We start from the raw sequence: 55,830 nt of genomic DNA on the forward strand, positions 1-55,830 counted from the left end.
GGGTTTCGTACAGTCCGATACAAAGACGATGCGTGGATGCACATCGGGGCGTTGCGCGCCCGCGTGCGGGGAGCGATATTCACCCGAAAGCGCCCAGCCAGGACCGGCGCGCGAATGTATCCCACTGTAGAAACCCGCCTGCGCCCTACAGTCCGGTACAACTCCGCGCAGCGGAGAAACAGCGGTGATACACCGGCAGGCGGAAATGGCCACTCCCAACTCCGGAGTGCCCCCATGATCCGTACCTCCTTGCTGGCCGCCGCTCTCGCCCTTGCCGCCGCCGCCCCTGCCTTCGCTGCCCAGGTCGATACCGCTGCACCGCCCACCGTCATCCTGGTGCACGGCGCCTTCGCCGATGGCTCCAGCTGGAGCAAGGTCATCAGTACCCTGCATGACTGGAAGCTGCCGGCGGTGGCCGTACAGAATCCGCTCACCTCGTTGGCCGACGACGTCGCCGCCACCCGTCGTGCGATTGCCGCTGCGCCTGGCAAGGTGGTGCTGGTCGGCCACAGCTGGGGTGGCACGGTCATCACCGAAGCGGGCAATGACCCGAAGGTGCAGGCGCTGGTGTACGTGGCGGCGTTCGCACCGGATGCAGGGCAATCTTCGGCGCAACAGGGCGAAGGTTTCCCGGTCGGTCCGGGTCTGGCCCGACTGCAGGAAAGGGACGGCTACCTGACCTTGCCGGCTGATGCCATCGCCCAGGACTTCGCGCCGGACGTGATGAAAAAATCGGCCGCACTGCTGTACAGCACGCAGGTCCCGTTGAAGGCCAGCGCTCTGGGCGAGGTGGTGAACGTTGCGGCGTGGCGCAGCAAGCCGAGCTGGTACGTGCTCAGCCGAGATGACCGCATGCTGTCGCCGCAGCTGCAGGCCGCGACCGCACGTCGCATCGGTGCACAGCTGCAATCGATCGGCAGCAGCCATGTGTCGCTGCTTTCGCATCCTGCGCAGGTGGCCGACAGCATCCTGGAAGCGGCGGGGGTGAAGCCGGCGGAACTGCCGCTGGCCGAGCAGGGGGGCTGAGCGATGGCCGCACTGCGAGGGTACGCATTGCCGCTGTTGCTGGCCCTGCTGGGCGGAGCGGCGTTGTTGCTGGCATGGCCCGGCGCGGATGCCGGCGCGCAACCGCTCGATGCAGAACCGATGGCCGGGTTCGACGGTGGCGGGCCCTGGCACAACAGCCCACCGCTCACACTGAAGCAGTTGCGGGGGCAGGTGGTGCTGGTCGAGTTCTGGACCTACACCTGCCGCAACTGCCTCAACGTGGCGCCGCATGTCCACCAGTGGCATGCACGCTACGCGTCGCAGGGCCTGAGGGTGATCGGCGTGCATACGCCGGAGTTCGCCTATGAAGGGCTGCCCGGCAACGTGCGCAAGGCCATCGCACGGTTGGACATCACCTGGCCGGTGGTGCAGGACAACCAGTACCGGATCTGGAACGCCTGGCGCAACCGCTTCTGGCCCGCGCTGTACCTGCTCGACCGTCAGGGGCGGGTGGTCTACCGCCATTACGGCGAGGGCGACTACGCACGTACCGAAAGCGAGATCCAGCGCCTGCTGGCCAACCCCTGAGCCGCGCTACCATGGCCGCGCAGCGCGGCCCTGACCTCCGTCTTCATCGAGAACGCAATGAACCACGTACCGCATATCCTGGTCGTCGACGATGACAGCGAGATCCGCCAGATGCTGGCCGATTACCTGCAGCGCAACGGCCTGCGCGTGAGCCAGGCCGACGGTGGCCGGGCCATGCGCGCGCTGATGGATACCCATGCCGTGGATCTGGTGGTGCTGGACGTGATGATGCCGGGCGAGGACGGCCTGAGCCTGTGCCGCAACCTGCGCGCCGGCAAGCATCGTGCGGTGCCGGTGGTGCTGCTGACCGCCCGCGACGACGAGACCGACCGCATCATCGGCCTGGAAATGGGCGCTGATGACTATGTGACCAAGCCCTTCTCTTCGCGCGAACTGCTGGCACGCATCAATGCGGTGATCCGCCGCACGCAGATGCTGCCGCCAAATCTGCAGGTGAGCGAAGCAGGTCGCCAGCTGGCCTTCGGCGAGTGGCGCCTGGACACCACCGCACGCCATCTGCTGGATGCGCAGGACACCGCGCATCCGCTCAGTGGCGCCGAGTTCCGCCTGTTGCGCGTGTTCCTCGATCACGCCAATCGGGTGCTCAGCCGTGACCAGCTGCTCAGCCTCACCCAGGGCCGCGATGCCGAACTGTTCGACCGCTCGATCGATCTGCTGGTCAGCCGCGTGCGGCAGCGCCTGGGTGACGACGCACGCGAGCCGACCTACATCAAGACCGTGCGCAGCGAAGGCTATGTGTTCAGCCTGCCGGTGCAGTTGCTGGGGCCGGACGAATGAACACCACCGCACACCGCCCACGCTGGCCGCGCACGCTGTCGGCGCGGCTGCTGCTGGTGCTGCTGGGCGGACTGACCCTGGCCCACGCACTGTCCTTCGGCCTGCTGTTCTTCGAACGCTACCAGTCCACCCGCAGCATGATGCTGCGCAACCTGGACGAAGACGTGGCCGTGAGTGTCGCGCTGCTGGAACACCTGCCCGCAGGCCAGCGCGCGGCCTGGGTGCCGCGGCTGGAGCGGCGCACCTACCGTTACCTGCTGCGCCCGGCTGCGGCTGGGCCGGGACTGCAGACCGATCGTGCACGCCAGGTCACCGCGATCATCGACGACAGCCTGCAGCGCCGCTATCCGTTGCAGGCGCGCCAGGTGGCTCGCCTGCCGGAGCGGTTCGAGGTGGAACTGCGCCTGCACGACGGCACCCCCTTGACCATCGAAGTCACCCCGTCGGGCCTGCCGCTGGCGCGCTGGCTGCCCGCCGTGTTGCTGGTGCAGCTCGCGCTGCTGCTGGTGTGCGCGTGGCTGGCGGTGCGCCTGGCCATGCGCCCGCTGCAGCAGCTGTCGCATGCGGTGGAGCATCTGCAGCCGGGCAAGGACGGGCCCGAACTGCCTGAAGATGGCCCGGCGGAAGTGGGCGGCGCGGCGGCCGCGCTCAACGCACTGCAGGCACGCATTCGTGGCCATGTCAGTGAGCGCCTGCAGATCCTGGCCGCGATCTCGCATGACCTGCAGACCCCCATCACGCGCATGAAGCTTCGGGTGGAGACCCTGCCTGAAGACAGCACCCAGCAGCGGTTGCTGGACGACCTCGACCATCTGGGTCAACTGGTGCGTGAGGGCGTGGCCTATGCGCGCAGCAGCCACGTCGCCAGTGGCGCACCGGTGTCGATGGACCTGGGCGCGTTCCTGGCCAGTGTGGTGGGCGATTACGAGGACATGGGCAAGCCGGTCAGCGGTGTTGCGCCCGCTGGACTGGTCGTGCAGACCTGGCCGCAGCCGCTGCGCCGGGTGGTCGGCAATCTGGTCGACAACGCGTTGCGTTACGCGGGTGCCGCCGAGGTCGAGGCGGGCCGTGATGACGCCGGCAGAGTGTGGATCAGCATTTCCGACCGTGGCCCTGGCATTCCCGAGGACCAGCTGCAGGCAGTGCTGGCGCCGTTCCATCGGCTGGAAAGCTCGCGCAACCGCGATACCGGCGGCACTGGCCTGGGCCTGGCCATCGCGGTGCAGCTGGCACAGTCGCTGGGCGGCTCGCTGACGTTGCACAACCGCGAGGGCGGCGGCCTGCGGGCGGAACTGCAGCTGCCGGTGTAACGGGCGGGGTCGGATCCCTTTGCGGGAGCGAAGGGCGCTGACCCCGATGTGGGATCTGCGACGTTCCTGCACGGCTTCGGGATCGGCGATCATCTGCCGGGAGTGTCGAAACCAGGAAACACGCAATGCAGGGAACGCAGCATTCAATCCGGCGCCCGCGCCACGTCGCGCTGCTGGTCGGTCTACTCGCGCTGGCGGCCTGCCAGCGCGCACCAGACGTACCGGCCGACGCGCCCGCAGCGGCCGCACCACTTGCCGCCCCTGCCACCGCAACAGACCTCTCTCCGCTGCTCGATGCCCTGCCGACCTGCGCGCTGGAAGGCTGGTACATCGATCTGCAGACCGACCGCCCGGCCGACCCCTGGCTGGCCACGAATGCACCGAAGCCCTGCAAGGAAGATGAGGAGAACGAGATCGCCACGTTCTGCGTGCAGGGGCAGTGGAAGGGACTGCCGGTGGAGGAGGTGATCCTGCCGACGATGACCTTCGTCTCGTTCCGTGGCGCGAAGATCGGCCTGCCGCTGGAGAAGGCACGTCCCATCGTCCGCCAGCGTTTCGGCCAGGAATTCCCGGGTGGTGTGGCTTACGAGGAGGGCCGCGAGCCGAAGCTGCTGGCCGACCCGGAGGATGCGCAGCGTTCGTGGCTGCTGTGCAGCACGCCGGAACCGGGAGACAATCTGGGCAGCCAGGCAGGCGTCAGCTACTCGGGCATGAACCTGCCCTACGACCACGACGGTTGCAGCTACCGCTACAGCCCGGTCGACTTCTGCGATGCGCCGCACCGGGCCGCCATCGAAGATGCCCTCCAGCATCAGAAACCCAATTTCAACGAGCACTACCTGCTGGTGCAGGTCGATGATCGACCCGAGTACTTCCAGCGCACGCTGGTGTTGGTCGATACCCGCACGGGCAGGGCGACGCCACTGCCGTTCGATGCCTTCACCGGGCCGGCGGGGAAGGGCGGTGATGCTACCGGCTACGGGACACTGGAAACGGGCGTGGACCAGCCGCAGTTCTGCCTCGATGGCGCGTTGCTGGTCTACCGCGTGTTCGAGGAGGGGCGCTTCTGCTTCGGCTTTGACGGCGAGCGTTTCACCGGCCATGAAACCCAGTACATGCAGGCAGCGGACAGCCGATGACCGGTATTTCACCCCGTCCATGCCACGCTGCGCGGAACCTGCGCAACCGGGATCGAGGCTGTTGAAGGCGAATACGCAATGACCGCGGCGCGGCAGCGCTCGATGTGGGTGGCGGGCCTGTCCACGGTAGTGGAGTGGTACGACTTCACCCTGTACCTGTATTTCGCCACTGTGCTGTCGCGGGTGTTCTTCGGCGGCGGCGAACAGGCGCTGCTGGTCACGCTGGCCGGCTTCGCGGTGTCCTACCTGATGCGCCCGCTGGGCGCGCTGTGCTTCGGCCACCTTGGCGACCGCCTGGGCCGGCGCTGGATGCTGCTGGCTTCGATGGCGTTGATGGCGGCGGCAATGCTGGCCACTGCGCTGCTGCCAACCGCGGCCACCGCAGGCACCACGGCGGGCGTACTGCTGCTGGTACTGCGCTGCGTGATGGCGTTTTCGGTGGGCGGCGAGTACACCGGCGTGGTGGCGTACCTGCTGGAAAGCGCACCGGCGCGGCGACGCGGCCTGGTGACCTCGCTGGCTTCGGCCGCCAGCGAGGTGGGTGCGCTGCTGGCGGTGGCGATCTCTGCGGTTACCGTGGCGCTGCTCGCGCCCGCGCAGCTGGACAGCTGGGGCTGGCGTATTCCGTTCTTCGTTGGCGCGGCGCTGGCACTGGTGATCCTGGTCGCACGCTCGGGCATGCACGAGTCGCCGGAGTTCGAGCGGCAGCGCCGCGAGGGCAGCATTCCCGCGACGCCGCTGAAGCATGTGCTGCGCAACCATCCGCTGGCGGTGGCGCGCACGTTCGCGATCTCGGCGCTGGGCTCGATTACTTACTACGTCGGCATCAGCTATGTGCCCGCGTTCTTGCATGCGCGGGGCCACGATGAGGGCGATGCGCTGTGGCTGTCGACGATTGCGGCCGTGGCGGTGATCGCGATCACGCCCCTGTGCGGCGCATTGTCCGACCGAGTCGGACGACGGCCGGTGCTGTTGGGCCTGACCGTGCTGGCAGCGCTGCTGCCGCTGTCCTTGTTCGCGTGGATGGCGCAGGCGACGCCGCTGGGCATCGCGCTGGCCGCGGTATTGCTGGCCTGCGTGGCCGGTGGCGTGAGCGCGGTGGCGGCCCCGGCCACGGCCGAGCAGTTCCCCGGCGAAGGCCGGGTCAGCGGGCTGGCACTGGGGGTGACCATGGCCACCGCATTCTTCGGCGGTGCAACGCCCTGGCTGGCGCAATGGTGGGTGGAACGCAGCGGCTGGGCAGCAGCGCCAGGCGCGATGATCGCGCTGGTGGCGGTGCTGGTGCTGCCGGTGCTGTGGACCCTGCCCGAGACGGTCCCGGGCAGGGCCAAGCGCTAGCGGGTCAGACCTTCAGGGTCTGCTCGATGTCGGCCAGTACGGCGGCCGCATCGACGCCGATGGCAATCGACTGCACCACGTGGCCGTCCCACACGCTGGGGCCGAACGCCAGGCCTTCCGGCTTGGGAATGGTCATGCCGCGGGCGACGCCGTCGGTGGCCACGCGCACGCTGGCGCGCTCGAACTGGAACAGTTCCGGGCGGGTCAGCGCGATGCAGGCGCAGCAGTCATGCACGACCATGCCCTTGTGGCCGGCCTGCAGGTAGAAGTCCACGTAATCCTGCGACAGCGCACGCACCAGCTCGGCATCGGCACCGCCGATGGCGGCCAGCTTGTCCAGGCCGTCACGGTCCATTTCCACGCGGGTGGTCACGTCCAGGCCGATCGCGGTAACCGGCCAGTTGGCGGTGAACACCACGTCGGCCGCTTCGGCATCGCCCCAGATGTTGGCCTCGGCGGCCGGGGTGATGTTGCCGTTGACGTGGAAGGCGCCGCCCATGATCACCACGCCGCGCACCAGGCCGGCGATGTCCGGAGCCTGCTGCAGGGCAAGGGCCAGGTTGGTCATGCGGCCGACCGCGACCAGGGTCACCTCGCCCGGATGGGCGCGGACCAGGTCGATGATCAGCTGGTGGGCGGGGCGCGCGTCGGCGGCCACGTCCAGTTCGGCCGGCACCGGGTGATTGCCCAGGCCGTTGTGGCCATGGATGTGCACCGGCCAGGCTTCCGGGGTGGCTTCCGGCTGCAACGGGCCACCGGCACCGCGCGCGACCGGGGCGGCAAAGCCCCAGGCCTGCTTCAGGTACAGCGCATTGTGCGTGGTCGACTCCACCGAGGCATTGCCGAAGGTGGTGGTGACACCGATCAGGTCGATCTGGGCGTGCTTGTGCAGGTACAGCAGGGCCAGGGCGTCGTCGACGCCCGGGTCGGTATCGAAAATGACTTTCAGCATGTTGTTGTTCTTCTTCCGTGTGGTGCGGGGGGCGCCGGCGGCCCGGAAGCAGGCCGGCGCGCCCTACATTGTCCCATCTTCATGACAGGCAGGGCCATTGCCGGGGAGGCAGGCCATAATGCCCCCAGTCCAGGCACGGAACCGCCGAATGCTGATCGTTGCCCTTCTGCTGGTCCTGCTGGTGCTGGGCCTGAACGTGGTGGCTACCGTGGTGATCGTCAGGCGCGATGGCCTCTCGGCAGGCGGCCGGACGGTGCAGTTGCTGCTGGTCTGGCTGCTGCCGCTGGTCGGCGCGATCCTGTGCATGGCGGTGGCCACGGCCGATGGCTCGGGCAGCCGGGCGGATGGCGGCGGAAGCCATGACACCTCCGTTGGCTATTCCAGTGACAACCACAGCCATCACAGCTACAGCAGCTCCGACTGCGGAAGCGGCGACAGCGGTGGGGGTGGTGACGGCGGCAGCTGCGGTGGCGGCGATTGATGAGACGTTCCAGGGTGTCGGCCAAGGTCACGTCCTGGTAGTGCCGGCCGCTGGCCGGCAACCTCATCCGCTCAACCACCGCCTTCGGTCGGCAACGGCGCCGGCACGTTCAACAGCCCACCTGCCGCCACATAGGCGGCCAGTGCCTGGCCCTGGCTGAGCAGATGGCGCTCCATGGTGCGTTCGGCAGCCTGCGCGTCGCGGCGGCGGAAGCACTCCATCAATTCGCGGTGTTCGGCCAGCGACTGCGCGGTGCGGCCCGGGGTCAGCAACTGGCGGCCGCGATGCATCTTCAGGATGCGGTGCAGGTCGTGGGTGATGCGGATCAGCCACGGGTTGCCGGCGTAGTGCTGCACGGTTTCGTGGATCAGGTAGTTGTTGCGGTAGTACTCGGCGATGTTGCCCTCGGCGGCCGCCGTTTCCATTGCCGCATGCAGGTCTTCCAGCTGCTGCACGCCGGCATCGTCGATGTGCCTGACTGCTTCGTGCGCGCAGCGGCCTTCCAGCATGGCCATCACCGGGAACAACTGGTTGAGGTCTTCCAGCGTCAACCGGGTGACCCTGCTGCCACGACCCGCATCGATCTGCACCAGGCCTTCGGCTGCCAGCAGTTTCAACGCCTCGCGCAGGGGCGTGCGGCTGATGCCCAGTTCCTCGCACAGCGCGGGCTCGTCGATCCACTCACCCGGCGGCAGGCGGTAGTCGTAGATGCGCTCGCGCACGTGTTCGGCCACCTCTTCGTACAGAGGTGCGCGCTTCTTCGGTGACCGCGGGGCAGGGGCAATGGCCATGGAGGAAGTGTACCGCCAGGTAGTGCCGGCCGCTGGCCGGCAACCCATGATCGCTGGATGGCTTCATGGGATTGCCGGCCAGCGGCCGGCACTACCTGTGGGTGGTTACATCCAGCCCGGTACCACGAATACCAGCCAGGCCAGCAGCGGCCCCAGGGCCACCACCAGTCCGCTGTAGACCAGGAAGCGGCGGAACAGGGTCTCGCGTTCCTCCTTGGCTGCCGAAGCCACCACCAGTGCGCCATTGGTGGAGAACGGGCTGACATCGACGATGGTGGACGACACCGCCAGCGCGCAGATCACGCCGGCGGCGCTGAGGTGACCCTGCATCAGGAACGGCACCGCCAGCGGAATCGTGGCGCCCAGCACCGCAGCCGACGAGGCGAATGCGGAAACAATGCCGCCGACGTAGCAGACCAGCAGCGCGCCGAGCAGCGGAATGCCGATGTCGGACACGCCATTGCCGATGAAGTCCACCGCGCCGGCATGTTCCAGCACGCCGATGTAGGTCACCACACCGCAGATCAGCAGCACGGTGGACCAGCTGATGCCATCCACCGCGCCCTTCTGGCTTTGTGGCGACAGCAGTGCCAGCGCGACAGCCACGGTGATCGAGACCAGGCCGACGTTGAGGTTGTAGATCAGCGCGGCCACGCCCAGGCCGAGCAGGCCGATCAGGGTGAACAACCGCTCGCGGGTCAGGCTCACCGCATCCAGTGCCGCCGGATCATTGGACAGGGTGCCGCCACCGGCAGCAACCAGTGCACCATGGCCTTCGATGGCGAATTGCCGCGACGATGCCTGCGGGCCACCGGCCATCGCCAGCTCGGCATTGCCGATCGTTCCGGCCGCGGTGATCGAACCGCGACGCAGCAGGGCGATGCCGCCGAACGCGAAGAAGCAGATCGTCGCCATCATGAAGTTGAAGCCGAGACTGGTCAGGAACACCGCCATCTCGGTCACTTCCAGCCCGGCTTTCTGCACCACGCCGTTGGTGATGCTGCCGTACACGCTGATCGGCGAGAAGCCGCCGGCCTGCGCACCATGGATGACCAGCAGGCCCATCATCAGTGGATTGATGTTGTACTGCTTGGCAAAGCGCAGCGCGACCGGACCGATGATCGCGACCGCCGCCGGGCCCAGCGCACCGAACGCGGTGAGGACTGCGGTGATCACGAACATCACCCACGGAATGGCCACGATATGGCCGCGCACGGCTTTTACTGCCCAGTGCACCAGCAGGTCGATGGTGCCGTTCTTCTGCGCGATGGCGAACAGGTAGGTGATGCCGACCAGGGTCAGGAACAGATCGCCGGGAAAGCCGGCCAGGACCTCCTTGCCGCCCATGTCGACCCACAGCCCGCCGATGATGAAGGCCAGCGCGAAAGCGACGGCACCCATGTTGATTGGCATCGCGGTGGCGACGATGAACATGATCACCAGACCGATGATCGTTGCGATTTGTGGACTCATGCGCCCTCCCAGACACGTGACTCACGTACAGCGCGGATGGAGACCCGCCATCCCGGGGTAAGGCGACGTACGGCGTGTTGCGTGATACGTACTGCTCGAACCCGTTACTGCAGCCGTTCCAGCGCGCTGCGGACCCATGCCGCCGCGCCTTCAAGGCTCTGGAACTCTTCCACCGCGCGCACCTCGCAGCACGGATAGGCCGGCGCGACCATGCGCGCCAGCGCGTTGCCCGGGCCCAACTGCAGGAATACCCGCGCGCCGCGCTCGAAGGCCTGGCGCATCACCTGCGCCCATTCGATGGTCTGCGCCAGTTGCAACGACAGCGTGTTGACTGCCGTTGCGCGGTCCCGCACCGGTCGCGCATCGATGCCGGCCAGCAGCGGCAGGCGTGGGGCCTGCAGTGGCGATGCATCGAGTGCGGCAGCGAACGGTGCGACCGCCGCCGCCAGCAATGGTGTGTGTGCGGGCACGCGCACCGGCAGCAGACGGATGTCCGCGCCCTGCGCCCGCGCTGCATCGGCCAGCCGCTGCAACGAGGCGTGCGTGCCGCCCACGATGAAATGGTCCTGCCCGTTGGCGATGGCCACGTAGGTGCCCTGCGCATCGCACAGCGACTGCAGGCTGCGGCGATCCAGCCCGAGCACCGCCTGCAGGCCTGCATCGGCGGGGCTGGCGCTGTCCATCAACTGCGCGCGCTGCGCAGCCAGCGCCAGGCAGGTGGTGGCATCGAAGCTGCCGGCGATGGCGTGCGCGGCGAGCTCGCCGATGCTGTAGCCGGCCACCAGCACCGGTGCAGGCACCGCTTCGCGAAGTCCCTGCCAGTGCGCAAGGCTGGCTGCACACAGCAAGGGCTGCGCCAGAACATTGTCGAAGCGCGATTCGTCAGCAGCTGCCGCGAACACGTCGCGTCCAAGCACTGCGCTGGCGGTCTCCAGTACGTCGCGCACGACAGGCAGATCGCGCACGCGGTCGAACATCGCCGCATGCTGCGCACCTTGGCCGGGGCAGAGCAGGGCAAGACTCATGCGACCTCCTGCTGCAGCAGGAACCAGGCACAGGCCAGCAGGTCGGCACTGCCGCCGGGGCTCAACCGGCGTGCGACGAATCCATCACCGATGCTGTGCAGGCGTGCCTGCCAGCCGGGCACGAAGGCGCCGCCGGCATCGAGGAACCCTCGCGCCTGTTGCTGGGCCCAGCGCAGGCCGTCGACGCCGCCACGGTGCAGCAGGTTGAGGTCATCCACGCACGCGATCAGCTGCACCAGGGTCTGGCACATCGCGGCCTCGCGTGGCAGGTTGCTGGCCAGCGCGTGGCGCAGGGCAGGCAGTGCCACCTCGCGCAGCAGCGGGTAGCCGGCGGCCGCTTGTTCGCGCACACCCTGCACGCCGTGCCGTGCGCGCGCGCGCTGGCCAGGGCTGTTCGCATCCAGCGGTGCGTCGGCGAGCTCGGCAGACCAGCGGCACACGTCCTCGCAGACCTGCTCACCCGTGGCGGCATGGCCCAGGCGGGAGCGACAGGCCGCAGCGGCCGCCACCAGCAGGCCGAGACTGAAGACCGCGCCACGATGGGTATTGACGCCGGCGGTTGCGCGCAGCATCGCGATCTCGGCGGCGATGCCACACCGGCGTAAGGCGTCGAAGTCCGCCCCGGCTGCACCGTGGTAGGCCACGGCGGTGAAATAGTGGCGCAGCGCGAACAGGCTGCGCAGGAACGTGCCGGCGTCCATGTCGTGATGGCTGCCGCTGTCGAATGGCGTGACCAACCCTGGCTTGGGTGCAAGGGCCAGTTCGGCGTGCAGGCTGGCGATGGCGAGGCGCCCCAGACGCGCGCTGTCGACGGCAGCTGGCCTGGCCGCCGGTTGCACGAGGGCGTTCACGCGCTCACCCCGGTGGAGGCGAACAACGCATCACGTAGTTCCAGTGCGGCACCATCGAGGCGCTTGACCAGTACCTCGCGGCTGCGCCCGGCGTATTCGCGCCAGTTCATCGCGCCACCATCCACCAGGCACAGTTCGCCATCGACCCGATGCCCGAAGGCGCTTTCCCAGTGCTGCAGGCGCTCGACCAGCAGGTCGGCCTGGCGTGCGTCACCCACCTGCCACAGCAGGTCGATGTCCGAGCGTGCGTGCACATAGGGCTGGCCGCTGAGGTGCTGCCAGGCGAAGGCGCCGAACACGCGGGCCGGTGCAAGCCGCAGCATTGCCTGCAGTGCCGCCTGCCAATCAGCCGGAACGCCGCCGGCGAGAATCTCATCCAGGGCAGGGGGAGGCTGCAGGTGCTGGATGTCCTGCAGGGCCACGCGCAGCGCCAGCCGTTGCTTGCCTTCGCCTGGCGGCAGCGGCACCCCCAGGCGCAGCCGCGGGTCGGGATCATCCGCCGCACTGCGTGCCACCATGGCTGGCAGGCCCTGTGCGAACCATGCTGCCAGGCGCGGTTCGTGTGCAGTCACGTCAGCCCGCCAGTCGGCATCGGCCGACAGCCAGGCCAGCGTGTGGCGGGCGGGCCGCTCAGGCATCGCCGTGGGCCACCGCAGTTGAAACCCCTGCCGCCAGGGCGCGACCGCCACGCTGTGCGCCGCGTGCGGCACGCAGGTCGCCTTCGGCGGGCGTGCGCAGGGCCTGCAGCAGGTGCTGGGAAAGATCGCCCTCCCACAACGAGTCCACCGCACCCATCGCCACGTAGTTGGCGACGCCCGGCGCGAATACCGGCGAGCTCTGGCTGAGCGCCTGCAGCTTCTCCAGCGGTTGCTTGGTCACCCGCGCCATTGCGCGCAGGTCCATCACCCGCACCTGTGCATCGGGCAGGGCGTGGATGTGGTCGGCCATCAGGCCGAATGAGAGGAAGCCGCCACTGACGGATTCTCCGTAGACCAGGGTGATCAGGCGCGCACCACGGCGGCGTGCCAGATCGAGCGTCTGCGCGAGATGCGCAAAGTAACCATTGATGCCCAACAGTTCGTCGCGCCGCGCCAGGCGCTGGCCGGCGGTATCCACCAGCATCACGATCGGTCGCTGAGGATGCGCGCAGGTGCTGTCCAGTACCGTCCCGGCCAGTGCCAAGGCGTGGTCCACGCCGACTTCAAGTTTGTCGGCGGTACCGATCACGGTCACCTCGCCATCCTCGGTGGTGGCGCTGCCGGTCAGCACCGAATCGTTCACCGCAATGGCATGCCCATGCGGAAACAGGGCATCGAGCAGGTTCTGCAACGGCATGCTCATGGCAGGCTCCGGTCGGCGGTGGCGATGAGGAACTCATCGGTGTCGAGCAGCGGTAGTCGCTCGGGGGCTGCGATGCCCTGGCGGCCCCAGATCTCCAGGCCATCGCGGCAATCGCCCCAGGCCTGCACGCGCGCCTTCAATGCCGCATGGCGTTCCTGCAGCGCAGCCAGTGCAGTATCCGGATCGGTGCTGCTGGTATCAGGCTGCAGCGCGTTGCTGGCCGCCTGCGCGAAGGCCTCGATGGCATCGGGCACCAGCACCTGTGCCTGGTCGATCAGGTAGCGGTGCTTGCCTCCCGTTACGCGCCAGACCAGCGCGCGATCGCGGGAATCGAACTCTTCCACGCCGCGCACGGTTTCGATCACTTCCGGGCCGGACAGCGACAGGCGCCCCTCTTCGGACATGATGACCGTGCTGCAGCAGCGGGCGACGATGCCCATGCCGCCGAAGGCGCCGTTGCCGCTGCCGATCAGCGCGATCACTGGCACACCCGCTGCACGCGCGTCCAGGGTGGCGCGCATGATCTCGGAAATGGCGATGAGCCCTGCATTGGCTTCGTGCAGGCGCACACCACCGGTGTCCAGCAGCAGAAGCACACCTTCGGGATGTGTTTCGGCTGCGCGGCGCAGCAGCCCGGTCAGCTTGGCGCCGTGCACCTCGCCCACGCCGCCGCCCATGAATTCACCCTGCTGCGCGGCCAGCAGCACGCGTCGGCCACGCAGCGTGGCTTCGCCGACAACGATGCCGTCGTCGAACGCCGCGGGCTGGTCGAGCTGTGCCAGGTGCGGGCTTATCATCCGCCGCGCCGGGCCGAGGAATTCCCTGAAGGAACCGGCATCGACCAGGCTGGCGATACGCTCGCGCGCATCGGCTTCGTAGTAGCTGTAGCGCTGCGTCCGGTTCATCGTGGATCTCCAGCACGCAGGGTTTCCACGGCCTGGTCCAGGCGCAGGCTGACTACCGCCGGGGTCGCACCGGCATCGTTGATCGAGATGCGTACATCGCGCAGCGGATGACGCTGTGCGAAGTCGCTGATCACCGCTTGCCACACGCTGCCGAAGCCCTTCGCGGCGGTGATGATGCGCACCGTCATCGCGCCGTCCAGTGCGGCCGGCTCCAGCAGGATTTCCAGGTTGCCCGAGGCCAGCACGCCGACCAGCACCGCATCGCGCGGAAACTGCACCGCAGTGTGCCCTTCGAATCGATAGTCGAGGGTTTCCATGCTCAGCCCCTTACCAGTTGCGGAAGCGCTTGGGCGGGTCGTATAGGCCGCCGGACCAGCGCACCAGGTCCTTCACCGAACGCGCCGCCAGCAGGTCACGGCTGGCATCGCGCACGGAGATGCCGAGGTCATCGGGACGGCGGATCACGCCGCGGTCGCGCAGGTTCTCCACCATCGCGCGGTCGCGCCCCATGCCCACGGCGGTATAGCCGGCCACGCCACGGATCGCCTGTTCGCGCTCCTCAGGGGTGCGGCACAGCAGCAGGTTGGCAATGCCTTCCTCGGTCAGCACATGGCTGACGTCGTCGCCGTAGATCATCACCGGCGGCAGCGGCATGTTCGCGCGTTCGGCCAGGTCCCAGGCATCGAGGCGCTCGACGAAGGCCGGCGCCATGTGCTCGCGGAAGGTTTCCACCATCTGCACCACCAGCTTGCGCCCACGCGGCATCTCACCCGGGCGCGCGGCCTGCTGGCCGGCCTTGATCCAGGCCTCGCTGGCATGGCGCCGGCCGCGTGCGTCCGAGCCCATGTTCGGTGCGCCACCGAAGCCGGCAATGCGGTCGCGGGTGGCGGTGGAGCTGTTGCCCTGCAGGTCGATCTGCAATGTGGAACCGATGAACATGTCGCAGGCATACAGGCCGGCGGTCTGCGAGAAGGCGCGGTTGGAACGCATCGAGCCATCGGCGCCGGTGAAGAACACATCGCCTCGCGCGGCGATGTACTTCTCCATGCCCAGTTCCGAACCGAACGAATGCACCGATCTGACGAAGCCCGATTCGATTGCCGGAATCAGTGCCGGGTGGGGGTTCAACGCCCAGTGCTGGCAGATCTTTCCCTTCAGGCCGAGCGATTCGGCGTAGGTGGGGAGCAGCAGTTCGATGGCCGCCGTGTCGAAGCCGATGCCATGGTTGAGGCGGTTCACGCCGTACTCGGCGTAGATGCCCTTGATCGCCATCATCGCCATCAACACCTGGATCTCGGAGATCTGCGCCGGGTCGCGGGTGAACAGCGGTTCGATATGGTTCGGCCTCGGCGCCTGCACCACGAAGTTGACCCAGTCAGCAGGAATGTCGACGCGGGGGAGGGTGTCGACGATCTCGTTGACCTGGGCGATGACGATGCCGCCACCGAAGGCGGTGGCTTCGACGATCACCGGCGTGTCTTCGGTGTTCGGCCCGGTGTACAGGTTGCCGTGCCGATCTGCGGCCTGCGCGGCGACCAGGGCCACGCGCGGGGTCAGGTCGATGAAGTAGCGGCCGAACAGTTCCAGGTAGGTGTGGATGGCACCGATCTGGATGCGCCCTTCAGCCACCAGGTTGGCCAACCGCACTGACTGCGGGCCGGAGAACGAGAAGTCCAGCTTCGACGCGATGCCACGCTCGAATACATCCAGGTGCGACGGCAGCGACAGCACCGACTGCACCATGTGCAGGTCGTGCACGCGGGCCGGGTCAAGATCGGCCAGGGCCTGGGCGAGGAAATCGGCCTGCTTCTGGTTGTTGCCCTCCAGGCAGACCTTGTCGCCTGGCTCCAGCAGTGCGTGCAGCAGCTCGCCTACGTCGCCGGCGGCGACCTCGCGTCCCCGGGCCCACGGCGCGGCACGTTCCAGGCGGGCTTGGCGGCTGCGTTCCAACGTATCCCAGCTCGGGTTCATCGACCGGCTTCCGATTGGTGTCGATGTAATTACGACATAATTACGAAGGACGCCGCAACCTGCAGTGCAGCAAAAGGAAGGGCCCGCGCGGAGGCGGGCCCATTCAGGTAGGCCACGACCGTGGGTCGTGGCGGAGGGCGTGCCGACCAACGGTCGGCACCCACCAGGCACCCACCGGTTCGCGGGTTGCTCAGAACGTCCAGCGCAGGCTGGCCGACACGAAGCGCGGTTCGCCGTAGTTGTTGTAGTCCAGATTCGCCCAGTAGGTCTTGTCCAGTGCGTTGCGCACGCTCAGCGTTGCGGTCCAGCTGTCGCTGATGCGGTAGTTGGCATTGAACTGCACCAGCATGTAGGCCGGCTGGTTCACCGTCACCGTGCCGCCCAGCGGATAGGCGATGTTGTAGCCCTGCACCTTGCTCTGCCACTGCACGCCACCGCCAACGCTCAGGCGTTCCAGCGCACCGCGCAGCTGCAGCTGCGTGTTGAGCTGCAACAGATCCTTCGGCGGGTTGGCGTACAGCAGGTCGGTAGCCGCGCGGGTGACCTTGACGTGGGTGTAGCCGGCATTGACCGTCCAGCCCGGCAGGATCTCGCCGTTGACGTCTACTTCCCAGCCACGTGCCTTGGTGCCGTTGACGCCGATGTAGGCGGAGGTGCCATCGCTCAGCGAACCTTCCGGCACGCCCATGTCGCGCACGGCGTAGTTGTCCTGCTTGGCCTCGAACACGGCGGCGTTGGCGGTCAGGCGGCCGTCCAGCCACTGGGTCTTGATGCCCGCTTCCAGGTTCGAACCCTGCACCGGTGCCAGCAGGTTCTCGTTGCGGTCCTTGAAGTTCTGCGGGTTGAAGATCTCGGTGTAGCTGGCATAGGCCGACACGTTCGGGGTGATGTCGTAGACCAGGCCCACGTAGGGAGTGACTTCATCGCTCACCTTGTACGCGCCGCTGGTGCCGGTGTAGGCGCCAGCGGCGTTGTAGGAGCGGGTGAGGGTTTCCCAGCGGCTCAGGCGTGCGCCGGCAATCAGCGACAGCGGATCGGCCAGGCGCAGGCGGGTGGCCAGGTAGACGCCACTCTGCGTGGTCTTGGCCACGCGGCGCGCGCCGGTGCGGCGGTAGGTCACCTCGGAGATGTCGCCGTTCCAGTTGTACACGTTGGGAATGTAGTAGCAGCGCTCGCCGCCGCAGCGCGCCCAGTCGCTCGGGAAGTTCAGTGCCAGGGTATTCGTCGTGCCTTCCAGGTCCGACCACTGTGCGCCGAGGGTCACGTCGTGGTCGCGGCCGAACAGATCGAAACTGCCGGTCAGGTAGGCATCGACATTGCGGCGGGTGTCCTTCGAATCACCGGCGGCCGCGCGCAGGTAGATGCCCGAGCCGGTCACCGGGTCCGGGTTGCCGGTCCCGTACAGGCGCACGTTCTGCACGTTGCCACGGGTATAGGCGGTGTTGATCTTCAACAGCCAGTTGTCGCCGAAACGCTGTTCCAGGTTGGCGAAGGCGGTGTTGCTCTCGCGCTTCCAGTAGCTCCACTTCGGCGACAGATTGGTCGAGCGCGGCAGGTGCGCGAAATGGCCCTGGTTGTCGAAGAACGGCACGGTGCCCCAGGTCGAGCCGGTGGGGTTGTTGTCCTGGCTCTGGTAACCGAGGGTGATCGTGGTGCTGTCGGTGACGTCGCCCTCCAGTACCGCCATGCCGGCCATCTTGTTCTCGTCGTAGCGGTCGTAATACAGGCCACGATCGGTGTAGGCGGCGACCACGCGGCTGCGGAAGCGGCCGTCGGCGGTCAGCGGCGCGGTCACGTCGGCCTCCATGCGACGGTAGTCCCAGCTGCCGGCGCTGACCGCGAACGACGCATCGAATTCCTTGCCCGGGCGCTTGCGCAGCAGGTTGACCGTGGCCGACGGCACGCCGGCGCCGCTGAGCAGGCCGTTGGCGCCGCGGATCACTTCGATACGGTCGTAGAAGGCGGTGTCGTACTCCTGGTTGGTGGAGCCGCTGTAGGTGGGAATGCCATCGACCTGGAAGTCGGTGATGGCGAAGCCGCGCGCGTAGTACAGCGGGCGCTGCGTGTCATAGAAGGACACGCTCACGCCGGTTACGTTGCGCATCACATCGTTGATGCTGAACAGTGATTCGTCCTGCAGGCGCTGCAGGCTGATGGCGGTGGCGGACTGCGGGGTCTCCTGCAGGGTGATCGGCAGGCGCGTGGTGCTCGACGGTGGTGCGGACTGTTCGGCGCGGACGCTGACCCGGTCCAGGGTCTTGGCATCGGCAGTGCCATCGGCGGCGGCGAACGCGCTGGGCGCGGCCAGCAGGGTCAGCGACGTAAGCAGGGCAGCCGGCAGCAACGCGCGGCGGGGCAGGCGGTTACGGAGGATCAGGGACATGGTGGGCTCGAGGCTCGGAAGCGGGGAAGGGCGGCAACAGTCGTCCAGCACCCGGGCGGCGGCTTCGGGCACGGTCAGGTCCATCTGGGGAGGTGCGATCACTGCACAGGACGCAAATGTAAATAATTCTTAACAACATTACAATTCGCGTCATTCGCAGGGGCTTTCCGGCGCAGAGCAGTGGCGGGCCGGGGTCGGATCCTGTTGCCGCAGGCAATGGGCTCTGACCCCATCATCGGATCCCAAGCGCAGGTCAGAGCCCTTCCGTGCGGGAGGGATCCGACCCACCTCGCACAAAAACAGACGGCCACCCGAAGGTGGCCGTCCGTCTGAATCGAAAGCAAACTGCGAGCTTACAGCGCCTGCAGTTCCTCGTTGGCGTTGCGCTTTTCCTTGGCCGCTGCCGGCACCGCAGCCGCAGCGGGCGATGCCGCGTTCGCATCCACCGGCACCTCCAGATACGGCAGATGCAGGGTCTGGCTGGTCAGCGTACGGATCTCGTTGACCAGCGCGGCGCTGTCGTTGAGCTTGCGCCCGTACGACGGCACGATCTCGCGCAGGCGGGCTTCCCAGCCGGCCTTCATCTGGTCCGGGAAGGCCTTGGCCATCAGGTCGAGCATGATCGGCGGCGAGGTCGACGCACCCGGCGAAGCGCCGAGCAGGGCGGCGAGGGTGTGGTCCTTGTCGGTCACGATCTCGGTACCGAACTGCAGCACCGGGCCCTTCAGCGGATCACGCTTGATGATCTGCACGCGCTGGCCGGCGGTCACCAGCTTCCAGTCACCCGGCTTGGCAGTGGGGAAGTACTTGACCAGCTCGGCCTGGCGGTCGGCATCGTTCAGGCGCGCCTGGCCCATCAGGTACTGCACCAGGTCCAGGTTGTCCTTGCCCACTTCCAGCATCGGGCCGACGTTGTTGTGGTTCACCGACGAGTACAGGTCCCACCACGAGCCGTGCTTGAGGAACTTGGTGCTGTACAGCGCGAACGGCCCGAACAGGACCACCGGCTTGCCGTCCAGCTTGCGCGCATCCAGGTGCGGCACCGACATCGGCGGCGAGCCGGTCTCGGCCATGCCGTAGGCCTTCACGCCGTGGCGCGAGGTCACGTCCTGGCCCTGGAAGGCGAGGAACTGGCCACCAACCGGGAAGCCGGCGTAGTCCTTCGATTCCGGAATGCCGGACATCTGCAGCAGCTTCAGTGCAGCGCCACCGGCACCGATGAACACGAAGCGGGCGTGGGTGGTGGACTCGGTGCCGGCCTTGAGGTCCTTCACCGTCACGTTCCAGCTCTTGTCGGCGTTCTGCCGCAGCGCGCTCACTTCGTGGTTGAGGTGCAGGCTGAAGTTCGGGCTGCGCTGCAGGCCGGCGGTCAGCTGGCGGGTGATCACGCCGAAGTTGACGTCGGTGCCCAGCGGCATCCAGGTCGCGGCAACCTTCTGCTTCGGGTCACGGCCTTCCATCAGCAGCGGGGCCCACTGCTTGATCTGGGCCGGATCCTCGGAGTACTGCATGCCATAGAACAGCGGATTCTTCACCAGGGCCTGCTGGCGCTTGTGCAGGTAGGCAATGTTGTCATCGCCCCAGACGAAGCTCATGTGCGGGGTCGGGTTGATGAAGTCGCTGGGCTGGCTCAGCCGGCCTTCCTTCACCTGGTGCGACCAGAACTGGCGCGAGACCTCGAACGATTCGGCGATGCCGACCGCGCGCTTGGTCTCGATGCTGCCGTCGGGCAGTTCCGGTGTGTAGTTCAGTTCGGCGAAGGCCGAGTGGCCGGTGCCGGCGTTGTTCCAGCCGTCGGAGCTTTCCCCGGCGACGCCGTCGAGGCGTTCGTAGACCTGGATGTTCCAGTCCGGCTGCAGTTCCTGCAGGTAGGTGGCCAGGGTGATGCTCATGATGCCGGCGCCGACCAGCACAACGTCGACGGGCTTGTCGTTGCTGGCGGCGGGCACCGAGCGCTGGGTCAGCGGCCAGTACAGGAACAGCGCGGCGGCCAGCAACAGCAGCACGAGCAGGGCGAGAAGAGCCTTGCCAAATTTCTTCATGGGGGCGGGATCGTTGGCGGAGGGGAAGGGGTCAGGATGCGCGTGGGGCAGGGAAAGGGCGTGAAGAAACAACGCCTTGCAGCATCCATATGCGATTCTAACCGGATCCGGTCTGTTTTTGATGCAACGCAGCATCCGGCGTTTCGCGCCATCCTCACCCGCTAGCGCCGGGTGATGCCCGGCGAACGAAGCCTTGCCAGCGTCAGGCCATCCCTGGCGACAGCTTCACTCAGACCAGCTCAAGAATCTCGTCGCCGGCCTCATCAATCTCGCCGGTCGGGCGCCAGCCCAGGCGCCGGTAGAAGCCATGCGAGCGCGAGCGTGGGTCGGCCGAACAGGCCAGGAACAGGCGTTGGTGGCCGGCATCGCGGGTCAGGCTGATCACGTCCTGCAGCAGCTGGCGACCGATGCCGCGGCCTTCATACTCGGGCAGCAGGGCCAGCACCAGCACCTCGCCGCTGTCGCGGTCGGCGAAGCAGTAGCCGGCCATGCGCTCGCCCTCCCAGGCGACGCGGCCGATCGAATCGCCCTGGGCGATGCCGGCCGCCCAGCTGTCCTCGGTGATGCCCAGCTCTGCCAACTGCGCGGCGCTGAAGGCGTTTTCGCGGGTGCGCCCGCGCAGGTCGATGCAGGCGGCGGCATCTTCGGGGCGCGCATCGCGCACGGCTATCGGCATACAGGACACCCTTGTAGTGATTGGCCCGCCAGTATCCGCATCACGCATGGACCCGGTGTGGAGGGTTGATGGAGATTGGATGGAGCAAAAAGGGGACGGAGGGGATTAAGTCGTCTTTGCCCGATGTGTCGCTTGGGCCTTATACGACTTAATCCCCTCCGTCCCCTTTTCAGCGCTTGCGCCGGATCAGCGCGGAGGAGGCATCCAGCACCGCGCGGGTCAGCAGGGCCATGGTCTGCACGTCGCCCTTCCAATGCTGCCAGTACAGCGGCACGTCTTCCCACGCGCGCTGGCGCACGTAGACCAGGCGGCCCGCGTCCAGGTGCCGCTTGACCAGCGGCAACGGATTCATCGTCCAGCCCATGCCGCCAAGGTTGGCCTGCACGAAGGCGCGCGTGGACGGAATCCACCAGGTCGGCGCGGTGCTGGGCAGGTCGTCGCCGGCCATGCGCCGGGCGAAGCGCGACTGCATGTCGTCCTTGCGGTTGAACACCAGCACCGGGGCCTGCGCCAGCGCCTGCGCGGTCACGCCCTTGGCGAAATGACGCTCGCGGAACTCGGGGGTACAGGTGGCGGCGTAGCGGATGCTGCCCAGCGCATGGATCTGGCAGCCCTGCACCGGCTCGTCCAGGGTGGTCACCGCGCCCAGCACCGTGCCCTGGCGCAGCAGCTCCACGGTGTGGTCCTGGTCCTCCACGCGCAGGTCCAGCGTGGTGCCGGTGGTCTGCGCGAACTGGTAGGCCGCCTGCGGGAACCAGGTTTCCAGGCTGTCGTGGTTCACCGCCACCGGGATGCTGGCCTGTGGCAGGTCCTCGTCGGCCAGGCCCATCCGGTGCAGCGCATCGTGCTCGAGCAGGGCGGTCTGCTCGGCCAGCTGCACCAGCAACTGCCCCTCGGCGGTGGCGGTGGCCGGGGTGCCGCGCTTGACCAGCAGCCGGCCGATCCGGTCCTCCAGCGCCTTGACCCGCTGCGAGATGGCGGACGGGGTGACATTCAGCGACTGCGCGGCGCGGTCGAAGCTGCCTTCGCGGATCACTGCGGCCAGGGCACGCAGCTGGGCATGGTCGATACGCATCGAATTAAGTTCCGCTAATGTTGGTTTAGGAAGTTTAGCTCGTCTTTTTCATGTTGCGGCGCGACAATGGCGCTCGTTCCGGTGCTGTCCGCCTTCGCGAGGCACCGTCCCCCCAAGCAAGTAAAGGCAGTGAATCCCATGTTCTCGGTCATCTCCGCCAGCACCGGCCTCGGTGCCTGGTTCTCTGGTGCAGCTACCGGCATCGGCCTGTTCGCCGTGGTCGGCGCCCAGAGCGCCTTCATCCTGCGCCAGGGCATCCTGCGCAAGCACATCGTGCCGGTGGTCGCCACCTGTGCGGCCATCGATGCGATCTTCATCTTTGCCAGCGTGGCCGGCCTGCGCACGCTCACTTCGGCGCTGCCGTGGCTGACCACCGCCGTGCTGTGGACCGGCGTGGCGTTCCTGGCCTGGTACGCGATGAAGTCGGCGCGCCGCGCGATCGCCGGTGGTGGCGGCATGGGCGAGGCTGACAGCGACGACGGCAGCCGCCGCGCGGTGCTGATGGCCGCGGTCGGTTTCTCGCTGATCAACCCGCACTTCTGGCTGGACATGATGGTGATCGGTTCGATCGCCGAGAACTTCGGCAACGCCCGCATGGCCTTCGCTGCCGGTGTGGTCACCGCCAGTTGCCTGTGGCTGACCGCGCAGGGCCTGGGCGCGCGCCTGCTGGCGCCGCTGTTCACCAAGCCCAGCACCTGGCGCGTGCTCGACGGCACCATCGCGGTGATCCTCAGCATCCTGGCCCTCACGTTGGCGGTGCGCGGGGTCCACTGACCCGGCGCACGCCCCCCGAACCCACGTCCTGACTCTCTCTCCAAGGTAGTGGTAACGACGGCACCGGCAACGGTGCCGTCGTTTTTTGTGCGCCACTGGCGGGCCGGGCACTGGCCTGCCTAGAATCGGCCAGCCGGGACAAGGGGTCCAGGCAGGGGGAGAGAAGGATGCACAAGCGCTGGCTGGCCGCCATCATCGTGGCGGGACTTTGGTGTGGAACCGCTGCTGCGATCGATCTGGGCGCCTATGTGCGAGCGGACAAGTTCGGCGATGTCATGCTGTCTCCCGGGGGCGATTATCTGGCCGCGACCGTGCCTGCGGACGGCTTCACCGCTGTGATCATCCTTCGTACGGACGACAACGCGCCGGTGGGCAGCCTGCGCCCACCACTCAATTCGCATGTCTTCGGCCTGCACTGGGTCAACAACGATCAGGTGATGTTCGGTCTGGCGCAGAAGTTCGGTACCCGCGACGCGCCGTGGGCCACCGGCGAGCTGCTGACACTGGATGCACGCACCGGACGACCGGAACTACTGGTGGGCTACCGCGACCTTGGCCTGCGCGTGCGGCCCAAGTACCGGACGTCGGCCGCGGCGTTCCTCAGTGACGCCCTGCCTGGCGATGATGCGCACGTGGTCATCGCAGTAGGCGGATCGCGGCTGGATGCCAACGGTTATGCGGCCCAGCTGGAACTGGCAAGCGGCAAGCAGCGGCTGCTGGCCCGCGCGCCGATGCCGGGTGCCTCCTATGTGGTGGATGCCCGCGGCGACGTACGTTTCGTACAGGGCGCCGGTACTGACAACGTCCATCGGCTCTACCACCGTAACGGTGGCGACTGGGCGCTGGTCAACGATGAGAAACGGAGTGGTCGCAGCGAGGCGGCGCTGGGCTTTTCCGCCGACGGCCAGCTGGCCTACCTGCTCAGCGAGCAGCCCAGCGGCCCCGATGCCATCGTCAGCTGGAACCCGGCCACGCAGGAGCGCAAGGTCGTGCTGCGCGATGAGGTTGTCGATCCGGCACGACTGATCCGCAGCCCGGGCAGCACCGTGCCGGTCGGCGCGCTGTTCCTGGGAAACACGCCGCATACCCGGTTCTTCGACGAAAGCTCGGACGAGGCACGGTTGTACCGCAGCCTGGAGGCGGCCTTCCCCGGGCGTGCAGTATTCATCACCTCCAGTACCCGCGACGGTCGCCGGCTGCTGGTGGAAACCGGGTCCGGTTCCAATCCGGGCGAGTTCTACCTCTACGACCGCGACCGCAACCAGGCGCGCTTCCTGATGGCGCGCAGCGAATGGATTGATCCGGAGAGCACTGCGTCGGTGCGGCCGGTCCTGCTGAAGGCGCGTGACGGGCTGGAGCTCCATGGATTCCTGACAGTCCCGCATGGCAGCACTGGCCGTGACCTGCCGATGGTGGTGGTGCCGCATGGTGGGCCGATCGGGATATTCGACAACGGCAGTTTCGATCACGAGAACCAGTTGCTGGCCGCTGCCGGCTACGCCGTGCTGCAGATCAATTTCCGCGGCTCGGGCAACTACGGCCGTGCGCACAGCCGGGCAGCACTGAAACAGTGGGGGCGTGCGATGCAGGACGACGTGACCGACGCCACGCGCTGGGCGATCAGCGAAGGCATCGCCGATGCCCGGCGCATCTGCATCTACGGTGCCAGCTACGGCGCCTACTCGGCGATGATGGGCGCCGCGCGCGAACCGGGGCTGTACCAGTGCGCGGCCGGCTATGTGGGCGTCTACGACCTGCCGCTGATGTTTACTGGCGGCGATATCCAGGACCGCGATTCCGGAATGAGCTACCTGCGCGAGTGGCTGGGTGATCCGGCCACGCTGGGCGCGGTCTCGCCGGTCAACCTGGCCGAGCGGATCAAGGTGCCTGTGTTCCTGGCGGCCGGGGGTCAGGACAAGCGTGCCCCGATCCAGCACACCGAGCGCATGGAAGCGGCGCTCAAGCGTGCCGGTACGCCGGTGGAAAGCCTGTACTACAAGACCGAAGGGCACGGCTTCTATACCCAGGCCCATCGCAGCGAGTACTACGGCAAGCTGCTGGCGTTCCTGTCGCGCAGCCTGGGTGGCAAGACCGCCACGACTGCGGCTGCGGACGGCAAGGGCAGGGCGCCGTAACGCGAAGGGCGGCGGATGATCCAACCGCCGCCCCGGTTCCTGCCTGCGCGTGGGCTTACTTCACCCCGTGCATCATCTTCTTCAACAGTGGCGCGGCAATGAAAGCGGCCAGCGCACAGCCCAGGCCGATCCACATCAACAGCCAGAACAGGTGCGCATAGGCACCGGCGGCGGCCACCATGTCCAGCGATTCGCCTTCCGGCACCTCGATCGCGGCCAGCTTGCCGAACAGCGCGGCCAGCGTTTCCGAGAAGGCGGTGGCCAGGAACCAGGTGCCCATCATCAGGCTCATCACCCGCGGCACCGCCAGCTGGGTCACCGCCGACAGGCCGACCGGCGACAGGCACATCTCGCCACTGGCCAGCAGGAAGTAAGCCAGCACCAGCCACCACACGCTGGCCATCTCGCCGGTGGCGCCAACCTGCTGAGCAGCCAGCGCCAGCGGCACGAACGACAGTGCGCCGATCACCAGGCCCCAGGCTGATTTGACCGGCTTGCCTGGTTCCCAGCCGCGGCGGTCCATCCACGTCCACAGCGCGGCGAAGGCCGGTGCCAGCAGCACCAGGAACAGGCCGCCGAGATAGGTGAGCGAGCCGGCGGTCTGCGGAATCACCAGGCAGTCGCGCACCAGCAGCACCAGCATCAGCACGACGATGGCGGCGAAGAACGTGCGCGGCGCAGCCGAACCCGGACGACGCTCGGACAACCGCGCGCTGACCACGAAGCCCAGCGGTGCCAGCAGCAGTGAGAGGATCGACCACGGCAGCGGCGTACCGCCGGTGATCACCAGCGAGGGCACGATGTCCTTGGTCAGCAGCCGGTCGGTGAAGGTCACCCACGAGCCGTAGGACTGCTCGTACATGGTGAAGAACACCAGCGCCATGAAGATCAGCACCATCAGCGCGATCATCTGCTGGCGCTGTACCGGCGTGCACTTGCTGCCGGTGAACCAGGCGAACCAGACCAGCACGCCGCCCAGCACCACCACCATCAACATCAGTGCCAGGCTGATTTCACCGCCCAGCGCGAACGCGCCGTTGCCGGCCGCCCACATCAGCCACGCCACCGGCAACACACCGAGCACCGCGCACAGATAGATGAGCGATTCGCGCGGCAGGCCCAGCACCTTCTGCTTCAACGCCGCCGGTTGCGGCGGCTCGGCGTGGCCCTGCAGGTACTTCTGGCCCCACAGGAACATCGCCAGGCCGGCCAGCATGCCGATGCCGGCCGCACCGAAACCGTACTTCCAGCCGTAGGCCTCGCCGAGGAAGCCGCACACCAGCGATGAGAACAGCGCGCCCAGGTTGATGCCGGCGTAGAACAGCGAGAAACCCGAATCGCGGCGCGGATCGTCCTTGGCGTACAGCTTGCCGACAATGGTGGAGATGTTCGGTTTCAGGAAACCGACGCCCATGATGATCAGCGCCAGCGACAGGTAGGTCACCGCCAGTGCCGAGGTGTCGCGCACCACTTCGCCGTTCACCCGGTACGCAGCGTGGCCTTCGACGGCCATGCCGAGGTGGCCGAGTACCAGCAGGATGCCGCCGAACAGCACGGCCCGGCGCATGCCCAGCCAGCGGTCGGCCAGCATGCCGCCGAATACAGGGATGCAGTACACCAGGCCACCGTAGGCGCCGAGCAGGTCCAGGCCGGCCTTGTCGCCGAACAGGTGGTACTTGGTCAGGTACAGCAGCAACAGCGCCTTCATGCCGTAGAAGGAGAAGCGCTCCCACATTTCGGTGAAGAAGCAGACGTAGACGCCTTTGGGGTGGCCCAGGAAGTCGTCGGAAGCGATAGCGGTGGAATTCATCGCGGAATTATAGGCCTGTGGCCCGATCCGCTTTCAGTAGATCCACGCCATGCGTGGATTGCCGGACTGGCCTGGGCGATCACAGATACCGCAACCACGCCAGGTCACGCCTTCGCACCTTGAACCGCGCGAATGCCCGGGTCGGCGGGTACAGCACCACCGCCAGCGCACAGGCCACCAGCAGCAGGCCGCTGACCGAATCCAGGGCATACAACTCGCCATGGGTCGGCCCCCAGGCCGCCAGCGCGCCCAGGTACAGCGCCTTCAGCACATACAGGTGCAGCAGGTAGAAGAACATCGGCGCGGCGCCGATATCGGCCAGCGGGCGCAGCGCACGCGCCAGTGGCGGCCATTCGTACAGGCGCAGCAGCAACAACCCCACGCCCAGGGTCAGCAGCAGGAACTGCAATGACGGCGGGTACTTGGTGATGTTGAGGATGCTCAGCCAGGTGCGCAGTGCTGTGGTCTGGTACTGCCAAGGGGCATCCCCGTACTCGTTGGCGAACCGCAGTAAGGCGAACAGGGCCAGCGCGCCGACGCCTGCCCACAGCAGCCAGTGATGACGCTGTGCCGGCGCGCGCTCGCGGGCGAACCAGGGCCCCATCAGATAACCCAGGGCGATCACCCCGATCCACGGCAGCACCGGGTAGGAGGTGCGCAGGCGCAGCGCGCCGGCCTCGATCCAGTCGCGCTGGTGCAGCACTTTCCACAGCACCGCCAGCAGGCCATTGCCTTGCACCCGCAAGCCGTCGAACAGGTTGTGCCCGGCCACCACCGCGATTGCCAGCACCAGCAGGGCCGGGCGTGGCAGCCAAAGCAGCCCGGCCAGCGCGATCATGCTCAGCCCGATGGCCCAGATCACCTGCAGGTACAGGGTTTCCGGCGGCAGCTGGAAGGTCCAGGCGAAATTCACCAGGGTCAGTTCCAGCACGACCAGGAACAGCCCGCGCTTGAGCAGGAACGCGGCCGTGGCCCGGCGCGGATCCGCCTGGCGCTGGCCGTACAGCCAGGCCGACAGGCCGGTCAACAGGACGAACACGGGTGCGCACAGGTGGGCCAGCAGACGGCAGGCGAACAGCGCGGGGGAGACCGTCGCCGCGTCCATCGGGTCGCTCACCTGGTGCTGCAGGAAGAAGGTCTCGCGCACGTGGTCGAGCAACATCAACAGCATCACGGTGCCGCGCAGCTGGTCGATGGAGGCCAGGCGGGTAGTGGGGGAAGGAGCCACGTGCGAGGTTCGGTCGGCGTGACAGGATATAACATTACAATTGCGTCTTTCCAGCGTGTGCTGGGCGGTTCCGACGAGCGCGCGCGTCGGCTCAGGGCAGGCAAACCGAGGGGCTCCAGCCCAGCGCCTCGTCGTAGTGGACCTGGATCGCTCGCAGGCTCCCGTCGGGGGTGGCCTTCAAGCAGAATCGGGCGCTGTGGTGTTGCGTGGCGCCGGTCCTGGTGGCCGACAGCGAAACGTCGTACAGGCGTCCGGGCTGCAGCGGCATCGCCGTCTGTCTTGAAATGGCGTTGGCTGGCACTTCTCCGTAGACCACGCAGGCTCCGGGTGGAAGTGGGATTGATGCGGGATGGGCAAAGTAGAACGACCATTGCCGCCGCAGCGGTGGAGTAATTGCGTCATGCACCTCCACACCAAACACCTCCGGAGTTTTACCGATACGCTTGCGCTCCTTCCTGGGTAGTCCGAAACAAGGTTTGCCGGCGTGGTCGGTGATCTCGACTGCGCCAATGCGGCTCCAGGCAGATGCGTAATCGCAAAGCGGCATCAGGCAGGTCAGGGTCACGACAGCCACGACCGGTGATTTGATCGGGCGGATCCGCAGTGGGTTGTTCATCGGGCGGCTCAGCGTCATCGGTTCAGATCATGAACACGATGCACGGGGCGTTGAGGCACTTCAAACGATGATGGCTGGAATGCTGCAGTACTGGTTGGCCTGGCCCCCTGCAGGACATGAGACAACGAGGCCCGGCAGCCGTCCGGGATGTGCCCCATGCGCTTGATGCGTTGGCCGAGTTTGGCCGGAAGCGACTATCTCACTGCCGACCTGGCCGCAACCCTCCCGAACCGCACTGGACTTGCCGCCTCCTGAACGCTAGCGTGCAAGGGATTTTTTGCCAGCAGGGGCTTCCATGAACCACGACGCTGCGCCCAAGCAGCTCACCTTCCGCGCAGTGGCCCTGGCCATCGTGCTGGCGGTGGTGCTGTCGGCCGCAAACGCCTACCTCGGTCTGTTCGCAGGCCTGACCATCGCCACCGCCATTCCCGCCGCGGTGATTTCCATGGGCGTGCTGCGCCTGCTGGGCGGTGGCTCCATCCTTGAAAACAACATCGTGCAGACCGGCGCATCGGCCGGTTCGTCGATCGCCGCTGGTGTGATCTTCACCATCCCGGCGCTGGTGATCATGGGCTACTGGCCGGACTTCAAGTACTGGTGGGTGCTGGGCATCGCCGGCCTCGGCGGCCTGCTGGGCGTGTTGTTCTCGGTGCCGCTGCGTCGTTCGATGATCGTCGAAGACCCGCTTCCGTTCCCGGAAGGCAAGGCTGCGGCGGAAGTGCTCAAGGCCGGTGAGAATCCGGGCCCGGGCCTGAAGATCCTCGGCCTGTCGGCGGTGATCGGTGCCTTCGTCAAGCTGGCCGCGGAAAGCGGCATGCGCCTGATCCCGGATGCCTGGGCCACCTCGGCCTACGTCGGCAGCTCCAAGGTCACCGCCTTCATCGGTACCAACCTGTCGCCGGCACTGCTGGGCGTGGGCTACATCGTCGGCCTCAACGTCGGCATCGTGGTGGTGTCCGGTTCGATCCTGACCTGGCACATCGCCATTCCGATCTACCAGGCGTTCTTCATGAACACCGATCCGGCACTGGCCGCGTCGGTTGCCGCGGCTTCGTCCACCGAGGCGGCGTTCGCCATCTGGGGCGCGAAGATGCGCTACCTGGGTGTCGGCGCGATGCTGATCGGTGGCATCTGGACCCTGATCTCGCTGCGCAAGTCGCTGCTCAACGGCGTCAAGAGCGGCTTTGCCGCCGCCCGCAAGAGCGGTGGCCCGGTGCTGGCGCACACCGAGCGCGACCTGCCGATGAAGTGGATGCTGGTGGCCCTGGTGGTCTTCGTGCTGCCGCTGCTGGCCCTGTACCAGGCCATCGTCGGCCAGTGGCACGTGTCGATCCCGATGACCCTCATCATGATCGTCGCCGGCTTCCTGTTCGTTTCGGTCTCGGCCTACCTGGCCGGCCTGATCGGTTCGTCCAACAACCCGGTGTCGGGCATCACCATCTCCACCATCCTGTTCGCCTCGGCCGTGCTGGTCGTGCTGCTGGGCGCCGACGGCCTGAAGCCGGTCGGTGCCGGCGGCGCGCCGCTGGGCGCCGTGGCCGCCATCATGATCGGCGCGGTGGTGTGCTGCGCCGCTGCGGTTGGTGGTGACAACCTGCAGGACCTCAAGGCCGGCTACATCGTCGGCGCCACCCCGTGGAAGCAGCAGCTGATGCTGGGCATCGGTGCCTTCTCGTGTGCGCTGATCATGGCCCCGGTGCTGAACCTGCTGGCCACCGCCTACGGCATCGGCGTGAAGTCCGAGCTGCACCCGAACGCGCTGGCCGCACCGCAGGCCAACCTGATGGCCTCAGTGGCCAAGGGCCTGTTCGGTGGTGAACTGCCGTGGACCTTCATCGGCATCGGTGCCGTGGTCGGTGCCGCCATCATCGCCTTCGACAGCTGGCTGAAGGCGCGCAACGCCCGCTTCCGCGTGCCGGTGCTGGCCGCCGCCATCGGCATCTACCTGCCGCTGGAGCTGATGGTGCCGATCTTCCTCGGCGGCCTGATCGCCCACCTGGTCGAGCGCTTCCACAAGGTGCGTGCCGATGACGAAGAAGGCCGCGACCGCGTGCACAAGCCGGGCGTGCTGTTCGCCGCGGGCCTGATCACCGGCGAAGCGCTGATGGGCATCGCCATCGCGATTCCGATCGTGGTCAGCAGCCGCGCCGACGTGCTGGCCGTGCCGTTCCACCTGCCGGGCGCGCAGTGGATCGGCCTGGCCGTGCTGTTCCTGGTCGGCTGGCTGATCTACCGCACCGGCAAGTACGCCAAGGCGTAAGGGGGCTCTGCCCCTGGGTTCAACGGGTAGTGCCGGCCGCTGGCCGGCAATCCCGGAATCCCGTGATACCCCTGGTTGCCGGCCAGCGGCCGGCACTACCGCAGACCGCGCTACGGCGCGGTTTGCTGTTTCTGGCGATTGCCTGCCTGCAGCCATGACCGATGGCCTTGGCAGCCCCGGCCGCACGGGCCTACCATCGGTTTTTTGCCGTCCTGCGGAGACCCCGATGAAACTGCGTCATGCCCTGCTGCCACTGAGCCTGCTGGCCGCCCTGCCCAGCGTCGCCGCTGCCCGTGGCCTGGAAGTCCGCGACATGGTGGCCATGGACCGCGTCTCCGCGCCGGTGCTGACCGCTGACGGTGGCACCGTGGTGTTCGCCAAGCGCAGCGTCGATGCCAACCTGAAGGCCTCCACCGCGCTGTTCGCGCGCAACCTGCGTACCCGCGATGCGGCGCCGCCGAAGCAGATCACCCCGGCCGGCTGGAACGTCAATTCCGCTTCGCTGTCGGCCGATGGCCAGACCGTGTATTTCCTCAGTGCCAGGAACGGCAGCCAGCAGCTGTACGCGCAGCCGATCAGCGGCGGTGCTCCGCGCCAGCTGACCGACTTCCCGGTCGACGTGGACAGCTACCACGTGTCGCCCCAGGATGACCGCGTGCTGTTCAGCGCCGGCGTGTTCCAGGACTGTGCCTCGGACCTGGCCTGCACCGAGAAGAAGCTGAAGGAAAAGAAGGACGCCAAGGCCAGCGGCCAGGTGTGGGATTCGCTGTTCGTGCGCCACTGGGACACCTGGAACGACGGTCGCCGCAACACCCTGTTCGTCGCTCCGCTGCCGACGGCCAAGGCCGGTGCGGTCAAGGGCGGGTCGGCGCTGAGCGCGACCATCGATGGTGATGCGCCGTCCAAGCCGTTCGGCGGCAATGATGACTTCGCGTGGTCGCCGGACGGCGCCAGCGTGGTGGCCAGCATCCGCGTGGCCGGCAAGCAGGAGCCGTGGTCGACCAACTTCGACCTGTACCGCTTCGACGCCGCCGGCAAGCAGGCGCCAGTCAACCTGACCGCCTCCAACCCGGCCTGGGATGCCGGCCCGGTGTTCAGCGCGGACGGCAAGACGCTGTTCTACCGTGCGATGAAGCGCCCGGGCTTCGAGGCCGACCGCTTCGGCCTGATGGCGATGGACCTGGCCAGCGGCAAGACCCGCGAAATCGCGCCGCAGTGGGATCGCTCGGCGGGCGGCATCACCCTGTCTGCCGATGGTGCCAGCATCTACACCACGGCCGATGACCTTGGCGAACACCCGCTGTTCCAGATCGACGTGGCCAGCGGCAAGGCCACCAAGCTGATCGGCGACGGCAGCGTGACCTCGGTGGATGTGGCCGGCAACAGCGTGGCGATCACCCGCAACAGCCTGAAGAGCAACGACCAGGTGCTGGTCGGCCTGCTGCCGGCTGCCGGCCAGCCGATCGGCGAACTGCGCGCGCTGACCCCGGCCGCCGGTGAGGTGCTCAAGGACGTCAGTTTCGGCGACTACGAGCAGTTCGAGTTCAAGGGCTGGAACAACGACACCGTGCATGGCTATGTGGTCAAGCCGCACAACTACCAGGAAGGCAAGTCCTACCCGGTCGCGTTCCTGATCCACGGTGGCCCGCAGGGCAGCTTCGGCAATGGCTGGAGCTACCGTTGGAATCCGCAGACCTACGCGGGCCAGGGCTACGCCGTGGTGATGATCGACTTCCACGGTTCCACCGGCTACGGCCAGGCCTTCACCGATGCGATCAGCCAGCACTGGGGCGACCGCCCGCTGGAAGACCTGCAGAAGGGCTGGGACGCGGCGCTGAAGAAGTATTCCTTCCTCAACGGTGACAAGGCCTGTGCGCTGGGCGCCAGCTACGGCGGCTTCATGGTCAACTGGATCGCCGGCAACTGGAACAGCCCGTTCAAGTGCCTGGTCAACCACGATGGCGTGTTCGACCAGCGCATGATGGGCTACGCCACCGAAGAACTGTGGTTCACCGAGTGGGAGCAGGGCGGCACGCCGTACCAGAAGGCCGCGAACTACGAAAAGTTCAACCCGGTCAACCACGTGGCGGACTGGAAGAAGCCGATCCTGGTCATCCACGGCCAGCAGGACTTCCGCATTCCGGTCGAGCAGGGCCTGGCCGCGTTCACCGCTGCCCAGCGCCAGGGCATCGAATCGAAGTTCCTGTACTTCCCGGATGAAAACCACTGGGTGCTGAAGCCGAACAACAGCATCCTGTGGCACGACACCGTCAATGCCTGGCTGAAGCAGCACATCGGCAACTGATGACTGCAGCGCCGCCCTTCGGGGCGGCGCTTTTGTTTCGCCATCTGCTTTACCGGTGGGGGCCGACCGTTGGTCGGCACACCCTCATGATCCGCCGCCAACAGCAGCCGGCCAGCGCCCGGCTCTACCCAGAGCACCTGCATGATCCAGAACGACATCGTCGTCTTCGGCTTGATCGCCGCCACCCTTGGCGCCGTGTTCTGGACCGCTTCGCGCGAGCAGGGCCTGTGGAAGCGCTTCTACACGTTCGTGCCGGCGCTGCTGCTGTGCTACCTGATTCCCGGCATCTACAACACTGTCGGCCTGATCGATGGCCAGAACACCAAGCTCTACAACCCGATCGCACGCGACATCCTGCTGCCGGCAGCGTTGATCCTGCTGACCCTGGCGGTGGACATCAAGGGGATCCTGCGGCTGGGCCCGAAGCTGGTGCTGATGTACCTGGGCGCCTCGGCCAGCATCATGCTCGGTGCGGTGGTGGCGTTCCTGGCGATGCGCGCGCTGCATCCGGAAACCGTGGCCGGTGACACCTGGGCCGGCATGGCCGCATTGGCAGGCAGCTGGATCGGTGGCGGTGCCAACATGCTGGCAATGCGCGAAGTATTCGACGTCAATGCGACCACGTTCGGCCAGTTCGCGGTGGTCGATGTCGGTGTCGGCTACGTGTGGATGGCGGCACTGATCTTCCTGGCGGGGCGGGCAGCGAAGATCGACGCGCGCAGTGGCGCCGATACCTCGGCCATCGATGAACTGAAGGAGCGCATCGCGCGCTTCCAGGCCGAACATGAGCGCATTCCCAGCCTCACCGACCTGATGCTGATCGTGGCGGTGGCCTTCGGCGGCGTGGGCCTCTCGCACGCCATCGGCGCGCCGCTGGCAGCCTGGTTCAAGGCCAACGTCAGCTGGGCCTCGCAGTTCAGCCTGGACGCGCCGTTCGTGTGGGTGGTGGTGCTGTCGACCACGCTGGGCCTGAGCCTGAGCTTCACCCGTGCGCGCACGCTGGAAGGCGCGGGCGCATCGCGCCTGGGCTCGCTGCTGCTGTACTTCCTGATTGCCTGCATCGGCATGCAGATGGATCTGCTGGCGCTGCTGGATCGCCCGTGGCTGTTCCTGCTCGGCCTGATCTGGATTGCCGTGCACATCGTGCTGCTGTGGTGCCTGGGCAAGCTGCTGAAGGTGCCGTTCTTCTATTTCGCCATCGGTTCGCAGTCGAACATCGGTGGACCGGCCTCGGCGCCGGTGGTGGCCGCGGCGTTCCATCCGGCACTGGCGCCGGTGGGGGTGCTGCTGGGCACGATGGGCTATGCCACCGGCACATACCTGGCCTACATCGTCGGCATCACCCTGCGCGCGCTGGCCGGGCAGGGCTGATGGGGTAGTGCCGGCCGCTGGCCGGCAACCAGGTAATGCTTCACGGGTTCATGAGGTTGCCGGCCAGCGGCCGGCACTACCGATGCGTTACGCCACCGGCAACCCGCGTTCGATCCGCCACGCCTTCGCGTCTTCGGCGTCCTGCTCGAACCGCGCCGAGTGAAAAGAGGGGCGCCGCAAGGTCCGACGCGTCGCCACGCGCCCGTGGCCAACCGCGCCCGCGGCTTTACGCCACCGGCAACCCGCGTTCGACCAGCCACGCCTTCGCGTCTTCGGCGTCCTGCTCGAACCGCGCAGAGTGAAAAGAGGGGCGCCGCAAGGTCCGACGCGTCGCCACGCGCCCGTGGCCAACCACGCCCGCGGCTTTACGCCACCGGCAACCCGCGTTCGATCAACCACGCCTTCGCGTCTTCGGCGTCCTGCTCGAACCACGCCTGTGTCGACCCCAGCCGATAGGTGTACCCCCAGGCATCCATGTCGGCCATCAACCGCGCACTGCCAACACCAGGCAGATGCCCGGCCAGCACGATCTGCAGGTAGCAGGTGGCATCTTCCTCGGCGACCGAATCGGTGGCGTCGGTGTGCACCTGCGCGCGCCGCTCCGGCGGCAATACGATCAGGTGGCAGGCTTCATGCAGCATCGAATGCACCGGGGTGTCATCGCGCACATAGACATTGCTGGCGATGATGCCCGCCTCGGGCTCGCCCCAGTAGCTGCCGGGAATCGGTTCGCCTGCGGCCACGTGGTGCAGGCGAAGGCCATGCGCGGCGAGCAGGCACTGCGCGTCGGCGAAGGCGATGTCGCCCACGCAGGTGATGTCCACGGCGGTTGTCGTATCGGTCATGCAGGTCACGCGGCCCCGCCCATGCAGGCACGGGCGGGGCGGGGCATCAGGGTTTGTCCGGGCCTTCAGGCAGCGCCACGGAGATGTCCAGCACATCGTGCTGGCCATCCTTCACCAGGTCGACCTTCACCGCATCGACGTCGATGTTCACGTACTTCTTGATCACTTCCAGCAGCTCGCGCTGCAGCAGCGGCAGGTAGTCCGGGCCACCGCGGTGGCTGCGTTCCTGCGCGATGATGATCTGCAGGCGGTTCTTTGCGGTTTCGGCGGTGGTCTTCTTCGCTTTGAGGAAATCGAACAGGCCCATGCTTACCCTCCGAACAGCTTGCTGAAGAAGCCCTTCTTCTCGACGCTGGTGAAGCGCATCGGGCGATCTTCGCCGAGGATGCGCGCGACGGCGTCGTCATACGCCTGGCCGGCAGCGGATTCGACATCCAGGATCACCGGTTCGCCCTTGTTGGAGGCATTGAGCACATCGCCCGATTCGGGGATCACGCCGATGGCCTTCAGCCCCAGCACTTCCTCGACGTCGGCGATGCTGAGCATCTCGCCGGTTTCCACGCGCAGCGGGGTGTAGCGGGTCAGCAGCAGGAAGGCAGGCACGTTCTGGCCGGATTCGGCCTTGTGGGTCTTCGAGTCCAGCAGGCCGATGATGCGGTCGGAGTCACGCACCGAGGACACTTCCGGGTTCACCACCACCACGGCGCGGTCGGCGAAGTACATCGCCAGGAATGCTCCCTTCTCGATGCCGGCCGGCGAGTCGCAGATGATGTAATCGAAGCCATCGGCGGCCAGGTCCTTCAGGACCTTGCCCACGCCTTCCTGGGTCAGTGCGTCCTTGTCGCGGGTCTGCGAGGCGGCCAACACATACAGGTTGTCGAAGCGCTTGTCCTTGATCAGGGCCTGCTTGAGGGTGGCTTCGCCATGCACGACGTTGACGAAGTCGTACACCACGCGGCGTTCGCACCCCATGATCAGGTCGAGGTTGCGCAGGCCGACGTCGAAGTCGATCACCGCCACCTTCTTGCCGCGCCGCGCCAGGCCACAGGCCAGGCTCGCGCTGGAAGTGGTCTTGCCCACGCCGCCCTTGCCGGAGGTGACTACGATGATTTCAGCCAAAGGACTTCTCCTGGTTCTGCATTAGTTTGGGGCTGCGTCAGTCCAGCGCAGCGATCTTGATCTGGTCCTGTTCCAGCCACACCTGCACGGCCTTGCCGCGCAGGTTGTCCGGAACATCGTCCAGTACCTTGTAGTGGCCTGCAATGGCCACCAGTTCCGCATGGAAATCACGGCAGAAGATGCGTGCCGCGGTGTTGCCCTGGGCCCCTGCCAGCGCGCGGCCGCGCAGGGTGCCGTAGATATGGATGCTGCCATCGGCGATGACCTCGGCGCCGGCGCCGACGGTGGCCATCACGGTCAGGTCGCAGTTCTCCGCGTACAGCTGCTGGCCTGAACGCACGTTGCCCAGCTGCATGCGGCCCGGCTGCGGCGCGGCTGCATCGGCGATCTTGGCTACCGGTGCGGCCGGGGCTGGCTTCGGTTCGGCACGCGCGGCGCGGCGCGGTTCCGGTGCGGGCGGCGGCGGGGCCGCTTCGGCCTCGGCACGTTCGTACTGGGCGCGGAACTTGGCCAGCAGCGGCAGGCCGAGCTGCTGCGAGAGCAGGTCGACCGCGCTGGTGCCATAGGCCAGCGCCACCGGCAGCACGCCGGCGCTGCGCAGGCCATCGACCAGCGCCTGTGCGGTGGCCACGTCCGGAACCTGGCTCAGGCCGCCGAAATCGAGGATCACCGCCGCGCGGCCGAACAGCTTCGGCGCACGGGTCACGCGCTCGCGCATTTCCTGCACGAGGCGTTCGACATCAAGGGTACGGATGCGAAGGTTGGCGATGCCCACCTGGCCGATCTTCAGTTCACCGGCCTGTTCGTAATCGAAATTCACCGCCACGCTCAGGTCCCCGTCGGCCGCTGTGCCTGCGCCGGCAGCTGCCGGGCGCGTGTCCATGCCACATCCGGCAGCTTGCCGCCGTAGGTCTCCTGGACCCACGGGTAGCTGCACAGTTCCTTGGCCAGCATGCTGGCACGCACATCGACCTGGGCCATGGTGTTCTGGCCCAGCTCGCGGAAGCCGAAGCTGCCGTGGAAGAGCAGGGCGGCATCGGCGCCGTGGTCGAGGAAGACTTCGCAGGTCATCTGCGGGTAGCGCAGCTCGGCAAAGCTCTGCGCGTCGGCATAGAACGCACGGCCGACGCCACCGCCGCGGCGGCGGCTGGCGACCACGATGCGGTCGATGTAGAAGAAGGGGGTGTCCAGCTGCTGCTTGAACCAGGCGAAGTTGCTGCTGTCGTGCTGGCTGTCGCTGCCGAAGCCGATCAGGAAGCCGGCCAGGTTGCCGTCGCGCTCGGCGACGCGGAAATACTCAGCGGTTTCATAGAACAGGCGCAGGCGGGCCGCATCCAGGGGAAGGATGGCCAGGCCAGCGTTGTTGTTCAAAGCCAGGACGGAATCGAGCTCGTGCTCGCGCACGTCGCGGATGACAATCGACATTGTGACTCCGTGGGGTAACGCGGTTGGTCCATCAAGGGACCCTGCGCACGATTATTGCATGCCCGGGGTGGGCTGCGGCATGAACAGGCGACCGGGCAGGCATGACTTCCGTGGGGTGCGGTGTGCAGGCCGGGCCCGTAGAGTGCTGGCATGTTGGGAGTCCTCAGCCATACCCGCGTCCTTCGCCTGGCCGGCCTGTTCACCTGGGTCATGGTCGGTCTGCCCCTGGCGTACTCGCAGTTCGAGAACCTGCACAGCCGCGGTGACATGGGCGGCTGGGCGGTCCTGCTGTTCGTCGCCTACCTGTCCTTCGGCACCTCCTATTACTGGCTGACCCGCATCCTGCGCAGCGACAGCCCCACCAGCTGGCTGGACCGCGGCCTGCTGCTGCTGCTGACGATTTCGGCGCTGGGCGTCAGCTTCCTCAGCGGCTCGGGCCTGGGCAGCATCCTGATGATGGTGGCCGCCGGGGTCATCCCGTGGATGCTGTCGGTGCGGCTGGGCGTGCTGTGGCTGCTGGTCAGCCAACTGGCGGTGGCCCCGGTCTACTACTTGCTGCTGCGCTTCCCGTTGTTCGAAGCGGTGATGCAGTCGCTGCTGTACGGCGGCTTTTCCATGTTCATCTTCGTGACCAGCCTGGTTGCCCGGCAGCAGACCGAGGCGCGCGACGAACAGCGCCGGCTCAATTCAGAGTTGCGTGCCACCCGCGCCTTGCTTGCCGAGAGTGCCCGCGTCAATGAGCGCACCCGCATCTCGCGCGAGCTGCATGACCTGCTGGGCCACCAGCTGACCGCGCTGACCCTGAACCTGGAAGTGGCCGGGCACCTGGCCGAAGGGCAGGCGCTGGAGCACGTGAAGCGCTCCCACACCTTGGCCAAACTGCTGCTGGGCAACGTGCGCGAGGTGGTCAGCCAGCTGCGCGAGACCGGTGCGATCGACCTGGCCGCGGCGCTGCGCCCGCTGACCGAGAACGTGCCCTCGCTGGACATCCAGCTGGAGATCGAGGATCCGCTGAACGTGGAAGATCCCCAGCGGGCCCACGTCCTGCTGCGCTGCACGCAGGAGATAATCACCAACGCGGTGCGCCACGCCGGTGCGCGGCACCTGTGGATCAAGGTGTACCGTGAAGCCCCGGACCGGGTGGTGGTGGAGGCCCGCGACGACGGTGTCGGCGCGGACATGGTCAATGTGGGCAATGGCTTGCGCGGCATGCGCGAGCGCCTGCAACAATGTGGTGGCCAGCTGCAGATCGAGACCCGTCCCGGTGAAGGCTTCCGCCTGCGGGCAACGGTGCCGGCAACGGTGCTGGTGGCCGCCCTTACCAAGGTTCCTGAAGGAGTACGTTGATGATTCGCGTCTGCCTGGTCGATGACCAAACCCTGGTGCGGCAGGGAATCCGCTCCCTGCTGGCGCTCGACGATGGCATCGAGGTGGTGGCCGAGGCCGGCGATGGCCGGCAGGCGGTCGAGCTGATCCCGCAGGTGCGCCCCGACGTGGTCCTGATGGACATGCGCATGCCGGTGATGTCCGGACTGGAAGCGCTGCAGGTGCTGTCGCGGCAGGAACAGCTGCCGCCGACCATCATCCTCACCACCTTCGATGACGATCAGCTGGTGCTGGCTGGCCTCAAGGCCGGTGCCAAGGGTTACCTGCTCAAGGATGTGACCCTGGCACAGCTGGTCGGTGCCATCCGTACCGTGGCCGAGGGTGGTTCGCTGGTACAGCCGGCGGTGACCCAGCGCCTGTTGTCGGGCCTGGAGCACATGCGCAACGAGTTCGTCAGCCTGGACCGCCCGGACCCGCTGACCGACCGCGAGACCGAGATCCTGCGGCTGATGGCCAGCGGCTTCTCCAACAAGGAGATCGCCAACTCGCTGGGCGTGGCCGAGGGCACCATCAAGAACCACGTGTCCAACATCCTCTCCAAGCTGGGTGTGCGCGACCGTACGCGCGCGGTACTGAAGGCGTTCGAACTCCAGCTGGTCTGAGGAAAATCGTTTCGGTACAAAGACTTGGGTGATGGCAGGGGGTTCCGGCCAAGGTGCCCCCCTACTTGCCGGGCAGCGGTATGCGTTACCCTTCGAATTCTTTGTCCATACAAATACGCAGCCGGCAGGGAAACCGGTGCGCCAATCCCGATAAACAATGCCCGCGAAGCCTGCTAGGATTGGCGCTTCGCTTCAATCAACCCGGCCGTGGGATCGGCCCCGGAGACTCTCTGAATGACCCGTATTATCGAGTTCCTGATCGCCTTGGGGATCGTGGCTGGCCTGTTCGTCATCATTGGCGTATGTCTGCCGGGCGAGCGTCACATCACCGAAAGCATCGAGACCAACCGCAAGATGACGATCGTGTACGACACGGTCAGCAGCCTGCGCCGCTTCAAGGACTGGAACCCGCTGGTACTGCGCGATCCCGCCGTTGAACTGAAGCTGTCCGGCCCGGCCTCCGGCAAGGGTGCCACCCTGGACTTCACCTCCAAGGACCTGGGCACCGGCTCCTGGAAGATCACCGACGCCGAAGAGAACAAGCGCGTTGCGATCGCCATCGAAGACGCCACCAAGGGTCACGACAAGGTCACCACCTTCACCCTGGAGCCGACCGGCAAGGGTGGCCGCAACGTGAAGATCACCCAGGACTACTCGGTGAAGTACGGCTTCGACCTGTTCGGCCGTTATGCAGGCCTGTATGTCAGCCGTCAGATCGGCGACGACATCAAGATGGGCCTGTCGCGCATGGCCAACATGCTGGCTACCGTCCCGAACGTCGACTACCGCACGCCGGAAGCCCCGCTGACCGATCTGGCCATCGTCGATGTGCCGGCTGAGGATCTGCTGGTCGTCAACGCCGGTAACGTGGACCGCGGTCAGGACACGATCACCAAGTCCATCAAGGACAACCAGGAGTGGATCAAGCGCGTGATGGAGGCCAATGGCCTTGAAGCCGCCGGTCCGTTCCGCATCATCACCACCGACTTCGGCCAGGAGAAGTACGCCTTCGACATCGCCCAGCCGGTGAAGAAGAAGGGTGCTGAAGGTGCCACCGCTGAGGCCCTGACCGTCAAGATAGACGGTGGCGCTCCGGTGAAGTACGTGCACGTGGCTCCGCACCGCTCGGCACATGCGGCCTACACCGGCCACATGGCGGGTCTGGACGTTGCCCGCAACGGCCTGCGCGCCTGGGCTGTGACCTCCGGCAACGAAGTGATCGACCGTCCGTACGAAACCTGGAAGGATGGCATCGACAAGTCGTTCACCCCGGAAGGTACCTACGACATTTACTGGGCCGTCAAGTAAGCCTCGGCTGACCCATGTAGTGTTGGACACGAAAACGCGCCGCTCATTGCGGCGCGTTTTTTTTCATCTGGCGCCCGGAAAGGGCGCTGTGCAAGGAGCCCCCATGTTCAACCTGGAACGTCGCGCACGTAAGCCTTCCCTGCTGGCCTGCCTTGGTGCGCTGCTGGCGGCGGCCTCGATCGGCCTGTCCGCCTACGCATCGCACGGTGTGGCTGACCCGCTTTCACAGCAGCACCTGAACATGGCGGCACTGTATGCGTTCGCGCATGGCGCGGTGCTGGTGGCGCTTGGCCCGCGTGCGCAGGGGGCGACCGCGCACCTGGCGCTGTACGTGCTGCTGCTGGGCGTGTTGCTGTTTTCCGGCAGCCTGGTGGGTGGTGCGTTGTGGCAGTGGCCGACGCGGATGGCGCCGATCGGGGGCACCAGCATGATGGCCGGGTGGGTGTTGCTGGCGATCAATGCGTTGAGGCGGTGACGGTCGCAGGGCTGTCGCTCCGATCCATGCCGATGCGATCGTGATGGTTCATGGGCGTTACTTTTCTTTTCGCGCGAAAAGAAAAGTAACCAAAAGAAACGCGCCGCCGGCCGCGAGCCGGCGCTGCGCACCGGTCCCCTGCGCTCCTCGGCCCGTCGAGGGGCGGTGCGGGAACTCGCTGCGCTCAGACACCCGCACCTCTTCGCCCTCGCCGGACCTGCGGTGCTCGGCTCGCTTGAAGGCGGACCCAACAGCCGCGCGCTGATCCCTTATAGAAGCTTCGAGCGAAGCGACCCGCTTTTGTCTTTGCTCTCTTGTTCCATCCCGCGGCCATGCGCTGACCGCTCCAGGCTTTCGCCACGAGGGGCTCAGCCGTTGGCCGGTCTCCAGCACCAGTGCCACGGTTCGTAGACGATGCCGTGCGGGTTGTCGCGCGGGTAACTCAGATGGAAGCCGTGCCCGCCGGCATGCGCCTGCAGCCACGCGAACGCATCGGTGGCGTCGAACGATTCTTCAGCCGGCGCGTCGCCCGGTGTGCCGATGTCCAGTGCGTGGCCGCTGTGGTGTTCGCTGAAACCCGGTGCGGCATTCACCTTCAGGATCTCGGCCACGCTCAAGCCGCGCGCCAGCTTCCGTTCGAAGATGCCCAACTGGTAGGCATGGCTGCGGAAGCCGGAGATGGCATCCAGCGCAATTCCATCCTGTGCCGCGTGCAGTCGCATCCGCCGCCAGCCCTGCGCGGCGCCACGGCGCAGCCACAACGGGCGTGCGAAGCGGTCGCGACCGGCGAAGTGCAGCAGGCACGGCTCGGATTCCAGCGGCAGGCCGCTGTCGTCGGCATAGCGCTGCGCATCCAGGCCAAGCTGCTGCAAGCGCTGCTGCAACCCGGCCAGCGGCAGCCACTGTTCCTGCAGTGCGGCACCGAACGGGCGTGCCGCCGCCGTATCCAGCAGTGCCAGTGCTTCCTCGACCCCGGGCTCGCGCGGCAGGCGCGGCACCATGGCGTGCACACCCTGCGCCAGTACCACCGCCAGATAGCGGCCATCACGCTTGCGCCGCAGCACCCACTGCGCCTGCGACAGCAGGCGTGCATCCAGGTTGCTGCGTGCGCGCAACAGGTGGGCGGGCCACAGCTCGATGGCCTCGGTATTGATCAGCAGGGGGGCGCGTCGTTGCATCGCCGCAGCTTACTGCCGTGGCGCCGACGCGGCCACCTTGCGCAGCGCATCGAGCAGCGCCTGCGGCCGGTCCACACTGAGCAGCAGCGTGCTGCCATCACTGACCGGCAGGGCGAGCACGCGCGCACGGTCGGTGACCAGGGCGAAGCCCTTGCCGCCTCCCTGCAGGCGAAAGTGGCCCGAGTAGAAGCCCGGCATTGAATAGCCATTGGTTTTGACACGAATGCCGTAGCGGCGGTCACGCTGCAGGTCGACCACCTCGGCCTGGTCCAGCCGCAACTGCGCCACCGGCACCCGCCGCCGGTACATCGTTGAACGGACGTCCAGCACATCGCCGGCCAGTTCCACCCGGCGGCGGAAGAAGGCCGTGCCCAGTCCAATGCCCAGCAGGGCAATCACCAGCAGGCTCCATGCCGCACTGCCGCCCATCCGGAACCAGGGCGGCGACAGCGTTACTGCGATCCAGGGTGCGCTCGCCGGTGCCTTGTACAGCTGCGCATACAGGCAGGCCACGAAGGCAGCCAGCAGCGGCAGCACGATCCAGAGCACGCGCAGCGGCGAGCTCTCGGCCACGTCAAAGGGTTTCGGGTCGCTGCCGCCCATGGTTCAGGCCTCCTTCTTGAACACCAGCATCGCCGGGCGCATCGGCGCCGGGATGATGATGTTGACCAGTTCCCAGCCCAGTTGGCCCTGGCGGCTGAGTTCGGCCTGCACGTCCTCGGGCTTGAGTACACCCATCATGGACGTCTTGACCTCGATGGTCTGGTAGCTCCAGCGCTTGCTCATTCCTTGTCCTCCGGCGATGGCGTGGGTTTCGGCAGGCGTCCTGCCTTGCGCAGGGCGTCGCGCAGTACGTATTCGATCTGCGCGTTGAGGCTGCGCAGCTCGTCGTCAGCCCAGCGCTGTGCCGCGGCCAGGACCTCGGCATTGATGCGCAGCGGATAGGCTTTCTTCTCACTCATGAAAACTCCTGGCGGGGCGGTGGGGCGCCCCGTTGCGAGGATGGCTCAGTAAAGCGAACCGGCGTTGACGATCGGTTGGGTGCCGCGGTCCGAGCACAGCACGGTCAGCAGGTTGCTGACCATGTGCGCCTTGCGTTCCTCGTCCAGTTCAACCACGCCGTTCTTCTGCAGTTCGGCCAAGGCCATTTCGACCATGCCGACTGCACCGGCCACGATGCGCGTGCGCGCGGCGATCACCGCGTTGGCCTGCTGACGCTGCAGCATGGCCTGGGCAATTTCAGCGGCGTAGGCCAGGTGGCTGATGCGTGCGTCGATCACCTGCACGCCGGCGTCGGCCAGGCGCTCGGCCAGCTCGTTCTTCAGGTGCTGGGAGATCTCGCTGGCGTGGCTGCGCAGGGCCAGCTGGCCATCCTCGTGCTGGTCGTAGGGATAGCTGGTGGCCATCGCGCGCAGCGCGGATTCGGACTGGATGTGCACGAAGCTCTCGTAGTCGTCCACGTTGTAGACCGCTTCGGAGGCGTCGACCACCTGCCAGACGATCACCGCGGCAATCTCGATCGGGCTGCCGTCCAGCTCGTTGACCTTCAGCTTGCCGCTCTCGAAGTTGCGCACGCGCTGGCTGACCCGGCGCTTGGCATAGAAGGGGTTGTTCCAGCGCAGGCCGTTGTCCTTGACCGTGCCCACGTACTTGCCGAACAGGCTCAGCACGGCCGCCTGGTTGGGCTGGATGGTGTACAGGCCTGCCAGGATGAACACGCCCAGCGCCACCAGCAGGGCGCCCAGCAGCATCAGCAACAGATTGGGCGAGCCGGCACTGGCCTTGGCTGCCACTCCCAGTACGAACAGGGCGGCGCCAGCGAGGGCGACGAGCAGGGCGCCGGCCAGCGTGCCGAGGCCGTTGAGGGAAGACAGCGACTTCTCTTTCATGGCGGTACGTCCTTGAGGGTTCGGAATGAAGATATCAAAGTGATATCACTTGTCGACTACCGTTCGTCGGATGCCGTGGCCGGGCCGGTCGGCCAGCTAGAATGCCCACCCGCCTTCACATCGCTGCTGGAACCGCCATGGCCAAGCTTGGAACTCCGTTGTCCCCCTCCGCCACCCGCGTGCTGCTGCTGGGCTCGGGCGAACTCGGCAAGGAGGTGGCCATCGAGCTGCAGCGGCTGGGCGTGGAGGTGATCGCCGCCGATCGCTATGCCGATGCGCCGGCCATGCAGGTCGCGCACCGTTCGCACGTGATCGACATGCTCGACGCGATGGCCCTGCGTGCGCTGATCGCCCAGGAGCAGCCGCACCTGGTGGTGCCGGAGATCGAGGCCATCCACACCGAAACCCTGGTCCAGCTGGAACAGGAACAGGGCCTGCGGGTGATCCCGACCGCGCGCGCTGCGCGCCTGACCATGGACCGCGAAGGCATCCGCCGCCTCGCCGCCGAGACCCTGGGCCTGCCGACCTCGCCGTACCGCTTCGTCGATACCGAGGCCGAATACCGTGCTGCCGTGGCCGCCATCGGCCTGCCGTGCGTGGTCAAGCCGGTGATGTCGTCCTCGGGCAAGGGCCAGAGCACCCTGCGCAGCGAGGCGGACATCGCCCCGGCGTGGGAGTACGCGCAGACCGGTGGCCGTGCCGGTGCCGGCCGCTGCATCGTCGAAGGCTTCATCGATTTCGATTACGAGATCACCCTGCTGACCGTGCGCCATGGCGGTGGCACCTCGTTCTGCGCGCCGATCGGCCATCTGCAGAAGGAGGGTGATTACCGCGAAAGCTGGCAGCCGCAGCCGATGTCGAGCGCCGCGCTGGCGCGTGCCGAAGAGATTTCGCGCGCGATCACCGACGACCTTGGCGGCTGGGGCCTGTTCGGTGTCGAGCTGTTCGTGAAGGGTGATGAGGTGTGGTTCAGCGAAGTGTCGCCGCGCCCGCACGACACCGGCCTGGTGACGCTGGTATCGCAGGAACTGAGCGAATTCGCGCTGCATGCGCGCGCCATCCTTGGCCTGCCGATTCCGGTGATCCGCCAGAGCGGCCCGTCGGCATCGTGCGCGCTGCTGGCCCACGGCGAGGGCGTGCCGTACTTCAACAATGTCGCCGCCGCGCTGCAGGTGCCGGACACCGCCGTGCGCCTGTTCGGCAAGCCGAGCGTGCATGGCCATCGCCGCGTGGGCGTGACCCTGGCGCGCGCGGAAACCATCGACGAAGCACGCGCCATCGCGCGTGATGCCGCCGACGCCATCGGCATCGAACTGCGCCCCTGAAAAAGGAGCGACGACCAACGGTCGTCGCCTACCGAAACCCGGTGGGTACCGACCGTTGGTCGGTACGCTGCTCTACCGCACGTCCACCCACACCAGGTGGTGGTCGCTGCCGTCGGCGATCTTCGCTTCCGGGCTTTCATTGGCCGGCCAGAAGATCCCGCTGCCGACGTATTCGAAACCGGTCGAGGGCAGTACGTAGTCCAGGCGCATGGTGCCCGACTTCGGGCCGAAATCGCCGGTGGCGTGGAACGGTGCACCCTTGCGCTCGATGCCCTTGGCCGCATAGGCCAGGCTGGTCTGCTCGCCGCCGACGCTGCGCGGGGTGGGGTAGCGCAGCACGCGGGCGTTCTCGATCAGTTCGACGATCGCCTCATGGCGGCCATCGCCATCGACCGGGTCATTGTTGAGGTCGCCGAGGATCACGAAGCGCGCGTCCTGCGCCAGGCCGCCGCACTGGCCCTTGTCGTCGCACAGCCACGGCTTGTCACCCTTGGACAGGTATTCCTGCCACAGGCGCAGTTCGTCGTGGTTGCGCGCCGCGTTGCGCTTCTCCGGACCGTCGAACACCGGCGGGGTTGGGTGCGAGACCAGCGCATGCACCACGCCGGCCGGGGTCTTCACCGGCACGTCCCAATGCGACTTCGACGACAGGCGCAGCTGCGACCACACGTGGTCGTTGTAGAAGCTCTGGCCGGTACGCGGATCGACCGGGCGGATGGCACCCGGCATCGCACTCCATTTCAGCAGCTGGAAGCTGCGTACCTTGGCTTCATCGATCGGGTAACGCGACAGCACCAGCATGCCGTACTGGCCCGGGTGCAGGCCGTAGCCCCACGCATCGTTGCCGCGGCTGCGGCCTTCGCCGCCGACCACGCCGTTGTTGTCCAGGTCCAGGCCACTGGGCACGCCGGTATTGACCGGGGCCAGATAGCGGTAGGCGAAGTGCAGCGGCTTGCCGCCGCCAGGCTGGGCCACTTCCAGGTAGCGCTTCTGGAACAGGTCGGCGGCGCGATGGGCGTCGTCGAAGTCGAACTCATTCAGCAGTACCAGGTCCGGGCGCACCTGCTGCAGCACCGCGGCGATCTTGCGCGCGTGTTCGCTGTCACCTTCCAGTTCCTTGATCAGGCCACCGGCGTCATCGGAGTACAGCGAGGTGTTGTAGGTGGCCAGGCGCAGCGCAGCGGACGGCTTTTCGGTCATCGCGGGGGACGTGGCGAAGGCAGGGGCGGTGGCGCCGCAGAGCAGGGCCAGGGCGAGGATCAGGGGATGGCGGCGGGTCATGTTCATGGGCCGTATTGTGCACCCGGCCCGGTGTCAGCGGTTTGTCAGCGCCCGTCCAGATCGTTGTCGAAATCGTGCCAGCGGCGGCCATCGTAGGCTTCCAGCGGATGGAAGCGACGCTTGTAGTCCATCTTCTGGTGGCCGCGGATCCAGTAGCCCAGATACACGTGCGGCAGCCCCTCGCGGCGCGCCCATTCGATCTGCTGCAGGATCGCGAAGGTGCCCAGCCCGCGCGCGGCGTGGTCCGGGTCGAAGAAGGTGTAGACCGCCGACAGCCCGTGCTCGGTGACGTCGGTCACCGCCACCCCCAGCAGCTGGCTGGGCTGGCCGTCGTGGCCGGGCAGGCGCATTTCCATGAAGCGGGTGTGCGACCAGCTGCCGATCAGGAACTGCTCGAACTCGTGCGGTCCATGGTCGTCCATGCCGCCGTTGGCGTGGCGGTGGGTGAGGTAGCGGTGGTACAGCGCGAACAGGTCGTCGCGCGCGGTGGCGGCGGTGATCCGCACCTCCAGGTCGGCATTGCGGGCGGCGCAGCGGCGCTGGCTGCGGTCCGGAGCGAAGCGCGCCACCGGGATGCGCACCGCCACGCAGGCCTGGCAGTGCGCGCAATGCGGCCGGTAGACCAGGTCGCCGCTGCGGCGGAAGCCCCAGCTCAGTGCCAGCGGATAGAGCGCACCGAGGCGGCGGTCGTTCGGGTCCAGCACCAGGTCGCGTGCCACCCGGTCCGACCAGTACCCGCAGGGGTGCTCGCCGGTCTGGAAAAGTCGCAGTTCGTCGTCTCTGTCGCCATGTATCGCCATGGGCACAGCATAGCCCCAGGTTGTCGCAGTGGCGGCGACTGTCCGGCGGATGAATGGAATCGGCAGTAGCGTCAACCGACGTCGCGCCCGGGCGTTGTTGTCCCCCGAGGGTGAAGTGATCACCCCGACGCTGTTCCCATCCCCAGGAGTGACCTCATGATCCGTACCCCCCTGCTGCTGGCCCTGCTGCTGGGCACCTCCGCTTCCGGTATCGCGCTGGCCGCTGACACCCCGACCACGCCCGCGCCGCGCCCGGCCAGGCTGGACACCAACGGCGACGGCGTCATCGACCGCAGCGAGGCCGCCGCCAACCCGCGCCTGGCCGCGAAGTTCGACGAGCTGGACAAGAACAAGGACGGCAAGCTCTCGCGCGATGAGCTGCCGCGCTGGCAGCATGGGCGACGTGGCCACGGCGGTGAGCGCTGGGCCAAGCTGGACGCCAACAAGGACGGCCGCATCAGCCGCGAGGAAGCCAAGGCTGATCCGCGCCTGGCCGCGCGCTTCGACCAGCTTGATCTGAACAAGGACGGCTACCTGGACAAGGCCGACCGCGAGCTGCGCATGAAGCGGCATCGTGATGCCTGGTTCGCTGCCGCCGACACCAACAAGGACGGCCAGCTGAGCAAGGCCGAGTTCGACGCCGCCAAGGGCCCGATGCACGGTGGCCCGCGCCATGGCGGTCCGCGTGATGGCGCTGCGCCGAAGCCGCAGCGCTGAGGTTCAACGCAGTGAATGACGACAACGCCGGCAGGCTGCCGGCGTTGTCCGTTACACGTTTCCGTTGCGCATCAGCGCATATACCACCAGGCCGATCACGAATACGTTCGCCCCGATGATGCCGGTGCGCCCGTACACGGATTCGTATTTCCAGTTGGTTCCGCTGCGGCCGCGCCGCGCTGAATCGCGCGCGATCATGGGTGCCATCACGCGCTGCAGCGGCACCAGGCACTGGTAGTTCACCGTACCCAGGCCGATGACGAGAATCGCAAGTTGCAGCCAGATTGGCACCTGCAGCATCAGCGAGATCAACAGGCCGGTGCAGACGACCATCGCGGTGAACGTATTGAGGTGCACGAAGCGTCGCACTGCTGTTCGTTCCTGCTGGGTGTCTGCGAAGCGCAGCAGGAAGCGGCCGCCCAGGTAGCTGCCGATGATGCCGCCGACGACGCCCCCGGCAACGGTGGCCCAGTCGCTGGCGGGAATCAGGTGCAGCTGGCTGGCGGCGGCCGTCAGTGAACCCATGGCTGCCCCGCCTGCGGCACTGACGCCGCCCAGGCCCAGCTTGCTGCCGCCCACACCGACACCGGTGCCGAGCAGGATCGCTGCGCTGGCCGTGCCGGGCGCGGCCACCAGTACCATCGAAACCACCGCCGTAGCGAACGCGGCACTGGGTGCGCTGCTGCGCGCGAACTCACCGAAGCGCTGCAGCAGGCCGTCGCGCACCAGGGCACGTGCACGTGACAGGCGCTTGCGCACGGCCGCATCGCTGAGCCCGAGCAGGTCGGCGACCTGTTGCGAGCGCTGCCCTTCGCGGTAGTACAGCAGCAGGACTTCGCGGCTGTCGGCCGGCAACGCGGAAATGATGTCCTCGGCGGCGATCTCTTCTTCCACCCGCTGCAGGCGGTCGGCCGCGCCCGGTGAAGGGTCGGCGGCCATGCCCATCGCCACCTCGGCGGCCTCGCCGGTCAGCGGCCGGCCACGTTGTGCACGCAGCCAATCGCGGGCCAGGTTGCGGGTGATCTGCCGAAGCCAGGGCAGGAAGCTGGTCGAACTGCGTAGCTGGTGCAGCTGCTGCCAGCCCTTGACGAAGGCTTCCTGGGCGATGTCCTCGCTGGCTTGGCGGTCGCGGGTGATGGCCAGCGCGATGGCGGTGACCGTGTTCTGGCAGGCCAGCACGATGCGGCCATAGGCGTGCTGGCAACCGCTGGCGGCGGCCGGCAGTTCGCGTTCCAGGGTCTGGTCGATCGATGCGGCGAACGTCGTCATGGCGGCGGCTCTCCTGCTGGGATTGTGTCCCATGACGGAGCCGCGCGCCCAATGTGACCGACTTTCTTTGCGGCTGCCGGCCAGCGGCCGGCACTACCCGTGCGTCATTTTGAGGGCTGGATGCGGACCCGGACTTCTTCTTCCTCTTCCGGCGCGGCCTGCGGTGCCGGCTGTGCCTGCTGCGGCTGGGCCTGCGGGGCAGGGGCCGGTGCGACCGGTGCCGGGGCACCACGATGGCGCAGGCCGATCACCAGCGCCACGCCGGCGATCACCACCAGCAGGGCGATGCGGATGCGCCAGGCCCAGCTGCGGCCGCCGCTGCCCGGTTCCGGCGCGTCGCGGAAGGCGAACTCGGCGGTCGGGTGGTCGCGACGGGTGGTGTCGAGCAGGCGCGCCTCGCGCAGGATTTCACGCGCGCGCGGCTGGTCGTCGGCGCGTACGATCCACACCGCTGGATAGGCGTTGGCGTTGCCCAGGTCGGTATAGCTGAACTGACCGCGGCGGCGGGTCTTGTACGAGCGCCCGTTGGTCACCTTGACGTCGATGCCATGCTCGCGCAGGAGCTCGGCCACGCCTTCGACGGTTTCCACGCGCTGGCTGCTGAAGATCTGGCGCATGGGGTTACTCCTTGGCTGGCACGGCAGCGGCCGCGGCCTGGTCGGGAACGACGCGGATCAGGCCTTCCTGCGCGGTGCTGGCCACCAGCACGCCATTGCGGGTGAAGAACTGGCCGCGGGCCAGGCCGCGCGAATCCTGCGCGCTGGGGCTGTCCAGCGAATAGAGCAGCCAGTCGTCGGCACGGAACGGGCGGTGGAACCAGATCGCGTGGTCGAGCGAGGCCATCTGCACGTGCGGATGGTAGTAGCTGATACCGTGCGGGAAGGTCGCCGTGCCCAGCAGGTGGAAGTCGGAGGCGTAGGCCAGCAGCGCCTGGTGCAGCTCCGGCGCATCGCCCACCGGTTCGCTCAGGCGCAGCCACACCTGGTGGTAGGGCGGGCGCTTGGGTGGGTTCAGTTCGTCGCGCGGGTACACGTGGCGGAACTCGAACGGGCCACCGCGCGACAGCCAGCGCTGCACCTTGATCGGCAGGCGTTCGAGCACTTCCGCCGGCAGCGGACGATTCGGCTCGATGTCTTCCGGCTGTGGCACTTCGGGCATCTTGTGCTGGTGCTCGGCGCCGGTCTCGGCCTGCTGGAACGAGGCCGCGCAGAAGAAGATCACCTTGCCGTGCTGGATCGCGGTGACCCGGCGCACCGAGAAGCTGCCGCCATCGCGGGTGCGGTCCACGTCGTAGACGATCGGGTGGTCGATGTTGCCAGCGCGCAGGAAATAGGCGTGCAGCGAGTGCACGTGGCGGCCATTGTCGACCGTGGCCTGCGCTGCGGCCAGCGCCTGGCCCAGCACCTGCCCGCCGAACACGTACTTGGTGCCGATGTCGCGGCTCTGCCCGCGGAACAGGTTGTCCTCCAGCCGCTCCAGCGTGAGCAGGTCGATCAGCTCGGAGACGACGGGTTCGGGCGTGTCGTTCAAGGGGGGCGGCCACAGCAGTGAAGAGGCCCCGATTATACCGGTGCAGGCCAGCCCATCATCGGTAGTGCCGGCCGCTGGCCGGCAACCACAGGCGTCCCGGAAGGATTGCCTGGTTGCCGGCCAGCGGCCGGCGCTACCGTTCACTTGCCGAGGCGCGCCACCAGTGCCTGCAGCGCGTTCTGCGCATCCGGGGCGAACCAGGCCTCGACAAAGCGGTCCAGCTGGATCAGGTCCGGGTGCAGCGCCTCATGCAGGTCGGCGCGGGCGATGGCGCGGGTCAGCAGCATCGGTTGGCGCGGCTGCTTGAGCAGGTTCTGCAGCCAGGCGATGGCGCGTGCCACCACCAGGTCTCCCTCGGCCAGCTCATCCACCAGGCCGATCTGCAGCGCCTGTTCGGCCGGCACCAGCGAACCGGTGGTCAGCAGCACACCGGCGCGGTGCACGCCCACCGCACGGCGCAGCAGGCGCTGGATGCCCTCCGGCGCGATCAGGCCGACCTGCACTTCGTTCAGGCCGATGGCATACGGCCGCGACGGATCGGCGCTGCGCGCCATCATCCGGTAGTCGCAGCACAGGGCCAGCACGCAGCCACCCGCCGGGGCGTGGCCGGTGATCGCCGCGACCACCGGAATGCGGCTCTCGGCCAGCGTGCGCACGGCGCCAAAGAAGGCGTTCCAGGTGTCCAACAACTTGTGCTTGTCATCGCCATGCGAGAGCAGGTGCGGCACGTCCATGCCGCCGGTGAAGACGCGCTCGCTGCCCGACAGCACGATGCCATGCGCGTCTTCGGCCATGGCCAGCTCGATGGCATGGATCAACTGCCGGCACAGTTCGGTGTCCAGTGCGTTGACCGGCGGCCGTGCCAGGCGCAGTTCGCGGATGGGGCCATGGTTGATCACCTCGATGAGCGTCGTCATGCTGCGGTCTCGTTGCGAAGAAGGAACCTGGGCGATGATAACCAAACCATTCGTTGGCGTACTGTGGGTCCTGTGTGCGACCGCAGCATCGGCCTCGGCCGCCGAACCGGCCTGCGTCACGGTGGAGCAGGGCTGGGCGCGGTTGCCTCCGAATCCGGCAATGCCGATGACTGCCGGCTACGGCGTCATCCACAATGGCTGCAGCAAGGCGGTGGCGATCACCGGCGCGACCAGCAGCAGCTTCGGTGATGTGTCGCTGCACGAGACCACGATTGTCGACGGGGTCAGCCGGATGCGCGCGATCGAGCGCCTGCCGCTGGCAGCCGGCGCGCGTGCCGAGCTCAAGCCCGGCGGCCTGCACCTGATGCTGATGCAGGGCAAGGGCGCGCTGAAGGAAGGGCAGGTGCTGCCGCTGCGGCTGCAGCTGGAAGGTGGTAGCGAAGCGAGTGCGACGTTGACCGTGCGCAAGGCCGCGCCGTAGCGGGATGGCAGTGCCGGCCGCTGGCCGGCAACTCGGTATGCCGGCCGCTGGCCGGCACTACCAAACAGGCTTACGACCAGTCGTACGAGAACAGCACCGTGCGGCTGACCGGCTCGTACAGCATCACGATCGCGTCGGCACCGGTGGCGCACCAGTTGTAGCCGGCTACGTCGGCCACGGCGAAGAATTTGTTGCCATTGCGGGTGATGATCACCGTTTCGGCATCGTCCGCAGCGTTGGGGTCATCGGCCGCCTCGGTGAAGTCCAGTTCGAAGGCTGCGGGAATCTCCGCGGTCTCGGTCCAGTTGCCGAAACCAATGGGGCCACCCAGCGTATCCAGATAATCGCGCTCGCTGGCCTCACCCTTGCCATAGCGCGAGTAGCAGGCGAGGCGACCGTGCGCGGCATGGTAGTCGCGGGCCTTGGCGTAGCTCTCGCGCATCTGCGCGATGTGTTCCTGTGCGTCCTTGTCCTGTACCGCATCGCCGATGAAATAGCCCTCGTTGCCGAGGAAGCGCATCTGGTTGCCGGCGGTCAGTTCGAAGGCGATCCAGTTGGTGCCGGTGAAATCGTTGTGGTGTTCTTCGGTGGTCTCGCCGATGCAGCCGTCGTACGGCTCGATCGGGCACAGCATCGTTGCCACCTGGCCAGCCAGTTCCGGGCGCAGCACGCCCAGGTCGATCTTCAGCAGCGGCAGCAGGTGCTGGCCGAGCCAGGCCTGGTCGGCGGGAAAGACGTCGGTGGGGAAGGGGACCATGCCGGGCAGCAGGTCGCGCAGTTCGGTCTTGTGGATCATGTCAGTCCTTTGATCAGTGTCGGTCGTGCCGGCCGCTGGCCGGCAACCTCATTGCAGCCAAAGCGTGCCGACCAAGGTCGGCACCCACCAGGGCGCGTCAGGTAGAGGCGCTGCGGATCGCCTGCGGCAGCGGTGCGCTCTTGCCGGTCTGGGTATCCATCCAGACCACCACCACGTTGCCATCGGAATACAGCTTCGAATCGTCCTGCTGATCGACGATGCGGTGGCCGATGGTCACGCTGCTGTTGCCCAGGCGCTCGACGAACAGTTCGACCACGATGTCGTTGGGCCACACGATCGGCAGCCGGTAATTGACGTTGGTCGCGGCCACCACCGGTGCGATGCGGTCGGTCATCGATACGCCGTCCACGCCCAGCATCCAGCGCACGCGCGCTTCCTCCAGGTAGGAAATGTACTTGGCGTTGTTGACGTGGCCCATGCTGTCCATGTCACGCCAGCGCACGCTGATCGGGATGCGGGCCAGGATCTTGTGTTCGCTGCTCATCAGGCGTCCTTCTTCTTGGTCGTGCTCTTGCTGGCCTTGCCGGTGCTCTTGGCAGCCACCGCCTTCTTCGCCACCTTGGCCGGCTTCTCAGGCTTCACCTTGCGCGGCGGGCGGGCATCGGGCTTGTTGGCCACGGCGGCTGGCTGTTCCGGGCGCGCGCTGGTGGACGGCAGCATGCGGGCCAGGAACTGGCCGGTGTACGACTGCGGGCAGGCCGCCACGTCTTCCGGCGTGCCGGTGACCAGGATGGTGCCACCGCGATGCCCGCCTTCCGGGCCCAGATCGACGATCCAGTCGGCGGTCTTGATCACGTCCAGGTTGTGCTCGATCACCACGACCGTGTTGCCCTCGTCGCGCAGCTTGTGCAGCACGCCCAGCAGCGCTTCGATGTCGTGGAAGTGCAGGCCGGTGGTCGGCTCGTCGAGGATGTACAGGGTGCGGCCGGTATCGCGGCGCGACAGTTCCTTGGACAGCTTCACGCGCTGCGCTTCACCACCAGACAGCGTGGTCGCGCTCTGGCCCAGCTTGATGTAGCTCAGGCCGACGTCGACCAGCGTTTCCAGCTTGCGCGCGATCGACGGCACCGGCTCGAACAGCTTCAGCGCATCCTCGACGGTCATTTCCAGCACGTCGTTGATGTTGAAGCCCTTGTACAGGATCTCCAGCGTTTCGCGGTTGTAGCGCTTGCCATGGCAGACATCGCACGGCACGTACACATCCGGCAGGAAGTGCATCTCGACCTTGATCAGGCCGTCGCCCTGGCAGGCTTCGCAGCGGCCGCCGCGCACGTTGAAGCTGAAGCGGCCCGGCGAATAGCCACGCGCGCGCGCTTCAGGCACCTGTGCGAACAGTTCGCGCAGTGGAGTGAACAGGCCGGTGTAAGTGGCCGGGTTGGAACGCGGGGTGCGGCCGATCGGCGACTGGTCGATGTCCACCACCTTGTCGAACAGGTCCAGGCCATCGATCTCCTTGTACGGGGCGATCGGGTGCGAGGAACCGTTGATCTCGTTGGCGGCCAGCGAGAACAGGGTGTCGTTGATCAGGGTCGACTTGCCCGAGCCGGACACGCCGGTCACGCAGGTCAGCAGGCCCGACGGAATCGCCAGGTCCACGCCCTTCAGGTTGTTGCCGCTGGCCCCGCGCAGGTGCAGGGTCATCTTCGGGTTCGGTTTGTGCCGGCGCGCCGGAATCTCGATCGCGCGCTTGCCGGACAGGTACTGGCCGGTCAGCGAGCGCGGGGCTTCCAGGATGTCCTGCAGGGTGCCCTGGCCGACGATCTCGCCGCCGTGCACGCCCGCGCCCGGGCCGATGTCCAGCACGTAGTCGGCCAGGCGGATCGCATCCTCGTCATGCTCCA

Annotated in this window: 55 protein-coding genes (1 of these 55 cut by a window edge); 19 read left to right on the forward strand and 36 right to left on the reverse strand. The window is 67.1% G+C overall.

Translation table 11 applies throughout. The annotated features are described in order from the left end of the window. The first annotated feature begins 234 nt into the window (after positions 1–234). From AC5P99_RS11415 to AC5P99_RS11440, 6 genes are all read left to right on the forward strand, one after another. Entirely contained in the window at positions 235–1,026 is a 792-nt protein-coding gene (locus AC5P99_RS11415; protein WP_088436910.1) for an alpha/beta fold hydrolase, read from the forward strand. A 3-nt stretch (positions 1,027–1,029) separates the two neighbouring features. Further along, complete coding sequence (locus tag AC5P99_RS11420) at positions 1,030–1,575, forward strand: redoxin domain-containing protein (RefSeq protein ID WP_049460064.1); 546 nt, start codon at positions 1,030–1,032, stop codon at positions 1,573–1,575. Positions 1,576–1,632: 57 nt separating this feature from the next. Beyond that, positions 1,633–2,373, forward strand: a complete 741-nt coding sequence (locus tag AC5P99_RS11425) for a response regulator (RefSeq protein WP_049448695.1) — start codon at positions 1,633–1,635, stop codon at positions 2,371–2,373. Beyond that, entirely contained in the window at positions 2,370–3,683 is a 1,314-nt protein-coding gene (locus AC5P99_RS11430) for a sensor histidine kinase (RefSeq protein WP_108270283.1), read from the forward strand. Before AC5P99_RS11425 ends, AC5P99_RS11430 begins: the two co-directional genes overlap by 4 nt. Positions 3,684–3,808: 125 nt before the next feature. Next, complete coding sequence (locus AC5P99_RS11435; protein WP_049448699.1) at positions 3,809–4,822, forward strand: hypothetical protein; 1,014 nt, start codon at positions 3,809–3,811, stop codon at positions 4,820–4,822. Between the two features lie 78 nt (positions 4,823–4,900). Next, positions 4,901–6,160 carry an MFS transporter gene (locus AC5P99_RS11440; RefSeq protein WP_495213174.1) on the forward strand — a complete coding sequence of 420 codons (1,260 nt, stop codon included), beginning with the start codon at positions 4,901–4,903 and terminating at the stop codon, positions 6,158–6,160. A 4-nt stretch (positions 6,161–6,164) separates the two neighbouring features. On the opposite strand, the gene AC5P99_RS11445 is transcribed toward AC5P99_RS11440, so the two are convergent. Next, positions 6,165–7,112, reverse strand: coding sequence for a nucleoside hydrolase (locus AC5P99_RS11445; protein WP_049448710.1), 948 nt, complete (start codon positions 7,110–7,112; stop codon positions 6,165–6,167). A gap of 148 nt (positions 7,113–7,260) precedes the next feature. Between AC5P99_RS11445 and AC5P99_RS11450 the strand changes: the two genes are divergently transcribed. Further along, positions 7,261–7,593 carry a hypothetical protein gene (locus AC5P99_RS11450; protein WP_149500794.1) on the forward strand — a complete coding sequence of 111 codons (333 nt, stop codon included), beginning with the start codon at positions 7,261–7,263 and terminating at the stop codon, positions 7,591–7,593. 71 nt (positions 7,594–7,664) lie between these two features. Here the strand turns inward: AC5P99_RS11450 and AC5P99_RS11455 are convergent, their stop codons facing one another. From AC5P99_RS11455 to AC5P99_RS11515, 13 genes are all read right to left on the reverse strand, one after another. After that, positions 7,665–8,384 (reverse strand): GntR family transcriptional regulator, encoded by a 720-nt coding sequence (locus AC5P99_RS11455; RefSeq protein WP_005408509.1) that lies wholly within the window; start codon positions 8,382–8,384, stop codon positions 7,665–7,667. A 105-nt stretch (positions 8,385–8,489) separates the two neighbouring features. After that, positions 8,490–9,857, reverse strand: a complete 1,368-nt coding sequence (locus tag AC5P99_RS11460; protein WP_005412592.1) for an SLC13 family permease — start codon at positions 9,855–9,857, stop codon at positions 8,490–8,492. Between the two features lie 104 nt (positions 9,858–9,961). Continuing rightward, the gene (gene mdcH, locus AC5P99_RS11465; protein ID WP_049448719.1) at positions 9,962–10,882 is read right to left on the reverse strand and encodes a malonate decarboxylase subunit epsilon; all 921 of its coding nucleotides are present in this window, start codon (positions 10,880–10,882) and stop codon (positions 9,962–9,964) included. After that, positions 10,879–11,733, reverse strand: coding sequence for a triphosphoribosyl-dephospho-CoA synthase MdcB (gene mdcB / locus AC5P99_RS11470; protein WP_237827109.1), 855 nt, complete (start codon positions 11,731–11,733; stop codon positions 10,879–10,881). Before mdcB ends, mdcH begins: the two co-directional genes overlap by 4 nt. Next, positions 11,730–12,371 (reverse strand): malonate decarboxylase holo-[acyl-carrier-protein] synthase, encoded by a 642-nt coding sequence (gene mdcG, locus AC5P99_RS11475; RefSeq protein WP_149500795.1) that lies wholly within the window; start codon positions 12,369–12,371, stop codon positions 11,730–11,732. The genes mdcB and mdcG overlap by 4 nt, the downstream gene beginning before the upstream one ends. Then, complete coding sequence (gene mdcE, locus AC5P99_RS11480; RefSeq protein WP_169449119.1) at positions 12,364–13,068, reverse strand: biotin-independent malonate decarboxylase subunit gamma; 705 nt, start codon at positions 13,066–13,068, stop codon at positions 12,364–12,366. Before mdcE ends, mdcG begins: the two co-directional genes overlap by 8 nt. Positions 13,069–13,070: 2 nt before the next feature. Beyond that, complete coding sequence (locus AC5P99_RS11485; RefSeq protein ID WP_149500796.1) at positions 13,071–13,979, reverse strand: biotin-independent malonate decarboxylase subunit beta; 909 nt, start codon at positions 13,977–13,979, stop codon at positions 13,071–13,073. Continuing rightward, entirely contained in the window at positions 13,976–14,296 is a 321-nt protein-coding gene (gene mdcC, locus AC5P99_RS11490; RefSeq protein ID WP_014646339.1) for a malonate decarboxylase acyl carrier protein, read from the reverse strand. Before mdcC ends, AC5P99_RS11485 begins: the two co-directional genes overlap by 4 nt. A gap of 10 nt (positions 14,297–14,306) precedes the next feature. Beyond that, positions 14,307–15,950 (reverse strand): malonate decarboxylase subunit alpha, encoded by a 1,644-nt coding sequence (gene mdcA / locus AC5P99_RS11495; protein WP_149500797.1) that lies wholly within the window; start codon positions 15,948–15,950, stop codon positions 14,307–14,309. A 190-nt stretch (positions 15,951–16,140) separates the two neighbouring features. Further along, positions 16,141–18,333, reverse strand: a complete 2,193-nt coding sequence (locus AC5P99_RS11500; protein ID WP_495213175.1) for a TonB-dependent siderophore receptor — start codon at positions 18,331–18,333, stop codon at positions 16,141–16,143. Between the two features lie 353 nt (positions 18,334–18,686). Further along, positions 18,687–20,375, reverse strand: a complete 1,689-nt coding sequence (mqo, locus tag AC5P99_RS11505) for a malate dehydrogenase (quinone) (RefSeq protein WP_012479432.1) — start codon at positions 20,373–20,375, stop codon at positions 18,687–18,689. Between the two features lie 229 nt (positions 20,376–20,604). Next, positions 20,605–21,051 carry a GNAT family N-acetyltransferase gene (locus AC5P99_RS11510; protein WP_285311478.1) on the reverse strand — a complete coding sequence of 149 codons (447 nt, stop codon included), beginning with the start codon at positions 21,049–21,051 and terminating at the stop codon, positions 20,605–20,607. 169 nt (positions 21,052–21,220) lie between these two features. After that, a complete protein-coding gene (locus tag AC5P99_RS11515) occupies positions 21,221–22,126 on the reverse strand; it encodes a LysR family transcriptional regulator ArgP (RefSeq protein ID WP_005412604.1) in 906 nt (301 codons plus the stop codon). Positions 22,127–22,264: 138 nt separating this feature from the next. On the opposite strand from AC5P99_RS11515, the gene AC5P99_RS11520 reads away from it, so the two are divergent. Together AC5P99_RS11520 and AC5P99_RS11525 are read left to right on the forward strand one after the other, a co-directional pair. Further along, positions 22,265–22,900: a LysE/ArgO family amino acid transporter gene (locus AC5P99_RS11520; RefSeq protein WP_005408523.1), complete on the forward strand. Its 636-nt coding sequence runs from the start codon at positions 22,265–22,267 to the stop codon at positions 22,898–22,900. A 167-nt stretch (positions 22,901–23,067) separates the two neighbouring features. Further along, positions 23,068–25,035 (forward strand): alpha/beta hydrolase family protein, encoded by a 1,968-nt coding sequence (locus AC5P99_RS11525; protein WP_495213176.1) that lies wholly within the window; start codon positions 23,068–23,070, stop codon positions 25,033–25,035. Positions 25,036–25,090: 55 nt separating this feature from the next. On the opposite strand, the gene AC5P99_RS11530 is transcribed toward AC5P99_RS11525, so the two are convergent. From AC5P99_RS11530 to AC5P99_RS11540, 3 genes are all read right to left on the reverse strand, one after another. After that, positions 25,091–26,845: a peptide MFS transporter gene (locus tag AC5P99_RS11530; RefSeq protein WP_495213177.1), complete on the reverse strand. Its 1,755-nt coding sequence runs from the start codon at positions 26,843–26,845 to the stop codon at positions 25,091–25,093. Between the two features lie 79 nt (positions 26,846–26,924). Further along, on the reverse strand, positions 26,925–28,073 hold the full coding sequence (locus AC5P99_RS11535; protein ID WP_164221417.1) for an acetyltransferase domain-containing protein: 1,149 nt from the start codon (positions 28,071–28,073) through the stop codon (positions 26,925–26,927). Between the two features lie 91 nt (positions 28,074–28,164). Continuing rightward, a complete protein-coding gene (locus tag AC5P99_RS11540) occupies positions 28,165–28,707 on the reverse strand; it encodes a hypothetical protein (protein ID WP_223846374.1) in 543 nt (180 codons plus the stop codon). A 277-nt stretch (positions 28,708–28,984) separates the two neighbouring features. Here AC5P99_RS11540 and AC5P99_RS11545 point away from each other — a divergent pair, with 277 nt between their 5' ends. The 3 genes from AC5P99_RS11545 (at position 28,985) to AC5P99_RS11555 (ending at position 34,625) form a co-directional block, all read left to right on the forward strand. Then, positions 28,985–30,949 carry an OPT family oligopeptide transporter gene (locus AC5P99_RS11545; RefSeq protein WP_005408528.1) on the forward strand — a complete coding sequence of 655 codons (1,965 nt, stop codon included), beginning with the start codon at positions 28,985–28,987 and terminating at the stop codon, positions 30,947–30,949. 226 nt (positions 30,950–31,175) lie between these two features. Further along, positions 31,176–33,254 carry a S9 family peptidase gene (locus AC5P99_RS11550; protein ID WP_495213178.1) on the forward strand — a complete coding sequence of 693 codons (2,079 nt, stop codon included), beginning with the start codon at positions 31,176–31,178 and terminating at the stop codon, positions 33,252–33,254. A gap of 141 nt (positions 33,255–33,395) precedes the next feature. Further along, entirely contained in the window at positions 33,396–34,625 is a 1,230-nt protein-coding gene (locus tag AC5P99_RS11555) for a DUF819 family protein (RefSeq protein ID WP_005408530.1), read from the forward strand. A gap of 365 nt (positions 34,626–34,990) precedes the next feature. Here the strand turns inward: AC5P99_RS11555 and AC5P99_RS11560 are convergent, their stop codons facing one another. From AC5P99_RS11560 to AC5P99_RS11580, 5 genes are read right to left on the reverse strand one after another with little or no spacing between them, the layout of a single operon-like run. Further along, the gene (locus AC5P99_RS11560) at positions 34,991–35,470 is read right to left on the reverse strand and encodes a hypothetical protein (RefSeq protein WP_043034133.1); all 480 of its coding nucleotides are present in this window, start codon (positions 35,468–35,470) and stop codon (positions 34,991–34,993) included. A gap of 46 nt (positions 35,471–35,516) precedes the next feature. Beyond that, positions 35,517–35,777 (reverse strand): cell division topological specificity factor MinE, encoded by a 261-nt coding sequence (gene minE / locus AC5P99_RS11565; RefSeq protein WP_005408532.1) that lies wholly within the window; start codon positions 35,775–35,777, stop codon positions 35,517–35,519. Between the two features lie 2 nt (positions 35,778–35,779). Then, positions 35,780–36,589 (reverse strand): septum site-determining protein MinD, encoded by an 810-nt coding sequence (minD, locus tag AC5P99_RS11570; RefSeq protein ID WP_005408533.1) that lies wholly within the window; start codon positions 36,587–36,589, stop codon positions 35,780–35,782. Between the two features lie 37 nt (positions 36,590–36,626). Next, the gene (gene minC, locus AC5P99_RS11575) at positions 36,627–37,472 is read right to left on the reverse strand and encodes a septum site-determining protein MinC (protein WP_043034132.1); all 846 of its coding nucleotides are present in this window, start codon (positions 37,470–37,472) and stop codon (positions 36,627–36,629) included. Continuing rightward, on the reverse strand, positions 37,418–38,014 hold the full coding sequence (locus tag AC5P99_RS11580; RefSeq protein WP_005408535.1) for a GNAT family N-acetyltransferase: 597 nt from the start codon (positions 38,012–38,014) through the stop codon (positions 37,418–37,420). Before AC5P99_RS11580 ends, minC begins: the two co-directional genes overlap by 55 nt. A 150-nt stretch (positions 38,015–38,164) precedes the next feature. Between AC5P99_RS11580 and AC5P99_RS11585 the strand changes: the two genes are divergently transcribed. The 4 genes from AC5P99_RS11585 (at position 38,165) to AC5P99_RS11600 (ending at position 41,785) form a co-directional block, all read left to right on the forward strand. After that, a complete protein-coding gene (locus AC5P99_RS11585; protein WP_005408536.1) occupies positions 38,165–39,361 on the forward strand; it encodes a sensor histidine kinase in 1,197 nt (398 codons plus the stop codon). Further along, positions 39,361–40,002, forward strand: coding sequence for a response regulator (locus AC5P99_RS11590; RefSeq protein ID WP_005408537.1), 642 nt, complete (start codon positions 39,361–39,363; stop codon positions 40,000–40,002). Before AC5P99_RS11585 ends, AC5P99_RS11590 begins: the two co-directional genes overlap by 1 nt. Before the next feature lie 234 nt (positions 40,003–40,236). Beyond that, a complete protein-coding gene (locus AC5P99_RS11595; protein ID WP_005408538.1) occupies positions 40,237–41,310 on the forward strand; it encodes a polyketide cyclase in 1,074 nt (357 codons plus the stop codon). A 103-nt stretch (positions 41,311–41,413) separates the two neighbouring features. Then, the gene (locus AC5P99_RS11600; protein ID WP_033833348.1) at positions 41,414–41,785 is read left to right on the forward strand and encodes a DUF423 domain-containing protein; all 372 of its coding nucleotides are present in this window, start codon (positions 41,414–41,416) and stop codon (positions 41,783–41,785) included. Positions 41,786–42,153: 368 nt separating this feature from the next. On the opposite strand, the gene AC5P99_RS11605 is transcribed toward AC5P99_RS11600, so the two are convergent. Genes AC5P99_RS11605 through AC5P99_RS11625 form a run of 5 tightly spaced genes read right to left on the reverse strand, consistent with a single transcriptional unit; the run spans position 42,154 to position 44,852 of the window. Next, entirely contained in the window at positions 42,154–42,963 is an 810-nt protein-coding gene (locus AC5P99_RS11605) for a M15 family metallopeptidase (protein WP_108270274.1), read from the reverse strand. 9 nt (positions 42,964–42,972) lie between these two features. Next, positions 42,973–43,566: a PH domain-containing protein gene (locus AC5P99_RS11610; protein WP_049448399.1), complete on the reverse strand. Its 594-nt coding sequence runs from the start codon at positions 43,564–43,566 to the stop codon at positions 42,973–42,975. A 3-nt stretch (positions 43,567–43,569) separates the two neighbouring features. Continuing rightward, positions 43,570–43,749 (reverse strand): DUF4177 domain-containing protein, encoded by a 180-nt coding sequence (locus AC5P99_RS11615; protein ID WP_005408542.1) that lies wholly within the window; start codon positions 43,747–43,749, stop codon positions 43,570–43,572. Continuing rightward, entirely contained in the window at positions 43,746–43,925 is a 180-nt protein-coding gene (locus AC5P99_RS11620; RefSeq protein WP_005408543.1) for a type II toxin-antitoxin system antitoxin, read from the reverse strand. The genes AC5P99_RS11615 and AC5P99_RS11620 overlap by 4 nt, the downstream gene beginning before the upstream one ends. A 45-nt stretch (positions 43,926–43,970) precedes the next feature. Further along, positions 43,971–44,852, reverse strand: a complete 882-nt coding sequence (locus AC5P99_RS11625) for an SPFH domain-containing protein (RefSeq protein ID WP_005408544.1) — start codon at positions 44,850–44,852, stop codon at positions 43,971–43,973. A gap of 137 nt (positions 44,853–44,989) precedes the next feature. Here AC5P99_RS11625 and purT point away from each other — a divergent pair, with 137 nt between their 5' ends. Further along, entirely contained in the window at positions 44,990–46,177 is a 1,188-nt protein-coding gene (gene purT / locus AC5P99_RS11630; RefSeq protein ID WP_049448402.1) for a formate-dependent phosphoribosylglycinamide formyltransferase, read from the forward strand. A gap of 72 nt (positions 46,178–46,249) precedes the next feature. Here purT and AC5P99_RS11635 read toward each other — a convergent pair whose 3' ends face one another. Together AC5P99_RS11635 and AC5P99_RS11640 are read right to left on the reverse strand one after the other, a co-directional pair. Further along, complete coding sequence (locus tag AC5P99_RS11635; RefSeq protein WP_005412618.1) at positions 46,250–47,464, reverse strand: endonuclease/exonuclease/phosphatase family protein; 1,215 nt, start codon at positions 47,462–47,464, stop codon at positions 46,250–46,252. A gap of 38 nt (positions 47,465–47,502) precedes the next feature. Further along, a complete protein-coding gene (locus tag AC5P99_RS11640) occupies positions 47,503–48,258 on the reverse strand; it encodes an arginyltransferase (RefSeq protein ID WP_005408547.1) in 756 nt (251 codons plus the stop codon). 156 nt (positions 48,259–48,414) lie between these two features. Here AC5P99_RS11640 and AC5P99_RS11645 point away from each other — a divergent pair, with 156 nt between their 5' ends. Beyond that, entirely contained in the window at positions 48,415–48,975 is a 561-nt protein-coding gene (locus AC5P99_RS11645; RefSeq protein WP_476471293.1) for an EF-hand domain-containing protein, read from the forward strand. Between the two features lie 51 nt (positions 48,976–49,026). On the opposite strand, the gene AC5P99_RS11650 is transcribed toward AC5P99_RS11645, so the two are convergent. The 4 genes from AC5P99_RS11650 to AC5P99_RS11665 all read right to left on the reverse strand — a co-directional run bounded on the left by AC5P99_RS11650 (position 49,027) and on the right by AC5P99_RS11665 (position 52,691). Beyond that, the gene (locus AC5P99_RS11650) at positions 49,027–50,244 is read right to left on the reverse strand and encodes an RNA polymerase sigma factor (RefSeq protein WP_495213179.1); all 1,218 of its coding nucleotides are present in this window, start codon (positions 50,242–50,244) and stop codon (positions 49,027–49,029) included. A gap of 104 nt (positions 50,245–50,348) precedes the next feature. Continuing rightward, on the reverse strand, positions 50,349–50,861 hold the full coding sequence (locus AC5P99_RS11655) for a pathogenicity-like protein (RefSeq protein WP_049404707.1): 513 nt from the start codon (positions 50,859–50,861) through the stop codon (positions 50,349–50,351). A 4-nt stretch (positions 50,862–50,865) separates the two neighbouring features. Next, positions 50,866–51,774, reverse strand: coding sequence for an acyl-CoA thioesterase II (gene tesB / locus AC5P99_RS11660; protein WP_005412623.1), 909 nt, complete (start codon positions 51,772–51,774; stop codon positions 50,866–50,868). 140 nt (positions 51,775–51,914) lie between these two features. Then, the gene (locus AC5P99_RS11665) at positions 51,915–52,691 is read right to left on the reverse strand and encodes an enoyl-CoA hydratase/isomerase family protein (RefSeq protein ID WP_495213180.1); all 777 of its coding nucleotides are present in this window, start codon (positions 52,689–52,691) and stop codon (positions 51,915–51,917) included. A 34-nt stretch (positions 52,692–52,725) separates the two neighbouring features. Here AC5P99_RS11665 and AC5P99_RS11670 point away from each other — a divergent pair, with 34 nt between their 5' ends. Further along, the gene (locus AC5P99_RS11670; protein WP_005412625.1) at positions 52,726–53,172 is read left to right on the forward strand and encodes a copper chaperone PCu(A)C; all 447 of its coding nucleotides are present in this window, start codon (positions 52,726–52,728) and stop codon (positions 53,170–53,172) included. Positions 53,173–53,242: 70 nt separating this feature from the next. Here AC5P99_RS11670 and AC5P99_RS11675 read toward each other — a convergent pair whose 3' ends face one another. From AC5P99_RS11675 to uvrA, 3 genes are all read right to left on the reverse strand, one after another. After that, positions 53,243–53,968, reverse strand: coding sequence for an enolase (locus AC5P99_RS11675; protein ID WP_495213181.1), 726 nt, complete (start codon positions 53,966–53,968; stop codon positions 53,243–53,245). A 97-nt stretch (positions 53,969–54,065) separates the two neighbouring features. Beyond that, positions 54,066–54,473, reverse strand: a complete 408-nt coding sequence (locus tag AC5P99_RS11680; RefSeq protein WP_099530008.1) for an acyl-CoA thioesterase — start codon at positions 54,471–54,473, stop codon at positions 54,066–54,068. Next, positions 54,473–55,830: the 3' portion of an excinuclease ABC subunit UvrA gene (uvrA, locus tag AC5P99_RS11685; protein WP_012479453.1), read on the reverse strand. Its footprint extends 1,636 nt past the window's final position; only the last 1,358 of its 2,994 coding nucleotides appear in the window; the start codon falls outside the window, past its right edge; it ends in the stop codon at positions 54,473–54,475. Before uvrA ends, AC5P99_RS11680 begins: the two co-directional genes overlap by 1 nt.

It is taken from the genome of Stenotrophomonas sp. YJH_SMC_80 (assembly GCF_059372495.1).

Coding starts and splice junctions, on each gene's coding strand:
- AC5P99_RS11415 (WP_088436910.1), top strand. CDS start 235: ATGATCCGTACCTCCTTGCTGGCCGCCGCTCTCGCCCTTGCCGCCGCC.
- AC5P99_RS11420 (WP_049460064.1), top strand. CDS start 1,030: ATGGCCGCACTGCGAGGGTACGCATTGCCGCTGTTGCTGGCCCTGCTG.
- AC5P99_RS11425 (WP_049448695.1), top strand. CDS start 1,633: ATGAACCACGTACCGCATATCCTGGTCGTCGACGATGACAGCGAGATC.
- AC5P99_RS11430 (WP_108270283.1), top strand. CDS start 2,370: ATGAACACCACCGCACACCGCCCACGCTGGCCGCGCACGCTGTCGGCG.
- AC5P99_RS11435 (WP_049448699.1), top strand. CDS start 3,809: ATGCAGGGAACGCAGCATTCAATCCGGCGCCCGCGCCACGTCGCGCTG.
- AC5P99_RS11440 (WP_495213174.1), top strand. CDS start 4,901: ATGACCGCGGCGCGGCAGCGCTCGATGTGGGTGGCGGGCCTGTCCACG.
- AC5P99_RS11445 (WP_049448710.1), bottom strand. CDS start 7,112: ATGCTGAAAGTCATTTTCGATACCGACCCGGGCGTCGACGACGCCCTG.
- AC5P99_RS11450 (WP_149500794.1), top strand. CDS start 7,261: ATGCTGATCGTTGCCCTTCTGCTGGTCCTGCTGGTGCTGGGCCTGAAC.
- AC5P99_RS11455 (WP_005408509.1), bottom strand. CDS start 8,384: ATGGCCATTGCCCCTGCCCCGCGGTCACCGAAGAAGCGCGCACCTCTG.
- AC5P99_RS11460 (WP_005412592.1), bottom strand. CDS start 9,857: ATGAGTCCACAAATCGCAACGATCATCGGTCTGGTGATCATGTTCATC.
- mdcH (WP_049448719.1), bottom strand. CDS start 10,882: ATGAGTCTTGCCCTGCTCTGCCCCGGCCAAGGTGCGCAGCATGCGGCG.
- mdcG (WP_149500795.1), bottom strand. CDS start 12,371: ATGCCTGAGCGGCCCGCCCGCCACACGCTGGCCTGGCTGTCGGCCGAT.
- mdcE (WP_169449119.1), bottom strand. CDS start 13,068: ATGCCGTTGCAGAACCTGCTCGATGCCCTGTTTCCGCATGGGCATGCC.
- AC5P99_RS11485 (WP_149500796.1), bottom strand. CDS start 13,979: ATGAACCGGACGCAGCGCTACAGCTACTACGAAGCCGATGCGCGCGAG.
- mdcC (WP_014646339.1), bottom strand. CDS start 14,296: ATGGAAACCCTCGACTATCGATTCGAAGGGCACACTGCGGTGCAGTTT.
- mdcA (WP_149500797.1), bottom strand. CDS start 15,950: ATGAACCCGAGCTGGGATACGTTGGAACGCAGCCGCCAAGCCCGCCTG.
- AC5P99_RS11500 (WP_495213175.1), bottom strand. CDS start 18,333: ATGTCCCTGATCCTCCGTAACCGCCTGCCCCGCCGCGCGTTGCTGCCG.
- mqo (WP_012479432.1), bottom strand. CDS start 20,375: ATGAAGAAATTTGGCAAGGCTCTTCTCGCCCTGCTCGTGCTGCTGTTG.
- AC5P99_RS11510 (WP_285311478.1), bottom strand. CDS start 21,051: ATGCCGATAGCCGTGCGCGATGCGCGCCCCGAAGATGCCGCCGCCTGC.
- AC5P99_RS11515 (WP_005412604.1), bottom strand. CDS start 22,126: ATGCGTATCGACCATGCCCAGCTGCGTGCCCTGGCCGCAGTGATCCGC.
- AC5P99_RS11520 (WP_005408523.1), top strand. CDS start 22,265: ATGTTCTCGGTCATCTCCGCCAGCACCGGCCTCGGTGCCTGGTTCTCT.
- AC5P99_RS11525 (WP_495213176.1), top strand. CDS start 23,068: ATGCACAAGCGCTGGCTGGCCGCCATCATCGTGGCGGGACTTTGGTGT.
- AC5P99_RS11530 (WP_495213177.1), bottom strand. CDS start 26,845: ATGAATTCCACCGCTATCGCTTCCGACGACTTCCTGGGCCACCCCAAA.
- AC5P99_RS11540 (WP_223846374.1), bottom strand. CDS start 28,707: ATGACGCTGAGCCGCCCGATGAACAACCCACTGCGGATCCGCCCGATC.
- AC5P99_RS11545 (WP_005408528.1), top strand. CDS start 28,985: ATGAACCACGACGCTGCGCCCAAGCAGCTCACCTTCCGCGCAGTGGCC.
- AC5P99_RS11550 (WP_495213178.1), top strand. CDS start 31,176: ATGAAACTGCGTCATGCCCTGCTGCCACTGAGCCTGCTGGCCGCCCTG.
- AC5P99_RS11555 (WP_005408530.1), top strand. CDS start 33,396: ATGATCCAGAACGACATCGTCGTCTTCGGCTTGATCGCCGCCACCCTT.
- AC5P99_RS11560 (WP_043034133.1), bottom strand. CDS start 35,470: ATGACCGATACGACAACCGCCGTGGACATCACCTGCGTGGGCGACATC.
- minE (WP_005408532.1), bottom strand. CDS start 35,777: ATGGGCCTGTTCGATTTCCTCAAAGCGAAGAAGACCACCGCCGAAACC.
- minC (WP_043034132.1), bottom strand. CDS start 37,472: ATGGACACGCGCCCGGCAGCTGCCGGCGCAGGCACAGCGGCCGACGGG.
- AC5P99_RS11580 (WP_005408535.1), bottom strand. CDS start 38,014: ATGTCGATTGTCATCCGCGACGTGCGCGAGCACGAGCTCGATTCCGTC.
- AC5P99_RS11585 (WP_005408536.1), top strand. CDS start 38,165: ATGTTGGGAGTCCTCAGCCATACCCGCGTCCTTCGCCTGGCCGGCCTG.
- AC5P99_RS11590 (WP_005408537.1), top strand. CDS start 39,361: ATGATTCGCGTCTGCCTGGTCGATGACCAAACCCTGGTGCGGCAGGGA.
- AC5P99_RS11595 (WP_005408538.1), top strand. CDS start 40,237: ATGACCCGTATTATCGAGTTCCTGATCGCCTTGGGGATCGTGGCTGGC.
- AC5P99_RS11600 (WP_033833348.1), top strand. CDS start 41,414: ATGTTCAACCTGGAACGTCGCGCACGTAAGCCTTCCCTGCTGGCCTGC.
- AC5P99_RS11605 (WP_108270274.1), bottom strand. CDS start 42,963: ATGCAACGACGCGCCCCCCTGCTGATCAATACCGAGGCCATCGAGCTG.
- AC5P99_RS11610 (WP_049448399.1), bottom strand. CDS start 43,566: ATGGGCGGCAGCGACCCGAAACCCTTTGACGTGGCCGAGAGCTCGCCG.
- AC5P99_RS11615 (WP_005408542.1), bottom strand. CDS start 43,749: ATGAGCAAGCGCTGGAGCTACCAGACCATCGAGGTCAAGACGTCCATG.
- AC5P99_RS11620 (WP_005408543.1), bottom strand. CDS start 43,925: ATGAGTGAGAAGAAAGCCTATCCGCTGCGCATCAATGCCGAGGTCCTG.
- AC5P99_RS11625 (WP_005408544.1), bottom strand. CDS start 44,852: ATGAAAGAGAAGTCGCTGTCTTCCCTCAACGGCCTCGGCACGCTGGCC.
- purT (WP_049448402.1), top strand. CDS start 44,990: ATGGCCAAGCTTGGAACTCCGTTGTCCCCCTCCGCCACCCGCGTGCTG.
- AC5P99_RS11635 (WP_005412618.1), bottom strand. CDS start 47,464: ATGAACATGACCCGCCGCCATCCCCTGATCCTCGCCCTGGCCCTGCTC.
- AC5P99_RS11640 (WP_005408547.1), bottom strand. CDS start 48,258: ATGGCGATACATGGCGACAGAGACGACGAACTGCGACTTTTCCAGACC.
- AC5P99_RS11645 (WP_476471293.1), top strand. CDS start 48,415: ATGATCCGTACCCCCCTGCTGCTGGCCCTGCTGCTGGGCACCTCCGCT.
- AC5P99_RS11650 (WP_495213179.1), bottom strand. CDS start 50,244: ATGACGACGTTCGCCGCATCGATCGACCAGACCCTGGAACGCGAACTG.
- AC5P99_RS11655 (WP_049404707.1), bottom strand. CDS start 50,861: ATGCGCCAGATCTTCAGCAGCCAGCGCGTGGAAACCGTCGAAGGCGTG.
- AC5P99_RS11665 (WP_495213180.1), bottom strand. CDS start 52,691: ATGACGACGCTCATCGAGGTGATCAACCATGGCCCCATCCGCGAACTG.
- AC5P99_RS11670 (WP_005412625.1), top strand. CDS start 52,726: ATGATAACCAAACCATTCGTTGGCGTACTGTGGGTCCTGTGTGCGACC.
- AC5P99_RS11675 (WP_495213181.1), bottom strand. CDS start 53,968: ATGATCCACAAGACCGAACTGCGCGACCTGCTGCCCGGCATGGTCCCC.
- AC5P99_RS11680 (WP_099530008.1), bottom strand. CDS start 54,473: ATGAGCAGCGAACACAAGATCCTGGCCCGCATCCCGATCAGCGTGCGC.